At 71.4% G+C, this 55651-nt stretch carries 45 protein-coding genes; 30 read left to right on the top strand and 15 right to left on the bottom strand.

Annotation, left to right across the window (positions count from 1 at the left end; translation table 11 throughout):
• Nucleotides 1–600: 600 nt before the first annotated feature.
• Together ABZT06_RS23370 and ABZT06_RS23365 are read left to right on the top strand one after the other, a co-directional pair.
• Nucleotides 601–2115, top strand: a complete 1515-nt coding sequence (locus ABZT06_RS23370) for a cellulase family glycosylhydrolase (RefSeq protein WP_355744007.1) — start codon at nucleotides 601–603, stop codon at nucleotides 2113–2115.
• Between the two features lie 121 nt (nucleotides 2116–2236).
• Nucleotides 2237–3850, top strand: coding sequence for an alpha/beta hydrolase (locus ABZT06_RS23365; RefSeq protein ID WP_355744004.1), 1614 nt, complete (start codon nucleotides 2237–2239; stop codon nucleotides 3848–3850).
• 75 nt (nucleotides 3851–3925) lie between these two features.
• Here ABZT06_RS23365 and serC read toward each other — a convergent pair whose 3' ends face one another.
• Nucleotides 3926–5044 (bottom strand): phosphoserine transaminase, encoded by a 1119-nt coding sequence (gene serC / locus ABZT06_RS23360; RefSeq protein WP_355744001.1) that lies wholly within the window; start codon nucleotides 5042–5044, stop codon nucleotides 3926–3928.
• A gap of 89 nt (nucleotides 5045–5133) precedes the next feature.
• On the opposite strand from serC, the gene ABZT06_RS23355 reads away from it, so the two are divergent.
• The 3 genes from ABZT06_RS23355 (at nucleotide 5134) to ABZT06_RS23345 (ending at nucleotide 9318) form a co-directional block, all read left to right on the top strand.
• Nucleotides 5134–7998 carry an FAD-binding and (Fe-S)-binding domain-containing protein gene (locus tag ABZT06_RS23355; RefSeq protein ID WP_355743998.1) on the top strand — a complete coding sequence of 955 codons (2865 nt, stop codon included), beginning with the start codon at nucleotides 5134–5136 and terminating at the stop codon, nucleotides 7996–7998.
• An 81-nt stretch (nucleotides 7999–8079) separates the two neighbouring features.
• The gene (locus ABZT06_RS23350; RefSeq protein WP_355743995.1) at nucleotides 8080–8853 is read left to right on the top strand and encodes a metallophosphoesterase family protein; all 774 of its coding nucleotides are present in this window, start codon (nucleotides 8080–8082) and stop codon (nucleotides 8851–8853) included.
• Nucleotides 8854–8865: 12 nt separating this feature from the next.
• Entirely contained in the window at nucleotides 8866–9318 is a 453-nt protein-coding gene (locus ABZT06_RS23345; RefSeq protein WP_355743992.1) for a GNAT family N-acetyltransferase, read from the top strand.
• 22 nt (nucleotides 9319–9340) lie between these two features.
• On the opposite strand, the gene ABZT06_RS23340 is transcribed toward ABZT06_RS23345, so the two are convergent.
• Nucleotides 9341–11095, bottom strand: coding sequence for a protein kinase (locus tag ABZT06_RS23340; protein ID WP_355743989.1), 1755 nt, complete (start codon nucleotides 11093–11095; stop codon nucleotides 9341–9343).
• A gap of 267 nt (nucleotides 11096–11362) precedes the next feature.
• Between ABZT06_RS23340 and ABZT06_RS23335 the strand changes: the two genes are divergently transcribed.
• On the top strand, nucleotides 11363–12298 hold the full coding sequence (locus tag ABZT06_RS23335) for an EamA family transporter (RefSeq protein WP_355743986.1): 936 nt from the start codon (nucleotides 11363–11365) through the stop codon (nucleotides 12296–12298).
• Nucleotides 12299–12456: 158 nt separating this feature from the next.
• Here ABZT06_RS23335 and ABZT06_RS23330 read toward each other — a convergent pair whose 3' ends face one another.
• Complete coding sequence (locus tag ABZT06_RS23330; RefSeq protein ID WP_355743983.1) at nucleotides 12457–12972, bottom strand: hypothetical protein; 516 nt, start codon at nucleotides 12970–12972, stop codon at nucleotides 12457–12459.
• A gap of 705 nt (nucleotides 12973–13677) precedes the next feature.
• Complete coding sequence (locus ABZT06_RS23325) at nucleotides 13678–14421, bottom strand: class I SAM-dependent methyltransferase (RefSeq protein WP_355743980.1); 744 nt, start codon at nucleotides 14419–14421, stop codon at nucleotides 13678–13680.
• 106 nt (nucleotides 14422–14527) lie between these two features.
• On the opposite strand from ABZT06_RS23325, the gene ABZT06_RS23320 reads away from it, so the two are divergent.
• From ABZT06_RS23320 to ABZT06_RS23285, 8 genes are all read left to right on the top strand, one after another.
• A complete protein-coding gene (locus ABZT06_RS23320; RefSeq protein ID WP_355743977.1) occupies nucleotides 14528–15322 on the top strand; it encodes a TIGR03084 family metal-binding protein in 795 nt (264 codons plus the stop codon).
• A 479-nt stretch (nucleotides 15323–15801) separates the two neighbouring features.
• On the top strand, nucleotides 15802–17475 hold the full coding sequence (locus tag ABZT06_RS23315) for an acyclic terpene utilization AtuA family protein (RefSeq protein WP_355743974.1): 1674 nt from the start codon (nucleotides 15802–15804) through the stop codon (nucleotides 17473–17475).
• Complete coding sequence (locus tag ABZT06_RS23310; RefSeq protein ID WP_355743971.1) at nucleotides 17472–19070, top strand: carboxyl transferase domain-containing protein; 1599 nt, start codon at nucleotides 17472–17474, stop codon at nucleotides 19068–19070. Before ABZT06_RS23315 ends, ABZT06_RS23310 begins: the two co-directional genes overlap by 4 nt.
• Before the next feature lie 30 nt (nucleotides 19071–19100).
• Nucleotides 19101–20942: a biotin carboxylase N-terminal domain-containing protein gene (locus ABZT06_RS23305; RefSeq protein WP_355743968.1), complete on the top strand. Its 1842-nt coding sequence runs from the start codon at nucleotides 19101–19103 to the stop codon at nucleotides 20940–20942.
• A 68-nt stretch (nucleotides 20943–21010) separates the two neighbouring features.
• Nucleotides 21011–22141 (top strand): acyl-CoA dehydrogenase, encoded by a 1131-nt coding sequence (locus ABZT06_RS23300; protein WP_355743965.1) that lies wholly within the window; start codon nucleotides 21011–21013, stop codon nucleotides 22139–22141.
• Nucleotides 22142–22174: 33 nt separating this feature from the next.
• Nucleotides 22175–23743, top strand: a complete 1569-nt coding sequence (locus ABZT06_RS23295) for a 4-coumarate--CoA ligase family protein (protein WP_355743962.1) — start codon at nucleotides 22175–22177, stop codon at nucleotides 23741–23743.
• Complete coding sequence (locus tag ABZT06_RS23290) at nucleotides 23740–24474, top strand: enoyl-CoA hydratase family protein (RefSeq protein WP_355743959.1); 735 nt, start codon at nucleotides 23740–23742, stop codon at nucleotides 24472–24474. Before ABZT06_RS23295 ends, ABZT06_RS23290 begins: the two co-directional genes overlap by 4 nt.
• Nucleotides 24462–25076, top strand: coding sequence for a TetR/AcrR family transcriptional regulator (locus tag ABZT06_RS23285; protein WP_355743957.1), 615 nt, complete (start codon nucleotides 24462–24464; stop codon nucleotides 25074–25076). Before ABZT06_RS23290 ends, ABZT06_RS23285 begins: the two co-directional genes overlap by 13 nt.
• A 70-nt stretch (nucleotides 25077–25146) precedes the next feature.
• Here the strand turns inward: ABZT06_RS23285 and ABZT06_RS23280 are convergent, their stop codons facing one another.
• Nucleotides 25147–26259 (bottom strand): citrate synthase 2, encoded by a 1113-nt coding sequence (locus ABZT06_RS23280; RefSeq protein ID WP_355743954.1) that lies wholly within the window; start codon nucleotides 26257–26259, stop codon nucleotides 25147–25149.
• 169 nt (nucleotides 26260–26428) lie between these two features.
• Here ABZT06_RS23280 and pdxH point away from each other — a divergent pair, with 169 nt between their 5' ends.
• From pdxH to ABZT06_RS23260, 4 genes are all read left to right on the top strand, one after another.
• Nucleotides 26429–27058, top strand: coding sequence for a pyridoxamine 5'-phosphate oxidase (pdxH, locus tag ABZT06_RS23275; protein ID WP_355744632.1), 630 nt, complete (start codon nucleotides 26429–26431; stop codon nucleotides 27056–27058).
• Between the two features lie 302 nt (nucleotides 27059–27360).
• Nucleotides 27361–27759 carry a RidA family protein gene (locus tag ABZT06_RS23270; protein ID WP_355743951.1) on the top strand — a complete coding sequence of 133 codons (399 nt, stop codon included), beginning with the start codon at nucleotides 27361–27363 and terminating at the stop codon, nucleotides 27757–27759.
• Nucleotides 27752–28210 carry a GNAT family N-acetyltransferase gene (locus ABZT06_RS23265; RefSeq protein WP_355744629.1) on the top strand — a complete coding sequence of 153 codons (459 nt, stop codon included), beginning with the start codon at nucleotides 27752–27754 and terminating at the stop codon, nucleotides 28208–28210. The genes ABZT06_RS23270 and ABZT06_RS23265 overlap by 8 nt, the downstream gene beginning before the upstream one ends.
• 121 nt (nucleotides 28211–28331) lie before the next feature.
• Entirely contained in the window at nucleotides 28332–29717 is a 1386-nt protein-coding gene (locus ABZT06_RS23260) for a PAS domain-containing protein (RefSeq protein WP_355743949.1), read from the top strand.
• Between the two features lie 2 nt (nucleotides 29718–29719).
• Here the strand turns inward: ABZT06_RS23260 and ABZT06_RS23255 are convergent, their stop codons facing one another.
• Nucleotides 29720–30496: an SIS domain-containing protein gene (locus ABZT06_RS23255; protein ID WP_355743946.1), complete on the bottom strand. Its 777-nt coding sequence runs from the start codon at nucleotides 30494–30496 to the stop codon at nucleotides 29720–29722.
• 206 nt (nucleotides 30497–30702) lie between these two features.
• On the opposite strand from ABZT06_RS23255, the gene ABZT06_RS23250 reads away from it, so the two are divergent.
• A complete protein-coding gene (locus ABZT06_RS23250; protein ID WP_037709529.1) occupies nucleotides 30703–31395 on the top strand; it encodes a metal-dependent transcriptional regulator in 693 nt (230 codons plus the stop codon).
• Nucleotides 31396–31904: 509 nt separating this feature from the next.
• On the top strand, nucleotides 31905–32804 hold the full coding sequence (locus ABZT06_RS23245) for an alpha/beta hydrolase (RefSeq protein WP_355743943.1): 900 nt from the start codon (nucleotides 31905–31907) through the stop codon (nucleotides 32802–32804).
• Nucleotides 32805–32867: 63 nt separating this feature from the next.
• Here the strand turns inward: ABZT06_RS23245 and ABZT06_RS23240 are convergent, their stop codons facing one another.
• The 4 genes from ABZT06_RS23240 to ABZT06_RS23225 form a co-directional block, all read right to left on the bottom strand.
• Nucleotides 32868–35390, bottom strand: a complete 2523-nt coding sequence (locus ABZT06_RS23240; protein WP_355743941.1) for a hypothetical protein — start codon at nucleotides 35388–35390, stop codon at nucleotides 32868–32870.
• Between the two features lie 122 nt (nucleotides 35391–35512).
• Nucleotides 35513–37102 carry a transporter gene (locus ABZT06_RS23235; protein ID WP_355743940.1) on the bottom strand — a complete coding sequence of 530 codons (1590 nt, stop codon included), beginning with the start codon at nucleotides 37100–37102 and terminating at the stop codon, nucleotides 35513–35515.
• Nucleotides 37099–37869, bottom strand: coding sequence for an ABC transporter ATP-binding protein (locus ABZT06_RS23230; protein WP_355743938.1), 771 nt, complete (start codon nucleotides 37867–37869; stop codon nucleotides 37099–37101). The genes ABZT06_RS23235 and ABZT06_RS23230 overlap by 4 nt, the downstream gene beginning before the upstream one ends.
• Nucleotides 37870–37932: 63 nt before the next feature.
• The gene (locus ABZT06_RS23225; RefSeq protein WP_355743935.1) at nucleotides 37933–38595 is read right to left on the bottom strand and encodes a bifunctional DNA primase/polymerase; all 663 of its coding nucleotides are present in this window, start codon (nucleotides 38593–38595) and stop codon (nucleotides 37933–37935) included.
• A gap of 293 nt (nucleotides 38596–38888) precedes the next feature.
• Here ABZT06_RS23225 and ABZT06_RS23220 point away from each other — a divergent pair, with 293 nt between their 5' ends.
• A complete protein-coding gene (locus tag ABZT06_RS23220; RefSeq protein WP_355743932.1) occupies nucleotides 38889–40274 on the top strand; it encodes a transcriptional regulator in 1386 nt (461 codons plus the stop codon).
• Between the two features lie 170 nt (nucleotides 40275–40444).
• Entirely contained in the window at nucleotides 40445–42208 is a 1764-nt protein-coding gene (locus tag ABZT06_RS23215) for a hypothetical protein (protein ID WP_355743929.1), read from the top strand.
• A gap of 36 nt (nucleotides 42209–42244) precedes the next feature.
• Here the strand turns inward: ABZT06_RS23215 and ABZT06_RS23210 are convergent, their stop codons facing one another.
• Complete coding sequence (locus ABZT06_RS23210; RefSeq protein ID WP_355743926.1) at nucleotides 42245–43582, bottom strand: ABC transporter substrate-binding protein; 1338 nt, start codon at nucleotides 43580–43582, stop codon at nucleotides 42245–42247.
• 118 nt (nucleotides 43583–43700) lie between these two features.
• Here ABZT06_RS23210 and ABZT06_RS23205 point away from each other — a divergent pair, with 118 nt between their 5' ends.
• Nucleotides 43701–44201: a hypothetical protein gene (locus tag ABZT06_RS23205; RefSeq protein WP_355743923.1), complete on the top strand. Its 501-nt coding sequence runs from the start codon at nucleotides 43701–43703 to the stop codon at nucleotides 44199–44201.
• 46 nt (nucleotides 44202–44247) lie between these two features.
• Nucleotides 44248–45117 (top strand): formyltetrahydrofolate deformylase, encoded by an 870-nt coding sequence (purU, locus tag ABZT06_RS23200; RefSeq protein ID WP_355743920.1) that lies wholly within the window; start codon nucleotides 44248–44250, stop codon nucleotides 45115–45117.
• Between the two features lie 172 nt (nucleotides 45118–45289).
• Here the strand turns inward: purU and ABZT06_RS23195 are convergent, their stop codons facing one another.
• Together ABZT06_RS23195 and ABZT06_RS23190 are read right to left on the bottom strand one after the other, a co-directional pair.
• The gene (locus ABZT06_RS23195; RefSeq protein WP_355743917.1) at nucleotides 45290–46687 is read right to left on the bottom strand and encodes a maleylpyruvate isomerase N-terminal domain-containing protein; all 1398 of its coding nucleotides are present in this window, start codon (nucleotides 46685–46687) and stop codon (nucleotides 45290–45292) included.
• Nucleotides 46684–47265: a sigma-70 family RNA polymerase sigma factor gene (locus tag ABZT06_RS23190; RefSeq protein WP_355743914.1), complete on the bottom strand. Its 582-nt coding sequence runs from the start codon at nucleotides 47263–47265 to the stop codon at nucleotides 46684–46686. The genes ABZT06_RS23195 and ABZT06_RS23190 overlap by 4 nt, the downstream gene beginning before the upstream one ends.
• A 315-nt stretch (nucleotides 47266–47580) precedes the next feature.
• On the opposite strand from ABZT06_RS23190, the gene ABZT06_RS23185 reads away from it, so the two are divergent.
• Both ABZT06_RS23185 and ABZT06_RS23180 read left to right on the top strand, forming a co-directional pair.
• Nucleotides 47581–47961 carry an STAS domain-containing protein gene (locus ABZT06_RS23185; protein WP_355743911.1) on the top strand — a complete coding sequence of 127 codons (381 nt, stop codon included), beginning with the start codon at nucleotides 47581–47583 and terminating at the stop codon, nucleotides 47959–47961.
• Between the two features lie 198 nt (nucleotides 47962–48159).
• Nucleotides 48160–48672, top strand: coding sequence for an EF-hand domain-containing protein (locus ABZT06_RS23180; RefSeq protein ID WP_355743908.1), 513 nt, complete (start codon nucleotides 48160–48162; stop codon nucleotides 48670–48672).
• On the opposite strand, the gene ABZT06_RS23175 is transcribed toward ABZT06_RS23180, so the two are convergent.
• On the bottom strand, nucleotides 48651–50159 hold the full coding sequence (locus ABZT06_RS23175) for an AMP-binding protein (RefSeq protein WP_355743905.1): 1509 nt from the start codon (nucleotides 50157–50159) through the stop codon (nucleotides 48651–48653). The two genes, ABZT06_RS23180 and ABZT06_RS23175, sit on opposite strands and share 22 nt — an antisense overlap.
• Nucleotides 50160–50289: 130 nt before the next feature.
• Here ABZT06_RS23175 and ABZT06_RS23170 point away from each other — a divergent pair, with 130 nt between their 5' ends.
• The 3 genes from ABZT06_RS23170 (at nucleotide 50290) to ABZT06_RS23160 (ending at nucleotide 53364) form a co-directional block, all read left to right on the top strand.
• Nucleotides 50290–51423 carry an acyl-CoA dehydrogenase family protein gene (locus tag ABZT06_RS23170; RefSeq protein WP_355743902.1) on the top strand — a complete coding sequence of 378 codons (1134 nt, stop codon included), beginning with the start codon at nucleotides 50290–50292 and terminating at the stop codon, nucleotides 51421–51423.
• A gap of 97 nt (nucleotides 51424–51520) precedes the next feature.
• On the top strand, nucleotides 51521–52393 hold the full coding sequence (locus ABZT06_RS23165) for an acyl-CoA dehydrogenase family protein (RefSeq protein WP_355743900.1): 873 nt from the start codon (nucleotides 51521–51523) through the stop codon (nucleotides 52391–52393).
• A gap of 509 nt (nucleotides 52394–52902) precedes the next feature.
• A complete protein-coding gene (locus tag ABZT06_RS23160) occupies nucleotides 52903–53364 on the top strand; it encodes an ATP-binding protein (RefSeq protein WP_355744626.1) in 462 nt (153 codons plus the stop codon).
• A 316-nt stretch (nucleotides 53365–53680) separates the two neighbouring features.
• On the opposite strand, the gene ABZT06_RS23155 is transcribed toward ABZT06_RS23160, so the two are convergent.
• Complete coding sequence (locus ABZT06_RS23155; protein ID WP_355743897.1) at nucleotides 53681–54607, bottom strand: cyclase family protein; 927 nt, start codon at nucleotides 54605–54607, stop codon at nucleotides 53681–53683.
• Between the two features lie 85 nt (nucleotides 54608–54692).
• Here ABZT06_RS23155 and ABZT06_RS23150 point away from each other — a divergent pair, with 85 nt between their 5' ends.
• Nucleotides 54693–55562, top strand: a complete 870-nt coding sequence (locus tag ABZT06_RS23150) for an SDR family oxidoreductase (RefSeq protein ID WP_355743895.1) — start codon at nucleotides 54693–54695, stop codon at nucleotides 55560–55562.
• Nucleotides 55563–55651 lie beyond the last annotated feature (89 nt).

The following is a 55651-nucleotide window of genomic DNA, read 5'->3' as shown; positions in this document are numbered from 1 at the left end:
GGCTGCCGCGGTGGGGGCCACCGGGCCTGCCTTGGGTGCCGTCGTCGTCCGTCCTCTTCAGGTTCCTGTGAGCTGTCCGGGCCTCCCTGCCGGTGTCGGGGATCATGATGCTCCCCGCGGTGGTCATGCGTCGGCGGTCCGACGGCGGGCTCGGGCGCCTCGCCGCCGTAGGGCCGCCGCTGCGGGGACCAGCACGCCCGGCCGCACCCCGACCCGGATCGGCGCGAACCGTAGCCCGACCGGCTGGGCGCGGGGCACGCCCTGGAGCTCGATCTCCTCGACTGCCGGGGCCACCCGCGAGGGGACCGCTGGGTCGAGCAGCAGGCGCTGCTGAGGGCCGGGGCGCGGCCCGTGCGTCCGCGGCGACGTTCCTGCCGTCGGCCGTGCGTCGTTTCGAGAAGCTCAGCCGCTGCCCCAGGAGACCGGGTCTGCCGTCAGCGGTGCGGAGGTTCCGGGAGCTGAGCCCGTGACGTCACGTGCACAAGGCGACGTCCAGTGTCTTGACGTGTTCATGTGAGCTGACTTCCATGGGAGGTGCAGGGTGGTGGGAGCGCTCCCACCGGGTTCCGGGCCCGCGCCTCCTGAGAGGAAGCAGCGAACATGTTCCGCAGCTTGCGAAGAGCGCTGTGTGCGGTGGCGGCGGCTCTCCTGTTGCCGCTGGGGGCCGCTGGTCTTCAGACGGCCGACGCCGCCGAGGCGGCCGGCGCCGGCTACTGGCACACCAGCGGCCGCCAGATCCTGGACGCGTCGGGGCAGCCGGTCCGGATCGCCGGCATCAACTGGTTCGGCTTCGAGACGGACAACCACGTCGTCCACGGCCTCTGGTCCCGCGACTACAAGTCCATGATCGACCAGATGAAGTCGCTGGGCTACAACACGATCCGCATCCCGTACAGCGACGACATCCTCAAGTCGGGCACGGTCCCCAACAGCATCGACTTCTCCAGCGGCAAGAACGCCGACCTTCAGGGGCTCAGCTCCCTGGGCGTCCTGGACAGGATCGTGTCGTACGCCGGTCAGGACGGTCTCAAGGTCATCCTCGACCGGCACCGCCCGGACTCCGGCGGCCAGTCGGCGCTCTGGTACACCGCCGCGGTGCCGGAGTCGACGTGGATCGCCAACCTCAAGGCGCTCGCGACGCGCTACAAGGGCCAGGACACCGTCGTAGGCATCGACCTGCACAACGAGCCGCACGATCCCGCCTGTTGGGGCTGCGGTGACACCGCCACGGACTGGCGGCTGGCCGCCCAGCGGGCCGGGAACGCGGTGCTGTCCGCCAACCCCGAGCTGCTGATCTTCGTCGAGGGCGTGCAGACCTTCAACGGCGTCTCCGGCTGGTGGGGCGGCAACCTGATGGGCGTCGCCCAGTACCCGGTGCAGCTGAACGTCGCGAACCGGGTCGTGTACTCCGCCCACGACTACGCGACCAGCGTGGCCCAGCAGAGCTGGTTCAGCGATCCGTCGTTCCCCGCCAACATGCCGGGGATCTGGGACAAGTACTGGGGCTACATCTTCAAGCAGAACATCGCCCCGGTGTGGGTGGGCGAGTTCGGCACCACCCTCCAGTCCACCGTGGACCAGAAGTGGCTGGCGGCGCTCGTCTCGTATCTGCGCCCGACCTCGACGTACGGGGCCGACTCCTTCCACTGGACCTTCTGGTCCTGGAACCCCAACTCCGGTGACACGGGCGGGATCCTGAAGGACGACTGGCAGACCGTTGACACGGTGAAGGACGGGTACCTCGCGAGCGTCAAGGCGCCGGGATTCCCCGGCTCGGGCGGCGGCCCCGGCCCCGGCGACCCGGGCGGCTCCACGGCGGCCTGCACGGCCACGTACACGGTCAGCAGTGACTGGGGGAGCGGCTTCAACGCCGAGGTGAAGGTGACCAATTCGGGCACCACGGCCCTCAAGTCCTGGACGGTGACCTGGACCTGGCCGGGCTCGCAGAAGGTCACCTCCATGTGGAACGCGTCGTACACGCAGACCGGCTCGACCGTGACCGCGACCAACGCCGCCCACAACGGTGCTCTCGCGGTGGGCAGTTCGGCGAGTCTCGGGTTCGGGGGCGCGCCCGGGGGCGGGGGTGTGCCGAGTGTGAGCTGCACGGCTGCGTGAAACCCGCACGTCGTGCGACGGAGGCACTTGGTGTGGTCCAAGTGCCTCCGGATCAAAGGAGTTTCAAATCTTTCGCTCAGAGGTTTCTCATACGGAGATTTATTCGACAGGATGCGGCCTCATGAGAAGAAGCACAGTCGTGTTGTGCGGTGCGACCGTCGTCCTCGCGGGTACCGTCACGGCCGTTCCTGCCGAGGCCACCCCCTCCCTCACCACGGCCACCACCCAGGCGGTGGCGAAGGTCAGCTGGAAGAAGTGCGGCACGGAGGACTCACCGACCCTCCAGTGCGGGTCGGTGAAGGTGCCGCTCGACTACGCCAAGCCGAAGGGGCGGCAGATAACCCTGGCCCTGTCCCGGGTCCCGCACACCGCGAAGAAGTACCAGGGCCCGCTGCTGGTCAACCCCGGCGGCCCCGGCGGCAGCGGTCTCGGCCTCGCCGAATTCGTCGCGGGCGCGCTGCCCAAGGCGGTCGCGTCCCAGTACGACGTCATCGGCTTCGACCCGCGCGGCGTGGGCGAAAGCAAGCCCGCCCTCGACTGCAAGCCGGGCTACTTCAACCCGGTGCGCCCGGACTCCGTGCCGAGCACGCCCGCCATCGAGAAGGCCAACCTGGAGCGCGCCAAGTCCTTCGCCGCCGCCTGCGGCCGCAAGTACGCGGACGTGCTGCCGTACATCAACACGATCAACGCCGTGAAGGACATGGACTCGATCCGTAAGTCCCTCGGCGCCAAGAAGATCAACTACTTCGGCTACTCGTACGGCACCTACCTCGGCCAGGTCTACGCCAAGCTCTTCCCGACCCACGTGCGCCGCCTGGTGCTGGACTCGATCGTCGACCCCGACGGGGTCTGGTACGACGCCAACATCTCGCAGGACTACGCCTTCGACGCCCGCCAGAAGGCGTTCATGGCGTGGATCGCCAAGTACGACTCCACCTACAAGCTCGGCACCGACCCGGCCAAGGTCGGCGCCAAGTGGTACGCCATGCGGGCGGCCCTCGCCAAGACCCCGGCCGGCGGCAAGGTGGGCGCCTCCGAGCTGGAGGACACCTTCATCCCCGGCGGCTACTACAACGGCTACTGGCCCTCCCTCGCCCAGGCGTTCGCGGCCTACGTCAACGACAAGAACGTCACCCCGCTCGTCAAGGCGTACGAGGGCATGGCGGCCATCGACGCCTCCGGCGACAACGGCTACAGCGTCTACACCGCCGTGCAGTGCCGTGACGCCGCCTGGCCGCGCGACTGGAACCAGTGGCGCAAGGACAACTGGGCCGTGTACGAGAAGGCCCCGTTCATGGCCTGGAACAACGCCTGGTACAACGCGCCGTGCGCGTACTGGCCCACCAAGCAGCTGAAGCCGGTCAGCGTCGCCAACTCCAAGCTCCCGCCCGTGCTGCTGTTCCAGGCGACGAACGACGCGGCCACCCCCTACCAGGGCGGCGTCACCGTCCACCGGCTGCTCAAGCACTCCAGCCTGGTGGTCGAGCAGGGCGGCGGCAACCACGGCATCTCGCTGAGCGGCAACGCCTGCCTGGACAAGTACCTGGTGAAGTACCTGACCGACGGCACGGTGCCGCGCGGCCACGGCACGGCCGACGCGGTTTGCAAGAAGCTGCCCGACCCGACGCCGTCGGCGCCCCAGTCGGCGAAGGCGGCCCTCAGCGGCACCTCCGCCCCGGCCCCCGCCGTCTCCGGCGGCACCACCCTGCACGGGATCCTCGGCTTCCGGGGCTGACACCCACCCGAGCAGACGAACGAGAGGGCGCCCGGCATGTCGCCGGGCGCCCTCCTCGTCGTATGTCCGAGACGACTACAGCTTCTCGATCACGTAGTCGACGCACTTGGTGAGCGCCTCGACGTCCGCCGGGTCGATCGCCGGGAACATCGCCACGCGCAGCTGGTTGCGGCCGAGCTTGCGGTAGGGCTCGGTGTCGACGACGCCGTTGGCGCGCAGGACCTTGGCGATCGCGGCGGCGTCGATCTCGTCGGAGAAGTCGATCGTGCCGATGACCTGGGAGCGCTTGGCCGGGTCGGTGACGAACGGGGTCGCGTGCTTGGACTCCTCCGCCCAGCTGTACAGACGCGTCGAGGAGTCCTTCGTACGAGCCGTGGACCAGGCGAGACCGCCCTGGCCGTTGATCCACTCCAGCTGCTCGTTGAGGAGGAACAGGGTGGCCAGCGCCGGGGTGTTGTACGTCTGGTTCTTGCGGGAGTTGTCGATCGCCGTCGGCAGCGAGAAGAACTCCGGGACGTGGCGGCCGGACGCGTGGATCCGCTCGGCGCGCTCGATCGCGGCCGGGGAGAACACGCCGATCCACAGGCCGCCGTCGGAGGCGAAGGACTTCTGCGGGGCGAAGTAGTAGACGTCCGTCTCGGCGATGTCGACCGGGAGACCGCCGGCGCCGGAGGTGGCGTCGACCAGGACCAGCGCCCCGGAGTCCGCGCCCGCGACCCGCTTGATCGGGGCCGCGACACCCGTCGACGTCTCGTTGTGCGTGAACGCGTACACGTCCACGCCCGCCTCGGCCTGCGGCTCCGGGTGGGTGCCGGGCTCGGAGGAGATCACGGTCGGCTCGCCCAGCCAGGGGGCCAGCTTGGAGGCCTTCGCGAACTTCGACGAGAACTCGCCGAAGGTCAGGTGCTGCGACCTGTTCTCGATCAGGCCGTGCGTCGCCACGTCCCAGAAGGCGGTGGAGCCGCCGTTGCCGAGGACGACCTCGTAGCCCTCGGGGAGCGAGAACAGCTCACTGATGCCCTCGCGCACCCTGCCGACCAGGTTCTTCACCGGGGCCTGGCGGTGGGAGGTGCCGAGGAGGGAGGTACCGGTTGCGGCCAGCGCGTCCAGCGCTTCCGTCCGCACCTTGGAGGGGCCCGCGCCGAAACGTCCGTCGGCGGGCTTGATGTCAGCGGGAATCTGGATCTCAGCCACGAGGGGAGCGTAGCCGTTGGGGGAAACCTGGTCGAAACGTAGTCCGTCGGGTGAGACGGCGGTGTTGACCCGGCTGGTTTGCTGGAGTCATGACGGATCTTGAGGCCGAGCTGCGCAAGGCCGTCCGGGGCGAGGTCGGTTTCGACGTCACCTCCCGGGCCCTGACCACCATGGACGCGTCCAACTACCGGCGCGTCCCCCTCGGGGTCGTCGCCCCGCGGGACGCCGACGACGTCGCCGCCGTACTGGAGGTCTGCCGCACCCACGGCGTCCCCGTCGTCCCCCGCGGCGGCGGTACCTCCATCGCCGGGCAGGCCACCGGTACCGGAGTCGTGCTGGACTTCACCCGGTACATGAACCGGCTTCTGGCGATCGACCCCGGGGCGCGTACCGCCGTGGTCCAGCCCGGGCTCGTGCTCGACCGGCTCCAGGACGCCGCCGCCCCGCACGGACTGCGGTTCGGGCCCGACCCCTCCACCCACAGCCGGTGCACGCTCGGCGGGATGATCGGCAACAACTCCTGCGGCGCGCACTCGGTGGCGTGGGGCACGACCGCGGACAGCGTGGCGGAGCTGGACGTCGTCACCGCGCGCGGGCAGCGGCTGCGGCTCGGACAGGAGTGGGCCGGGGCGCCCGCGGGACTGCGGGACCTGGTCGACGGCGAGCTCGCGCGCCTGCGGACCGGCTTCCCCGAGTTGCCCCGCCGGATCTCCGGCTACGCCCTGGACGCCCTGCTGCCGGAACACCGGGCCGACGTCGCCCGGTCCTTCTGCGGCAGCGAGGGCACCCTCGGCGTGCTCACCGAGGCCGTGGTCCGGCTGGTGGAGGCGCCCCGCGCGCGTGCGCTCGCCGTCCTCGGGTACGCGGACGAAGGCGCGGCCGCCGAGGCCGCCGCCGGACTGCTGGTGCACCGCCCCCTGACGGTGGAGGGCATGGCGGCCGACCTGGTGCCCTCGGCGGCCGCGCTGCCGCGGGGCGGCGCCTGGCTGTTCGTGGAGACCGGCGGCTCCTCCGAGGCCGAGGCACGCGCGCGTGCGGCGGAGATCGTGCGCGCGGCCGACGTCCTCGACGCCCTCGTGGTGACCGACCCGGCCGGGCAGCGGGCCCTGTGGCGCATCCGCGAGGACGCCAGCGGCACGGCGACCCGGATGCCGGACGGTACCGAGGCGTGGCCCGGCTGGGAGGACTGCGCGGTGCCGCCGCAGCGGCTGGGCGCGTACCTGCGGGACTTCAGGGCGCTGATGGTCGCGCACGGGTTCCGGGGGACCCCGTACGGTCACTTCGGCGACGGCTGCATCCATGTCCGCATCGACTTCGACCTGCTGACGGAGGCGGGAGTCGGGAGGTTCCGCCACTTCTCGGAGGAGCTCGCCGACCTGGTCGTGGCGCACGGCGGATCGCTGTCCGGGGAGCACGGGGACGGCCAGGCGCGGGCCGAGCTGCTGCCGAGGATGTACGGCGACGAGATGGTCGGGCTGTTCGAGCGGGCGAAGGCGGTGTGGGACCCGGACGACCTGCTCAACCCGGGGATGCTGGTCCGCCCGGCGCCCTTGGATTCCCACCTCCGCTTCTCCGTCCTGCCCCGCGAACCCGTCGACGTCGCGTTCGGGTACCCGGCCGACGGGGGTGACTTCTCCGCCGCCGTACGACGCTGCGTCGGGGTCGCGAAATGCCGTACGACCTCGGCGTCCGGGCCTGCCGTCATGTGCCCGTCCTTCCGGGCCACCGGCGAGGAGGCGCACTCCACGCGCGGGCGTGCCCGGCTGCTGCACGAGATGCTGGCCGGTGAGCTGGTCACCGACGGCTGGCGCTCTACGGAGGTCCGTGACGCGCTGGACCTGTGCCTGTCCTGCAAGGGCTGCCGGTCCGACTGCCCGGTCGGGGTCGACATGGCCACGTACAAGGCGGAGTTCCTGCACCACCACTACGCGGGCCGGCGGCGCCCGGCGTCCCACCACAGCATGGGCCGGCTGCCGGTGTGGCTGCGAGGCGTGGACCGTATGCGGGCGGCCGCGGTGGTCAACGCCCTTGCCGCCGTACGTCCGTTGGCCGCCGTCGCCAAACGGCTCGGGGGGATCGCGCCCGAGCGGCGGATCCCGAAGGTGGCGACGGAGACGTTCAGCCGGTGGTGGAGCAGGCGGGCGGCCCGTGGCACCGGCGGGAGAACGGTCATCCTGTGGCCGGACACCTTCACCGAGCACCTCTCGCCCTCCGTGGGGCAGGCGGCCGTACGGGTGCTGGAGGCGGCGGGGCTGCGGGTGGCGCTGCCGCCCACCGTGCACCTGGAGAAGCCGCCGGTGGGCGACGGCAGGACGGTCGCCCTCGACCCCGTGTCCCTGCTGCGCGGCCGGGGACGGGTCTGCTGCGGTCTGACGTACGTGTCGACGGGCCAACTCGACCGCGCCCGTACGGTGTTGCGCCGCACCCTCGACCTGATGGCCCCGGTGCTGGAGACCCGGGCCCCGGTCGTCGTCCTGGAACCGAGCTGCGCGGCAGCCCTCCGCGCCGACCTGCCGGAACTGCTGCACGACGATCCGCGGGCCGCCCTTCTCGCCTCCCGGGTCCTGACCTTCGCGGAGGCGCTGGAGCGACTCGCCCCCGACTGGCGGCCACCGGCCCTGAACCGCCCGGTCACCGGCCAGACCCACTGCCACCAGCACGCGGTCCTGGGCGACACGGCCGACCGCCGACTGCGTGAAGCGGCGGGCCTGACCGGCGAGTTGACCGGCGGCTGCTGCGGCCTGGCGGGCAACTTCGGCTTCGAGAAAGGACACTTCGAGGTGTCGCGGGCCTGCGCGGAGGAACAACTGCTCCCGTCGGTACGCCAGGCACCCGAGGACGCGGCGGTACTGGCCGACGGGTTCTCCTGCCGCACGCAACTGGAACAGCTGGCCGGGGTGCGGGGACGGCACCTGGCGGAGGTGCTGGCGGAGGCGCTCGACCGGAGGCCGTGAGTGCGCGCCCCGGCGGGCAGGGGTGGGCGCACCTGGAGGCGGGCAGGGGTGGGCGCGCCTGGAGGCGGGCAGGGTGGGGCCATGACCGACTCCTCCCTGCACCGCGTCGCCGTACTCTCCGACATCCACGGCGTGCTGCCCGCGCTGGAGGCGGTCCTGGCCGAGCCGGAGGTGGCCGCCGCGGACCGTGTCGTACTGACCGGGGACATCACCGCGGGACCCCAACCGACCGAAGTCCTCTCCCTGTTGAGGGCACAGGGCGAGCGCGTGCTGTGGCTCTCGGGCAACGCGGACCGGGAACTCGTCGAGTACCGCAGGGGAGAACGGCCGGAGATCACCGACCCGATCGGCGCCTACGCCGCCACCCAACTCACCGACGAGGACGTGGAGTTCCTTGCCGCGCTCCCCACCACCCGCACCCTCACCGTCCGCGGCCTCGGCCAGGTCCTCTTCTGCCACGCCACCCCCCGTGACGACGAGGAGGTCGTCCTGGTCGACAGCCGTCCCGACCGCTGGGCGGAGGTCTTCGAGGACGTTCCGGAGAGCGTGCGCACGATCGTCTGCGGCCACACCCACATGCCCTATGTCCGGCTCGCCCACGGCCGGCTGGTCGTCAACCCGGGGAGCGTCGGCATGCCGTACGGCCGCCCCGGCGCCCACTGGTGTCTGCTCGGCCCGGGTACCGACCTGCGGGTGACGCCGTACGACATCCCGGCGGCCGTCGGACGGCTCGTCGCCGAGTGCGACTGGCCGGGGATCGCCGAGTGGGCGGACCTCTACCTCAACGCGCGGGTGACGGACCGGGAGGCACTGGAGGTGTTCGGGCCACGTGACGGCAGGGAGCCCATGGCTTGAGAGACTCCGGCCATGGATACCAGCACGTGGACCCTGCGTCTCGCAGAGCCGGACGACGTCGAGCCGATAGCCGAGCTGCGGGCCGTGGTGATGCGTCCGGACCTGGAGCGGCTGGGTCGGTTCGACGAGCACCGGGTGCGGCAGCGGTTCCGGGACGCGTTCGTCGCACGGCACATGTCGGTCATCGTGACGGAGGACCGGTTCGCGGGCTGTGTCGCGCTGCGCCCCGCCGAGGACGCGCACTGGCTGGAGCATTTCTTCCTCGACCCGGAACTCCAGGGCCGCGGACTCGGCTCGGCCGTCCTGCGCACCCTCCTCGCCCGGACCGACGCGGAGGGCGAACCCGTCCGCCTGAACGTCCTCCAGGGCAGCGCGGCCCGACGGCTGTACGAGCGGCACGGGTTCACCGTGGAGAGCGAGGATCCGGTGGACGTCTTCATGGTGCGGAAGCCGCGCACGGTCTGAGCAACCCGGCCCCGAGGAGCAGTCAGCCGAGGGTCCAGGTCTGGTTGTCCCGTCCGTTGCATTCCCAGAGGACCGCCACCGTTCCGGACGCACCACCGAAAATGTCCACGCACTTCTGCGACTGCGCGGCCAGCAACTCCGTGCCGTCGAGGCGGAACCGCTGACTGCCGCTCCCGTCGCATCCGGCCAGCTGGATCGCGGTGCGGTCGTCGGTCGCCCCGCCGGCCACGGTCATGCACTTCCCGGCCGACCGGATGATCCCGGAACCGATCCGCCAGCGCTGCTGGGCCGAGCCGTCGCACGTGGCCTGGAACAACTGTGTCCCCTCGGCCCCGTTGCCGCGGCTCAGGCACTTCCCCGAGGCGGCGACCACCAGGGCATGGCCGGTCGGAGCGGCCGTGGAGCCGGAGCCGCTCTTCGTGGACGTGTCGCCGGTTCCGGGATCCGCCCCGGTGCCGACCCCTGCGGCGTCGGTCGCCGACCGCGACGCCGAGGGGGCCCCGGTCGGCGGCGACGTGGCGCCGGTACTCGGGGAGCCGGACGGGGAGGGCGTCACGGACGCGGGCGAGGACGGGGACGGGGACGTGGCCGGAGTGCGCGGCGCGGTCTGATCGCCCGCCGCGGTCGTTCTGTCCGATGCCGGGGCGCTGGTGCCGCCCTTCTCCACCGTCTGTGTCACCAGCAGCGAGATGGCGATCAGTACCGCCGCGGTGACGGCCGTGCCGAGCACGACCGGTTTCCTCCACCGTCGCGAGCGCGGCGAGCGCGGCGGCGGGCCGTCCGGGGCGGCTCCGGCAGCGAATGCCACGCGCTTGCCGTGATACGGCTTCGTCTCGGGTTCGGGAGTGGGTACGGGTTCGGGAGCGGGCTTTGGCTTCGGCGCCCGCTCCGGGAGATTGCCGGGCCCGGCGCCCGGGGCGCGCCCGGCGGGGGAGGCGTGTCCTTCGGTGGCCCCTGTCGGGGCGGTGGCAACCGTCCGCAGGAGACGCTCGGCCTCCTCGGCGGACAGCCGCGCGCCGGGCTTGGTGGCGATCAGACCGTTGATCAGCGGGGTGAGCGGTCCGGCCTGTCTGACCTCGGGCACCGGGCCCAGGGCGATGGCGTACATGGTCTCCGTCACCGACTCCCGCAGGAACGGTGAGTGGCCGTCGACCGCCTGGAAGAGGGTCGCGCCCAGCGCCCATAAGTCGGCCTCCGGGCCCGGTCTTTCGCCGGCGAGGCGCTCGGGGGCGATGAAGTCGACCGATCCCACGAGCTGGCCGGTCACGGTGAGGGTCGAGGTGTCGGACGCCTGGGCGATACCGAAGTCGGTCAGGACGACCCGGTCGTCCTCGGTGAGCAGCACGTTGGCGGGCTTCACGTCCCGGTGCAGGACTCCGGCCCGGTGGGCGGCCCGCAGTGCGGCGAGCACGCCGAGGCCGATCCTGGCGGCCTCTTCGGGCGGGACCGGGCCGTGCTCTCGGATCACGTCGGCGAGGGTGGTGGAGGGGACGTACTCCATGACGATGGTGGGCAGGCCCTCGTCGTCCACCACGTCGTGGACGACGACGACATTGGGATGGCTGATCCGGGCGGCGCTGCGGGCCTCTCGGCGGGTCCGCTCGAAGAGGGTGGCGAGATCGCCCTCGGAGAGGTGGGGCTGGGGGTGGAGCCTCTTGACGGCGACATGGCGGCCGAGGACGGTGTCGTGGGCGCGCCAGACGGTGCCCATACCGCCTCGGCCGATGCGGTCGAGGATGCGGTACCGGCCGGCGATCAGCCGTTCTTCGTCAGACAAGGTTCTCCCCCAACGGCACCTGATCTCCGGCCCGTTGAAGGGCACGCAGTGTCGAGCGGGTAATCATACTTTCAAGCGAGAGCGTATGTCGGAGCCCGACATGCCGACGCCGGGGCAGACGTTCCCGCCGAACGGTCGATGATCGGCACCCGCCGGCAGCCCCATGGGACAGTCGCATATCGGGTTTACGCACATGACTCAGTCCACTACTGTGAACTGAATAGTGCAGCACGATGGACGAACTCCAAGTCAACCCCTGGAAGCCCCGTGACCACCTCCAGCAGCGCCCCGACGTCGTCGCAGAGCACGGCCCCGGTGGCCGCCACGCCCACCCCCGGGCCCCGCCGCTTCGGCTCCCTCGGCCCTGTCGGTCTGGTGCTTGCCGGAGGAGTCTCCGTGCAGTTCGGCGCGGCGCTCGCCGTGACCCTGATGCCGAGGGCGGGCGCCCTGGGAGTCGTGACCCTGCGACTGCTGGTGGCCGCGCTCGTCCTCCTCGTCGTCTGCCGCCCCCGGCTGCGCGGGCACTCCCGTACCGACTGGGGCACGGTCGTCGCCTTCGGCCTCACCCTCGCCGCGATGAACGGCCTCTTCTACCAGGCCGTCGACCGCATCTCGCTCGGCGCCGCCGTGACCCTCGAGTTCCTCGGCCCTCTCGCCCTCTCGGTGCTCGCCTCCCGCCGCGCGGTCAACACCGTCTGGGCCGCGCTCGCGCTCGCCGGCGTCTTCCTCCTCGGCGGCGGCGACTTCGGCGACCTGGACCCGGTGGGCGTGGCCTTCGCGCTGGGCGCGGGCGCCATGTGGGCGTCGTACATCGTCTTCAGCGCCCGCACCGGCCGCCGCTTCCCGCAGGCCGACGGCCTCGCCCTGGCGATGGCGATCGGCGCGCTGGCGTTCCTGCCGCTCGGCATCGCGGAGTCCGGCACCAAGCTGCTCGACCCGGTGACCGTGGGCCTGGGCGCGGCGGTGGCCGTCATGTCCTCCGTCCTGCCCTACACCCTCGAACTCCTCGCCCTGCGCAACCTCCCCGCCTCCACCTTCGCGATCCTCATGAGCCTGGAGCCGGCCATGGCCGCCCTCGCGGGCTTCCTGATCCTGGACCAGTCACTGTCCCCGCTCCAGGCGCTCGCGGTCGCCTTCGTGATCGCGGCGAGCATGGGGGCGGTACGGACCCAGGTGGGACGGGGCAGGGCCGGCACTCCGTGAGTGAAACCGGTGCGGGGCTCCTGGCCCTCCGCGCCTTGGCTCGGGCGTGGTCCGCCGGACTCTGGCAGCGATCACGGGAGCTGTCACTGTCAGTGAAGCGCCGGGATGCGCCGTGCGATCGTGGCCCATGGATGAGCTTTTCGGCAGTGCCTCGTCCATCAGGTCTCGTCGGGACTGTCCGCGAGAGATCCGCCTATCCAGAAGGACAGTGCCTTTTGATCTTTGCTCAGTGAGCGACGTATGGCGTTGACCAACTGCACCTGCGCTCGAGCGGGCGCCCTGTTGGCCTGCGCGAACTCCTCCTGGCTCAACGGATCGCGTGCCGGGTCGCGTGCCGGGTCACGTGCCACCTGGTTGAGGAACTCGTTGATGGCCTTGCCGAAGTTGTCGATCTCCACCGCGACGGGCGCGGGGGCGACCAGGCTGGCACGGGTCAGGGTCGCGCTCCACTCGCTCCAGTCGTAGTCCCAGCCTTGTCGGCCGGCGTGGGCGCGGCTGATGATCATGGTGAATTTGGCGTAGTGGCTGATCAGTTCCTGGTAGGCGACCAGCTGCTTGTCCCGCAGCCACTGACGGTCCTGGGCCCGGTGCGTGACGATGCCCCCGACCAGGACCCCGATCGTGGCGGACAGCGCCCCGGCGGCCGTTGTCACCAGTGTGTCCAGCAGTGCCACCCCAAGCCCCGTATTCCCCGTCCGCTCGAACATCGGCGGCTCGAACCTACTGGTGACCAACCTCCGGTGACAATGCTCAACCGCCATGGCGCAGGAGCCAGAGCGGCGGGTCACGCGAGCAATGATCTTTTTGCTGCGGTGACGGCTCCCTCGGTGCCGCCCGAGCTCCAGCGGAGCGTGTCCAGCCGGTACCCCGGCTCACGGTCAGGAATCGAACGGTCCCTCCCCGTGATCGCTGACAGAGCCGTCCGCCGGCCCCGGAGGCGTGAGCCCGCCGGCTCCTCCCGCCCGGGGACATGCTGCTGGCTGTCGCCCGCCAGGCCCGCCGTCCGAGTCCGCCCAGGCGGTACGTGCCGTACCGGGGCGCGTGTTCGGGCTCGCGCGAGGGGTGCTGCGGCGGAACCGGTCGAGGCTACTCCCGCCGTCGCCGTCGCCGTCGTTGCCCGGCGGGGCCCCGTGGGACTCGGAGGCGTGAGCCCGGCGCATTTCCCACGAAGACCTGCTGCTCGCTGTCGCCCTAAGGCCTGCCGCTCGAGTCCGCGCACCGGGCCGTACGTGCCGCGCCGGAGCGCGGGTGTCCGGGTTCGAGCCAGGGGTTCTGGTGCGGCGGAACTGGAGTGAGGCTTCCGGCGCCGTCGTGGCCCGGCGGGCCCGTGGGGCTCGGAGGCGTAGTCGCGGGCGCCAGGCAGACGTCGTTCCGGGGCTTCAGGGCATGGGCTTCTCCCACACGGAGACATGCTGCTCGCTGTCGCCGGTGAAGGGCTGCCGTTCCCAGTCCTCCCACCGGTCCCGCAGCCGCATCCCGGCCAGCCGGGCCATCAGGTCGAGTTCGGCGGGCCAGACGTAGCGGAAGGGGATGGACCGGAACGAGCCCTGTCCGTCCTCCGTGACGTTGACGTGGTGGGAGGCCATCGCCTGGGTGGCCACGTCGTACGTGTCGAAGCCCAGGCGCCTCTCGCCGACGTGGAAGGGGACGGCGTTCTGCCCGGGCGGGAGTTTCCGCAGCTGGGGGACCATGACCTCGACGACGAAGGTCCCACCCGGCTCCAGATGGCCGGCGACATTGCGGAAACAGTCCACCTGGGCATCCTGGGTCGTCAGGTTCATGATCGTGTTGAAGAGCAGGTAGCCGACCGAGAACGTGCCGGGCGCGCGGGCCGTCGCGAAGTCCCCGATCGTCACCCCGACCGCCTCACCGCCAGGCTTGGCCCGCAGCCGGTCCGCCATCGCCCGGGACAGCTCGATCCCGTGCACCTCGATGCCCCGCCCGGCCAGCGGCAACGCGATCCGCCCGGTGCCGACGCCCAGCTCCAGGGCCCGTCCCTCTCCGGCCAGCTCTGCCAGCACGTCCACGGCCGGCTCGACCGCCTCGGGTGCGAACATCGCCGCCGACGACTCGTCGTACGTCGCCGCGACGGACTCTCCGAAGTATCCGTCGTCATCGATCACCGGGGGACCGTACTGCGGGGGAGGGGGCGGGCGCCTTCGAATATCGGCGCCCTGAATTAATGCAAGCACGCTTGCTTGTTTTCGGGGTCGCTGACATCCTCGCCCCATGGCAGACCCGACGCCCGTCATCGACGACCTGTGTGCGGAGAGCGAGGAACTCGACCTGCTGGTAGCCGAGTTGAGCCAGGAGCAGTGGTCGTTGCCGACCCCCGCCCCCGGCTGGACCGTCGCCCACCAGATCGCCCACCTCGCCTGGACCGACCACTCCTCCCTGCTCGCCGTCACCGACCAGGAGGCCTTCTCCCGCGAGGTCGAGAAGGCGCTGGCCGCGCCCGGGGACTTCGTGGACGACGGCGCGGAGGAGGGTGCCCGCAAGCCTCCGGCGCGACTGCTCGCCTACTGGCGGGCGGGCCGCGAGGACCTGGCGGAGGCCCTGCGTGCGGCACCCGAGGGGGCCCGCTTCCCCTGGTACGGGCCGCCCATGTCCACCGCCTCCATGGCCACCGCACGTCTCATGGAGACCTGGGCCCACGGCCTGGACGTGGCGGACGCGCTGGGGGTGGCCCGTGCGGCGACCGACCGGATCCAGCACATCGTCCGCCTCGGCATCCGCACCCGCGACTTCGCCTTCGGGGTGCACGGCCTGACCCCGCCTTTCGAGCAGTTCCGCGTCGAACTCACCGCACCCTCCGGCGAGTTGTGGTCCTACGGCCCCGAGGACGCCACCGACCGCGTCACCGGCCGCGCCCTCGACTTCTGCCTCCTGGTCACCCAGCGGGCACACCGCGCCGACCTCGCCCTGACCGCCGCGGGGGAGGACGCCGACCGATGGCTCGACATCGCCCAGGCCTTCGCGGGCCCGCCCGGCACCGGCCGCCCGGCGAAGGGGGCGGGCGGATGACTCTCCGTATAGGGAACGCCTGCGGCTTTGACGGCGACCGTTTCGACGCCCTGTGTGCGGAGGGCATGGGGGCCGGTGGGTGGCTCGGCGTCGCTTCAGCGCCGCGGGTGTTCGCGGGCCTGCCTGGTGTCGGGCGCCCGGCGAAGGGGATGGCCAGATGACTCTCCGTATAGGGAACGCCTGCGGCTTTGACGGCGACCGCTTCGATGCCCTGTGTGCGGAGGGTACGGGGGCCGGTGGGTGGCTCCGCGTCGCTTCAGCGCCGCGGGTGTTCGCGGGCCTGCCTGGTGTCGGCCGCCCGGCGAGAGGGGCGGGCGGATGACTCTCCGTATCGGGAACGCCTGCGGCTTTGACGGCGACCGTTTCGACGCCCTGCGTGCGGAGGGTTCGGGGGCCGGTTGGTGGCTCGGCGTCGCTTCAGCGCCGCGGGTGTTGGCGGGCCCGCCCGGCACCGGCCGCCCGGTGAGGGGGACGGCCGGATGACCCTGCGCATCGGGAACGCCTCCGGCTTCTACGGCGACCGCTTCGACGCCCTGCGCGAGATGCTCACCGGTGGCGAACTCGACGTCCTCACCGGTGACTACCTCGCCGAGCTGACCATGCTCATCCTGGGCCGGGACCGGCTGAAGGACCCCGGGGCCGGATACGCCCGCACCTTCCTGCGCCAACTCGAGGAATCCCTCGCCCTCGCGCACGAGCGGCGCGTCCGGATCGTGGCCAATGCCGGTGGTCTCCATCCCGCCGGACTGGCCTCCCGTATACGGGAGTTGGCGGACCGGCTCGGCCTGCCGGTCCGGGTCGCCCATGTCGAGGGTGACGATCTCACCGCCGAGCACCCCGGTGCCCTGGCCGCCCACGCCTACCTCGGCGGCTTCGGTATCGCCGCCTGTCTCAGGGCGGGCGCGGACGTGGTGGTGACCGGCCGGGTGACGGACGCGGCCCTGGTCACCGGGCCCGCCGCCGCCCACTTCGGCTGGTCGCCGACGGACTACGACCGCCTCGCGGGGGCCGTCGTCGCCGGGCACGTCCTGGAGTGCGGGACACAGGCGACCGGCGGCAACTACGCGTTCTTCGCTGAAGGTGAGCGGGATCTGAGACGGCCCGGCTTCCCCCTCGCCGAACTCCACGAGGACGGCACCGCCGTCATCACCAAGCACCCCGGCACCGGCGGCTTCGTGGACGTCGGCACGGTGACGGCCCAGCTGCTGTACGAGACCCAGGGCGCCCGGTACGCCGGCCCCGACGTCACCGCCCGCCTCGACTCGGTCCGGCTCACCCAGGACGGACCCGACCGCGTCCGGATCTCCGGCGTGCGCGGTGAGGCTCCGCCGCCCACCCTCAAGGTCGGCCTCAACCGCCTCGGCGGCTTCCGCAACGAGGTCACCTTCGTCCTGACCGGCCTGGACATCGAGGCCAAGGCCACGCTCGTGCGGGAGCAGCTGGAGACACACCTGGCCAAGGTCACCGACGTGCGCTGGGACCTGGTCCGCACCGACCGCCCGGACGCCGACACGGAGGAGACCGCCAGCGCCCTGCTGAGACTCGTCGTCCGGGACGCGGACCAGGAGGTCGTCGGACGGGCGCTCAGCGGAGCCGCCGTGGAGCTGGCCCTTGCGAGCTACCCCGGGTTCCATGTGCTGGCGCCACCGGGGAAGGGCTCGCCTTATGGGGTCTTCGAGGATGTGTACGTCCCTCATGGGGCCGTGGACCATATGGCCGTCCTCCACGACGGTCGACGCATCCCCGTGGCACCGGCCCAGGAGACCGCCGTACTCGAGAAGCCACCGGAACCACCCCTGCCCGAGCCGCTGCCGCCCGGTCCGGCCCGGCGGGCCCCCCTCGGGCTCGTCGCCGGGGCCCGCAGCGGGGACAAGGGCGGGAACGCCAACGTGGGGGTGTGGGCACGGACCGACGAGAGCTGGCGGTGGCTCGCGCACACAATGACCGTGGACCGACTGCGCGAACTCCTTCCGGAGACAGCCGACTTGGACGTCACCCGGCACACTCTCCCGCACCTGCGCGCCCTGAACTTCGTCGTGGAGGGAATCCTCGGCGAGGGCGTCGCCGCCCAGCACCGTTTCGACCCGCAGGCGAAGGCCCTCGGCGAATGGCTGCGCTCCCGCCACCTGGAGATCCCGGAGGCCCTGTTGTGACCGTTCTGGCGACCGCCCTGGACTCGAAGAACACCGAGTACCGGGCCAACCGCGAGGCCATGCTCGCGAAACTGGACCAGCTGACCGCCGAACACGCCAAGGCGCTCGCGGGTGGAGGCGAGAAGTACGTCCAACGGCACCGCAAGCGCGGCAAGTTGCTCGCCCGGGAGCGCATCGAGCTGCTCCTCGACCCCGACACGCCCTTCTTGGAACTGTCCCCGCTGGCCGCCTGGGGCAGCGACTACACGGTCGGCGCCTCCCTCGTCACCGGGATCGGGGTGGTGGAAGGCGTGGAGTGCCTGATCACCGCCAACGACCCGACCGTGCGCGGCGGCGCGAGCAACCCGTGGTCGCTGAAGAAGGCCCTGCGGGCCAACGACATCGCCCTCGCCAACCGGCTGCCCTGCATCAGCCTGGTGGAGTCGGGAGGGGCCGACCTGCCGTCCCAGAAGGAGATCTTCATCCCCGGCGGGGCCATCTTCCGCGACCTGACCCGGCTGTCGGCGGCCGGCATCCCGACCGTCGCCGTCGTCTTCGGCAACTCCACCGCGGGCGGCGCCTACGTCCCCGGCATGTCCGACCACGTGATCATGGTCAAGGAGCGCGCCAAGGTGTTTCTCGGCGGGCCGCCCCTCGTCAAGATGGCCACCGGCGAGGAGAGCGACGACGAGTCCCTCGGCGGTGCCGAGATGCACGCGCGCGTGTCGGGCCTCGCGGACTACTTCGCCGTGGACGAGCGGGACGCGCTCCGGCAGGCCCGGCGCGTCGTCGCCCGCCTCAACCACCGTAAGGCGTACGGCGATCCGGGCCCCGCCGAGCCCCCCAAGTACGACCAGGACGAACTCCTCGGTATCGTCCCCGGCGATCTCCGCACACCCTTCGACCCGCGCGAGGTCATCGCCCGGATCGTCGACGCCTCCGACTTCGACGAGTTCAAGCCCCTGTACGGGACCAGCCTGGTCACGGGGTGGGCGGCGCTCCACGGACATCCGGTCGGGGTGCTGGCGAACGCCCAGGGGGTCCTGTTCTCCGAGGAGTCCCAGAAGGCGGCCCAGTTCATCCAGCTGGCCAACCAACGCGACATCCCGCTGCTCTTCCTGCACAACACCACCGGCTACATGGTCGGCAGGGAGTACGAGCAGGGCGGCATCATCAAGCACGGCGCGATGATGATCAACGCGGTCAGCAACTCCAAGGTCCCGCACCTCTCCGTGCTGATGGGCGCCTCGTACGGGGCGGGCCACTACGGCATGTGCGGACGCGCCTACGACCCCCGCTTCCTCTTCGCCTGGCCCAGCGCCAAGTCGGCCGTCATGGGCCCCCAGCAGCTCGCCGGCGTGCTCTCCATCGTCGCCCGCCAGTCGGCCGCCGCGAAGGGGATGCCGTACGACGAGGAGGGCGACGCCGCCCTGCGGGCCATGGTGGAGCAGCAGATCGAGTCCGAGTCGCTGCCCATGTTCCTGTCCGGGCGGCTCTACGACGACGGCGTCATCGACCCCCGCGACACCCGGACGGTACTGGGACTGTGCCTGTCCGCGATCCACACCGCGCCCTACGAGGGCGCACGCGGCGGCTTCGGCGTCTTCCGGATGTGAGGGACACCAGTGATTTCTGAGGGACACCCAGTGATTTCTGCACTCCTTGTGGCCAACCGGGGCGAGATCGCCTGCCGGATCTTCCGCACCTGCCGTGAGCTGGGCATCCGGACGGTCGCCGTGCACTCCGACCCGGACGCGAACGCCCTCCACACGCGCGTGGCGGACGCGGCGGTACGACTGCCGGGCGCGGCCCCCGCCGACACCTACCTGCGCGCCGACCTGATCGTGAAGGCGGCCATCGCCTCCGGCGCCGACGCCGTGCACCCCGGTTACGGCTTCCTCTCCGAGAACGCCGACTTCGCGCGGGCCGTCCTGGGCGCGGGCCTGGTCTGGATCGGGCCGCCCCCGTCCGCGATCGAGGCGATGGCGTCCAAGACCCGCGCCAAGGAACTGATGGGGCTGGCGCCCCTCGCCGACGTGACGCCGGCCGATCTGCCGGTGCTGGTGAAGGCGGCCGCGGGCGGCGGAGGCCGCGGCATGCGCGTCGTCCGCCGCGTCGAAGACCTGCCCGCCGCCCTGGAGAGCGCCCGCGCCGAGGCCACGAGCGCCTTCGGCGACGGCGAGGTCTTCGTCGAGCCGTACGTCGAGGACGGCCGCCACGTGGAGGTCCAGATCCTCGCGGACACCCACGCCACGGTCTGGGCCCTCGGCACCCGCGACTGCTCCCTTCAACGCCGCCACCAGAAGGTGATCGAGGAGGCCCCGGCCCCCGGACTCCCGGAGGACCTCAGGGAGGAACTGCACGAGCTGGCGGTACGAGCGGCGCGCGCGGTGGACTACGTGGGCGCGGGCACGGTCGAGTTCCTGGTCTCCGGCACCAAGGCGCACTTCCTGGAGATGAACACCCGCCTCCAGGTCGAGCACCCGGTCACGGAGGCGGTGTTCGACCTGGACCTGGTCGCGGAACAGATCCGCATCGCCGAAGGCGCCCCGTTGCCCGACGAGCCCCCACGCGCGCGTGGCCACGCCGTCGAAGCGCGCCTCTACACCGAGGACCCCGCGCGGGACTGGACCCCGCAGACCGGCACCCTGCACCGCCTTTCCCTCCCACCCGCGGTCCGCCTGGACACGGGGTACGAGGACGGCGACCCGATCCCCGTCCACTACGACCCGATGCTCGCCAAGGTCGTCGCGTACGCCCCCACGCGCGCGGAGGCGATCCGCAAACTGGCGGGCGCGCTGGAGAGGGCGACGATCCACGGCCCGACCACGAACAGGGACCTGCTGGTGAACTCCCTGCGCCACAAGGAGTTCACGACGGCCCGCATGGACACCGGCTTCTACGACCGTCACCTGCCCGAACTCACCGAACCGGCCCCGGACTTGTTGGCCCCCCTGGCGGCGGCCCTCGCGGACGCCCACGGCCGCTCCCGCTTCGGAGGCTTCCGCAACCTGCACTCGGCCCCGCAGACCAAGCGCTACGAGATGGCGGGCGAGGACCACGAGGTCCGCTACCGCCACACCCGGGAGGGCCTGGAGGCGGAGGGGGTCCGGGTGATCCACGCGGACGCGGGCGGGGTCGTCCTCGAAGTGGAGGGCGTGCGGCGACGGTTCGAGGTGGCCAGGTACGGCGACCAGCTGTACGTGGGCAGAACGGCCCTCAGAGCCCTGCCCCGCTTCCCGGACCCCACGTCCACGCACGCCCCGGGCTCCCTGCTGGCCCCCATGCCGGGAACGGTCGTACGGGTCGCGGACGGCCTGACGGAGGGATCAGCCGTGGAAGCCGGCCAGCCCCTCCTGTGGCTGGAGGCAATGAAGATGGAACACAAGATCACGGCCCCGGTGAAAGGCGCACTAGCTGCGCTGAATGTAGTACCCGGCCAACAAGTAACGGTCGGTTCTCTACTGGCGGTAGTCCAACCCACCTAGGGGCGCGGGGCCGTATCGATTTGCGGCTACCGCCGCGCGGGCGCGACCAGCCCCAACGAAGGAGCCACATGTCCACGATCGAAACCGACGAGCACAAAGCCCTCCGAGAAGCCGTATCCGCCCTGGGTAAACGCCACGGCCGCGACTACGACAGAGAAGCCCTGTGGGCCGAAGCAGCCAAGCTCGGCTACCTCGGCGTCAACCTGCCGGAGGCATACGGCGGTGGAGGCGGCGGAATCGCCGAACTCTCCATCGTCCTGGAGGAGCTCGGTGCGGCCGGCGCCCCCCTCCTGATGATGATCGTGTCCCCGGCGATCTGCGGCACGGTGATCGCCCGCTTCGGCACGGAGTCCCAGAAGCGGGACTGGCTCCCCGCACTCGCCGACGGCACCCGCACGATGGCTTTCGGCATCACGGAACCCGACGCCGGTTCCAACAGCCACCGCATCAGCACCACGGCCCGCCGCGACGGCGCCGACTGGCTGCTGACCGGCCGCAAGGTCTTCGTCTCCGGCGTCGACATAGCCGACGCCACCCTCATAGTCGGCCGCACGGAGGACTCCCGGACCGGCCGTCTCAAGCCCTGCCTCTTCATCGTCCCCCGGGACGCACCGGGCTTCGGCAGGCGCCGTATCGAGATGGAACTGGACGCCCCGGAGAAGCAGTTCGAGCTCACCCTCGACGACGTACGCCTCCCCGCCGAAGCCCTCGTGGGAGACGAGGACGCGGGCCTACTGCAACTCTTCGCCGGCCTCAACCCCGAACGCATCATGACGGCCGCCTTCGCGATCGGCATGGGCCGCTACGCGCTCTCCCGGGCCATCACCTACGCCAAGGACCGCACGGTGTGGAACACCCCCATCGGCGCCCACCAGGCCATCGCCCACCCCCTCGCCCAGGCGCACATCGAGCTCGAACTGGCCCGCCTGATGATGCAGAAGGCCGCCCACCTCTACGACGAGGGGGACGACGTGGCCGCGGGAGAGGCCGCCAACATGGCGAAGTACGCCGCGGGGGAGGCCTGCGTGAAGGCCGTCGACCAGGCGGTCCACACCCTCGGCGGCAACGGCCTCACCCGCGAGTTCGGGATCGCCTCGCTGATAACGGCCGCGCGCGTGGCTCGTATCGCACCGGTCAGCAGGGAGATGATTCTCAACTACGTCTCCCACCAGACCCTGGGCCTGCCCAAGTCGTACTAGGCCGTTCCTGGTAGCGGCCGTCTTGGAGGAACCGTGTTCCGCAGCGAGTACGCAGACGTCCAGCCCATAGAACTGCCCATCCACGAGGCGGTGTTGTCCCGCGCAGCCGAGTTCGGTGACGCGCCCGCCCTCATCGACGGCACCGACGGCACCACCCTCACGTACGGACAGCTCGACCGGTTCCACCGCCGCGTCGCCGCGGGCCTCGCGGAGGCGGGCGTCGCCAAGGGGGACGTACTCGCGCTGCACAGCCCCAACACGATCGCCTTCCCGACCGCGTTCTACGCCGCCACGCGCGCGGGTGCCTCGGTCACGACCGTGCACCCGCTGTCCACGCCGGAGGAGTTCGCCAAGCAGCTCGGCGACTCCGCCGCCCGCTGGATCGTCACCGTCTCGCCGCTCCTGGACACGGCCCGCAGGGCCGCCGAACTCGCGGGCGGGGTACGGGAGATCTTCGTCTGCGACAGCGCCCCCGGTCACCGCTCCCTGATCGACATGCTGGCCTCGACGGCCCCCGAGCCCGACGTCGCCATCGACCCGGTGACGGACGTGGCGGTCCTGCCGTACTCCTCGGGCACCACCGGCACCCCCAAGGGCGTGATGCTCACGCACCGGCAGATCGCCACCAACCTCGCCCAGCTGGAACAGCTGATGTCGGCGGGCCCCGAGGACCGCGTCCTCGCGGTGCTGCCGTTCTTCCACATCTACGGCCTCACGGCCCTCATGAACGCGCCCCTGCGCCTCGGCGCCTCCGTCGTCGTCCTGCCCCGCTTCGACCTGGAGACCTTCCTCGCGGCGATCCAGAACCACCGCATTACCGGCCTGTACGTGGCCCCGCCGATCGTCCTCGCCCTCGCCAAGCACCCGCTGGTCGAGCACTACGACCTGTCGTCCCTGCGCTACATCGTCAGCGCCGCCGCCCCACTGGACGCCCGCCTCGCCGCCGCCTGCTCGGCCCGGCTCGGCCTCCCGCCCGTCGGCCAGGCGTACGGCATGACGGAGCTCTCGCCCGGCACCCACGTCGTCCCGCTGTCCGCCATGCGCGAGGCACCGGCCGGGACCGTCGGCAAGCTCGTCGCCGGAACCGAGATGCGGATCGTCTCCCTGGACGACCCCGACAAGGACCTCGACATCGGCGAGCCCGGCGAGATCCTCATCCGCGGCCCGCAGATCATGAAGGGCTACCTCGGCCGCCCCGACGACACCGCTGCCATGATCGACCCCGACGGCTGGCTGCACACCGGGGACGTAGGCCATGTCGACGCCGCCGGCTGGCTGTTCGTCGTCGACCGGGTCAAGGAGCTCATCAAGTACAAGGGCTTCCAGGTGGCCCCCGCCGAACTGGAGGCCCTCCTGCTCACCCACCCCGGCATCGCCGACGCGGCCGTCATCGGCGCCTACAACGACGAGGGCAACGAGGTTCCGCACGCCTTCGTCGTCCGCCAGCCCACCGCGAGCGGCCTGTCCGAGGGCGAGGTCATGATGTACGTCGCCGAGCGCGTCGCCCCCTACAAACGCGTCCGGCAGGTCACCTTCGTCGACGCGGTGCCCCGGGCCGCCTCCGGCAAGATCCTCCGACGGCAGCTCAGGGAGCGCACATGACACTGATCGCCCGCACGCGCGCGCGGGGCGTCGAGACCCTCACCCTCGACTCCCCGCACAACCGCAACGCTCTGTCGGCGGCGCTGGTGGGGGAGCTGGCCGCCGCGCTGACGGACTGCGCCAAGGAACCGGACGTCCGCGCGATCGTCCTCACCCACACCGGCAACACCTTCTCCGCGGGCGCCGACCTGAAGGACCCGCCGGACCCGGCCGCCCTGGTCCGGCTCCTGCGGCAGCTGGTGGAGCTCGGCAAGCCGGTCGTCGCACGCGTCACCGGCCACGTCCGCGCGGGCGGCCTCGGCCTCCTCGCCGCCTGCGACATCTCGGCGGCCGCCACGGAGTCCACCTTCGCCTTCACCGAGGTGCGGATCGGGCTCGCCCCCGCGGTCATCTCACTGACCCTGCTGCCCCGCACCGACCCCCGCGCCCTCGCCCGCCACTACCTCACCGGCGAGCGCTTCGACGCGGCCGAGGCCGCCCGTATCGGCCTGGTGACGGCGGCGGGCGACGACGTGGACGCCGTACTCGAACCGATCCTGGACGGTCTGCGCCGGGCCGCCCCCGAGGCCCTGGCCGAGACGAAACGGCTGCTCACGGCTAAGGTGCTGGAGACCTTCGACCGGGACGCTGCCGATCTGACCGCGCTCTCGGCCCGGCTGTTCGCCTCTCCGCACGCGCGCGAGGGCATGACGGCCTTCCTGGAACGACGGGATCCCTCATGGGTGGTGTGACCACGATCGGCGACCGGGCCGACCGCGTGCCGAAGCAGGACCGCAGCCGGGCCACCCGGCAGCGCCTCCTCGAAGCGGCCGTCGCCTGCCTCGCCGAACACGGTTGGTCCGGCTCCACGGTCACCGTCGTCGCCGAACGCGCCGGCGTCTCCCGAGGCGCCGCCCAGCACCACTTCCCGACGAGGGAGGACCTGTTCACGGCGGCCGTCGAGTACGTGGCGGAGGAACGCTCCACGGCCCTGCGCGCCCTGTTCCCGCAGGGCGCGGCGGACGACCGGCGCGCGGTGATCTCCGCCCTCGTCGACCTCTACACCGGCCCCCTCTTCCGCGCCGCCCTCCACCTCTGGGTCGCCGCCTCCAACGAGGAGCAACTGCGCCCCCAGGTGACGGAGTTGGAGGCACGCGTGGGCCGCGAGACACACAGGATCGCGGTGGACCTGCTGGGCGCGGACGAGTCGAAACCGGGCGTCCGAGAAACGGTCCAGGGCCTCCTGGACATGGCGAGGGGCTTGGGCCTCGCCAACCTGCTCACGGACGACGAGGCCAGGCGGGACAGGGTGGTGACCCAGTGGGCAGCACTACTGAACGAGGCGCTGAGCTAGTCAGGGGCGCGGGGAACTGCGCGACCAGCCACAACCGACCCGCAGTCGCCCACACTCCTCAGGCACCCCTTCAGTGGGCGATACTTCCGTACCCCTCAATGTCCTGAGGATCGCGAGACCCGGGCCCCACATACCGCGCAGAAGGCCGCACCAACCGCCCCGTCCGCTTCTGCTCAAGAATGTGCGCCGACCACCCCGCCGTACGCGCACACGTGAACATCGACGTGAACATGTGCGCCGGCACCTCCGCGAAGTCGAGCATGATCGCCGCCCAGAACTCCACGTTGGTGGCGAGCACCCGGTCCGGCCGCCGCGCGTGCAACTCCTCCAGCGCCGCCTTCTCCAGCGCCTCCGCGATCTCGAACCGCGGCGCCCCCAGCTCACGCGCCGTACGACGCAACACGCGCGCGCGTGGATCCTCGGCCCGGTACACCCGGTGCCCGAACCCCATCAGCCGCTCACCGCGGTCCAGCGCCTGCTTGACGTAGGCCTCCGCGTCGCCCGTCCGCTCGATCTCCTCGATCATCCCGAGCACCCGGGAGGGCGCACCGCCGTGCAGCGGCCCGGACATCGCACCCACCGCCCCGGAAAGCGCGGCGGCGACATCCGCACCGGTGGAGGCGATCACGCGCGCGGTGAACGTCGACGCGTTCATCCCGTGCTCCGCGGCCGACGTCCAGTACGCGTCCACGGCCGCGACATGCTTCGGGTCCGGCTCCCCGCGCCAGCGGATCATGAACCGCTCGACGACGGACTGCGCCTTGTCGATCTCCCGCTGCGGCACCATCGGCAGCCCCTGCCCGCGCGCGGACTGGGCGACGTACGAAAGAGCCATCACGGCCGCCCGGGCGAGGTCGGCACGCGCCTGCTCGGCATCGATGTCCAGCAGCGGTTTCAGCCCCCACACCGGGGCGAGCATGGCGAGCGCCGACTGGACGTCCACGCGGATGTCCCCGGAGTGCACCGGGATCGGGAACGGCTCGGCGGCCGGGAGGCCGGGATTGAAGGCGCCGTCGACCAGCAGCCCCCACACGTTGCCGAACGAGACATGGCCGACCAGATCCTCGATGTCGACGCCCCGGTACCGCAGCGCGCCGCCCTCCTTGTCGGGTTCGGCGATCTCCGTCTCGAACGCGACGACTCCTTCGAGGCCGGGTACGAAGCCGGGGTCAAAGTCGGACATCAGGCGGCTCCTCGTGATGTGAACGACGGATGACGCCACGATATCCCCGAGTGCCACCTTTGGGGAGGGCAAGCGGCACTCAGTGCCACCACCAGTGAGGAGACGATCCGTACGGCAAGATGACGACGTGACCGACGCCGCACACGCCGTCTTCCCGGACCCCGCCTCGATGCGCGAGCAGTACCGCGCGGAGGGTCTCGCCGAGACCGACCTGGCCGCCACGCCCGTCCGACAGTTCGCGCGCTGGTTCAAGCAGGCGGCCACCGAGGCGCACCTCTTCGAGCCGAACGCCATGGTGGTCTCCACCGCGGACGCCGAGGGCCGCCCCAGCTCCCGCACGGTCCTGCTCAAGCAGTTCGACGAACAGGGCTTCGTCTTCTACACGAACTACGACTCCCGCAAGGCGAGAGACCTCGCGCAGAACCCGTACGTCTCCCTGCTCTTCCCCTGGCACCCCATGGCCCGCCAGGTCATCGTCACCGGCCTCGCCCGCCGCACCGGCCGCGACGAGACCGCCGCCTACTTCCGCACCCGCCCGCACGGCTCCCAGCTCGGCGCCTGGGCCAGCGCGCAGTCCTCGGTGATCGAGGCACGCGAGCAGGTCGACACCGTCTACGCGGAACTGGCCGCCCGCTACCCCGAGGGCGAACAGGTCCCGGTCCCGCCGCACTGGGGCGGCTTTCGGGTGGCGCCGGAGACGGTCGAGTTCTGGCAGGGCCGCGAGAACCGCCTGCACGACCGGCTGCGGTACGTGGCGGAGCCGGACGGGAGCTGGCGGGTGGAGCGGCTGAGTCCCTGAAACGCAGGCGACCCGCGAGCTCTGGGTCCCTCCGCCTTGCGGCGGGGGAGCCGGCCGGACGTTACCGGCGAGCTCGCGGGTCGGGTGACTGCGTTGGATTGGCCGGCTGCGTGCATCTCGTACACGCTGGTCCGGCACCGCACTCGGTGGGTGACGGGCCGCTAGCCCGCAGCCACCTCTTCCGTCCGGTATGAATACATCTGCCGAACCACCTCCTCTCCGAAGTACCTGCAGCCTAAGAAGACCGTCCCGCGGGTTCAACCCCTTTTTTTCCGGGGCCGTGATCACCTAGCGTGCGGCCCATGACGCAGCGACGAGCGGTCCTCAGCGGTTCCCCCTTCGAGGAACAGATCGGGTACGCGCGCGCCGTGGTCGACGGGGACCGCGTGCACGTGTCCGGGACGACCGGGTTCGACTACGCCACCATGACGATCTCGGACGACGTGGTGGAGCAGGCCGAGCAGTGCCTTCGGAACATCGGGGCCGCGCTGACCGAGGCCGGGTGCACCTTCGCGGACGTGGTGCGGGTGCGCTACCTGCTGCCCGACCGGGAGGACTTCGAGCCCTGCTGGCCGGTCCTGCGCCGCCACTTCGGCGAGGTCCGCCCGGCGGCCACGATGCTGGTGTGCGGCCTCGCCGACCCCAGGATGAAGATCGAGATGGAGGCGTACGCGCGCAGGGGGAGCGGTGACATTGACTGACCTGCGGATCGAACCCGTCGTAGGGGACGAGATGGCCGAACAGTGGCGGCACGTGCACAACGTGATCGTTCCGCCCGCCGCCATGGGAGCCGAAGACGTACGGGAGCGCGTTCGGCGGTACCGGCTGGAGAACGCGTATCTCGGCGACACGCTCGTGGGGTGCTCGACCGTCCGGCCGCCGGAAGGGGAGGACTCCGTGGCGACCGTCATCGCGCGCGTGCTGCCCGATTACCGGGGACGGGGTTTCGGGAGGGCTCTCTACGAGAAGGGTCTTGATCATGCGCGTGTGCTCGGCGCCCGGGTGATCGAGACCTGCGTGCTGGCCGTCAATGGGGACGGGGTGCGGTTCGCGCTGGCGCGCGGGTTCGTCGAGGTCGACCGGTATGTGCTGGACGGCGAGAGCGACGAGTGGATCGACCTGCGGCTGGAGCCGGACCGGGGAGCCGTATGAGGGGTTCCGTGGCGTTTTTGCCGTACAACGATTCTCTCAATCTTGCGGGAACCCGGTGTGTGCTGCGTCACGTTCGAGTTCAATGATTGTTAGTGAGCGAAGCAGCCGGTAGGGGGTCCAGGTGAGTGCTTCCCGGCGTAGTGGGACCACCGACGAGCTGGGGCCGGACGGCCCCGGCGGTTCGGATCTGCTCGCCGCGTTGCTGGACGGCATGGACGCGGCACTCTGTGCCTTCGACGCGGACGGTGTGGTCACCCACTGGAATCGTGAGGCCGAGCGGATCCTCGGCTGGACCGCGGCCGAGGCCGTGGGACGGCACGGGTTCGCCGGGTGGGCCGTTCGGCAGGCGGACGCCGAGGAGGTCGAGGCGCGGCTGATGTCCGCCATGCAGGCGCCCGGGCGGCAGGTGCACGAGTTCGCGCTGCTGACCAAGGACGGCGGCCGGGTGCTCGTACGCACCCAGTCCGCGGCCGTGCGCGGGCCCGACGGGCAGCCGGCCGGGGTGTACTGCGCCTTCAGCGAGGTGCACACGCAGATCGATCTGGAGCGGTCGATCGCGCTCAGCGAGGCGCTGTTCGAGGACGCTTCGTGGGGTGTCGTGCTGGTCGACGCCGACCTGCGGCCCGCCGTGGTCAACGCGCACGCGGCCCGGTCCCTGGGCATCGGGCGTACGTCCGTGCTGGGGCGGCCCCTCGGGGAGCTGCTCGCGCAGGGCGTGGAGGAGCTGGAGAGCGCGCTGACCCATGTGCTGGCCGAAGGCGCGCCGCCGGCACCGGCCGAGATCTGGGTGGCGGTGCGGACCCCGGACGGCGAGAAGCGGCGCTGCTGGCGCTGCGGGTTCGTGCGGTTGTCCTCGCCGCTCGCGGAGGAACCGGTGCCATTGGGCGTCGCCTGGCTGTTCCAGGACGTCACCGAGGCCAAGCAGAGCGAGCAGGAGGCCTCGCTGCTGCGGTTCCGGACGAACCAGCTGCACCGGGCGGCCCGGGCGGCCGCGGAGTGCGAGGACCCGGCCGAAGCCGCCGTCGTCCATCTGGACTTCGCCCTCGCCGGGTTCGCCGACCACGCGCTGATCGACCGGGTGGCCGGGGGCGCGGTGGCCGACGGGGAGGAGACGGGTCCGGTCCGTCTCGTACGGGTCGCCGCGACGCCCTCCGGGGCACCCGGGCCGAGTCTGCAGGCGTCGGGCGCCGCCGGGCTGCCCGTGCGGTACGGGGAAGGGCATCCGGCGCTGCAGTGCGTGGACCGGGTGGGGTCGGTACGGGCGAGTGTGGGGTCGGCGTCGGGGGGCCCGGCCCGCGAGTGGGCCGAGGCCCGCCAGTGGCCCCCGGACGTGGTGCACGCGTTGTGCGCGGTGCTGCGGAGCCGGGGACGGACGCTCGGGGTCGTGACGTTTCTGCGCGGCTCCGGGAGGGGCCAGTTCGAGCGGGGCGACGCGGTGTACGCGGAGGACGTGGCGGTGCGGATCGCGGCGGCGCTGGATCTGGGTGGTGTCGTGAAGCGCGCGTAGAGCTAATGCCGGTAGAAGATCCGGTCCCCGTACTCCTCGAACACCCGCTCGTTCCACTCCAGGCCGCCGTCCACGTTCCCCGACCGCAGCAGCGGTGGCTCGATGCCCCGCTCCGCCAGCGCGCCCGCCGCCGTCGCCATCACGGCCTGGAGCAGCGCCGAGGTCACGACCGTGGAGGCCGGGGCGAAGGGGGCCGGGACGGTGTCCAGGGAGAGCTCCGCGTCGCCCGGGGCGATCTTGGAGTCGAGGACGACGTCGCAGTGGTCCTTGAGGAAGGTGCCGGAGCTGTGGCGGGGCTTCGTCGCCGTGGTGTACGCGACCGACGTGACACCGATGACCTTCACGCCGAGGGACCGGGCGGTCAGGGCCATCTCCACGGGCAGCGCGTTGCGGCCGGACAGGGAGATGATCACGAGGGCGTCCCCCGCGCGCAGGGGCGAGCAGTTCAGGACGGCGCTCGCGAGGCCGTCGACCCGTTCCAGGGCGGAGCCCAGGGTGGCCGGCCTGACGTCGACGCCCACGACGCCCGGCACCGCCAGCAGGTTCATGAGGGCGAGTCCGCCGGCCCGGTAGACGAGGTCCTGCGCGGCGAGCGAGGAGTGTCCGGCGCCGAACGCGAAGAGGCGGCCGCCGGCGGCGACGGTGTCGGCGAGGAGTTCACCGGCCGCGGTGACGGACTCGGTCTCCTCGTCGCGGAGCCGGCGCAGCAGCCCGATCGCGGCGTCGAGGAACTGTGCGGACAGCTTGCCGTCGGCGGTCGTGGAGCCCGTTTCGCCCATGCGTCGTCCAACCCTTCGTCGCTGTGTCGCGGATCACCGTGCGGTCTGGACCAGTGGGATGTCAATACGGCCGCGTGCCTGCTCGTAACCGCCTGGTTTCAACGGCGCGGCACGCTTGTCAGTGGCATCCGGCAGAATTGATGTCAGGGCCAGCGCACGCGCCGGGAAGCTGTCGAGCTTCCGGCAGATCTCATCAAGGGGCACGTATGTCCGGACTGATCGACACCACGGAGATGTATCTCCGCACCATCCTCGAGCTGGAGGAGGAAGGTGTGGTCCCCATGCGTGCCCGGATCGCCGAGCGTCTCGACCAGAGCGGGCCGACCGTCAGCCAGACGGTGGCGCGGATGGAGCGCGACGGGCTGGTGTCCGTCGCCAGTGACCGGCACCTGGAGCTGACGGACGAGGGCCGGCGGCTGGCCACCCGTGTGATGCGCAAGCACCGGCTCGCGGAGTGCCTGCTCGTGGACGTGATCGGCCTGGAGTGGGAGCAGGTCCACGCGGAGGCGTGCCGCTGGGAGCACGTGATGAGCGAGGCGGTGGAGCGCCGGGTGCTGGAGCTGCTGCGCCACCCCACCGAGTCGCCGTACGGCAACCCGATCCCGGGTCTGGAGGAGCTGGGCGAGAAGGACGGCCCGCATCCGTTCCTGGACGAGGGCATGGTGTCGCTGGCCGAGCTGGACCCGGGTCTCGACGGCAAGACGGTCGTCGTACGCCGTATCGGTGAGCCGATCCAGACGGACGCGCAGCTGATGTACACGCTGCGCCGGGCGGGTGTGCAGCCCGGTTCGGTGGTGAGCGTGACCGAGTCGGCCGGCGGGGTGCTGGTGGGCAGCGGCGGCGAGGCCGCGGAGCTGGAGTCGGACGTCGCCTCGCACGTGTTCGTCGCCAAGCGCTGACCGGCCGCGCGGGGCGGCACCGGGTCTCCACGGCCGGAACCGGTGGGGCGGTTGTGGTCGTTCCGGGTCTGGCCGGATCCGAGATTCACCGTGCGGAATCGCAGCGCTTCGACGCTTCCCGTGCGAGGCTGTCGCGTGGGGCATATGACCTGAGGGGGCGGGCGGATGTGCCGTGGACGTGGGGATGGCCCCGGCGCCTTTCGGTGCCGGGGCCGGTCCTCCCCTGTGCTGACCCGGAGCCCCGAGCTCTCAGGGTCATTCCCCTCGGACCGATGTCCCCGAGCGGTCCGCCTCCCGCTGAAGATCTCCCCTCGGTCGCGGCGATCATTCCTTGAGGGGGGTCACTCGAATGAGGGGTGTTACCGCGTGAGACCCGATTTTCGAATGCATATTCGATAGATTGACGGTCTGAGGGTGACGGGGCGCGGGGGATGTGCGCTACAGAGATGTACGACCAGGAAGCGGCAGACGGGGCAGGCACAGCGGCCAGGGGAGCTAGGGGGGTGCCAATGGCGCGGCGCATCGACGTGACCGGGGCGGGTGGCGTACGTCTTGCCGCCTGGGAGTTCGGTGACCCTCCCAAGACCGACCCGACGGACCCCGCGGAGAAACGATCACCCGGGGTGCTGTTACTCCACGGCCTGATGGGCCGTGCCTCGCACTGGGCGTCCACCGCCCGCTGGCTCTCCGAGCGCTACCGGGCGGTCGCGCTGGACCAGCGCGGTCACGGCCAGAGCGACAAGCCCCCTCGGGCCGCCTTCACCCGTGACGCGTACGTCGAGGACGCCGAGGCAGCCCTTGAACAGCTCGGCCTCGCGCCGACTGTCCTCATCGGCCATGCCATGGGCGCCCTGACCGCCTGGCAGCTCGCCGCCCGCCGGCCCGACCTGGTCCGCGGGGTGATCATCTGCGACATGCGGGCCTCCGCCCTCGGCGCCGCCTCGCAGCGGGAGTGGGGCGAGTGGTTCAAGGCCTGGCCCGTCCCCTTCGCCACACTGGCCGACGTACGCAAGTGGTTCGGTGAGGACGACCCGTGGGTGGAGCGGCCCAACCCGGCCCGCGGCGAGTTCTACGCCGAGGTGATGGCCGAGTCCCCCGACGGCTGGCGCCCCGTCTTCGAGCCCGAGCAGATGCTGTCGTCCCGCGAGACGTGGGTCTACGACGCCCACTGGGAGGAACTGACCCAGGTCAGGTGCCCCGCCCTGGTCGTCCGGGGCCTCGACGGTGAACTGGGCCGGGCCGAGGCTCAGGAGATGGTCCGCGTCCTGCCCCGCGGCGAGTACGCCGAGGTCGCCGACGCCGGCCACCTCGTCCACTACGACCAGCCGGACGCCTGGCGGGCCGCCATAGAGCCCTTCCTGGACGGCTTGGACGCCCTGGCCGATCCGGGCCCCGAGGAAACCGGCTGACGCTGTCCGGGGTGGAAACCGGCCGGCCCCCGGCGGACCAGGTCCACCGGAGGCCGGGTGAGGTCAGCGCACGTCGACGTAGTCGCCGCCGGCCGTGGCGCTCGCGGTCGTGACACTGCCCGTGAAGGAGTAGCGCCAGTAGCCGTCCGCGGTCGCCTTGACCGTGGTCTTCAGGTTCCCCGTGCTGTTCGTCGTGACCGTCTTCACGGTCGTGTACGTGGACGCGCCCTTCTTGCGGAACTGGAGCGCGACCTTCTGGCCCACGTACCCGTGGTAGCCGCCCAGGGTCTCCCAGTCGGCCCGGGAGAGCTTCCCGGTCACGGTGAGGGTCTTGTTCTTGGCGACGGGCTCGGGCGAGGCGTTGACCGTGAGGGCGGCGTCCCGCACCAGCGGCACCGACTTCACCGCGTGCCGGTCGGTGTGTCCGCTGCCGTCGGCGGACTCGGCCCAGGCGGCCGCCTGCCAGGTGCCGGCCAGGGCGTTGCGCCCGAAGTTCGAGCGCGGCTGGATGTAGGCGAACTGGACCGAGCAGGTCGCCGTCGTCGTGTTCACCTTGGTGCAGGACCCGGGCCAGGTGCCGTAGAGGATCGCGCTCGGGGCGTCGTAGGACCCCTTGTAGAGGTACATGTCGCCGCTCGCGATGCCGGACGGGTCGGTGGCGGTGAACGTCGCCGTGAACTCCTGGAGCGGCTGGTCGTCGAGCCGGACCGGCTTGCCGCCGTTGACGACGACGTTGGAGACACGGGTCGAGCCGACCGTCTCGTCGCCCTGCGTGGCCGGGCCCGCGAAGGCCCGCACGAGGGTACGGGTGAGGCTGCCGCCCCGGTCGTCGACGGCGGTGACGCGCAGGGTGACGTAGGCGGCCGAGGCCGGGACGGCGTACTGCGCCGAAGCGTCGGCCGCGAGGGCCAGGTCGGTCCAGGTGGTGCCGCCGTCGGTCGACGCGGCGAGGCCCGTGACGCGGGTGTTCGCGGTGCCCGCGTCGACGCCGCGGGTGGTCGCGGTCGCCGAGACCCGTACGGTCCCGGCGGCGGTCCGGCCGAAGGCGTCGAGACCCGAGACCTTCACCTGGGCGTCGATCAGCGGGAGGAAACGGTCCGAGGTGCCCGTGGAGGTGCTGCTGGAGCGGAACGTCCACTCGTCGCTCAGGTCCGTCGCCAGCCGCGCGTACGGCACCCGGCGGTGCAGGGTCTGCCGGAGCGTGTACGACTGCTCCTTCGCCGGCAGCGGCGAGGAACTCAGCGAGTGGGACGCGTCGATGCCGGAACCGTCGGCATAGACGACGCCGTCCTCGCCCGTCACCTTGTACGCGGACAGGGCGCGGTTGTCGGAACCCTGGTGGCCGTCGGCGTCCCCGAACGCGCTCGCCTCGTCCAGGAAGAACCTGCCGTTGTAGAGCTGTGAGGCCGTGCCCACCGGGTGCACCGGCTGGAGCGGGGCCGCACCGAGTGTCTCGCCCGCGCTGCTGCCCGCGGACAGCGTCCGGTCGGCCAGGCTCAGGTACTGGTCGTAGGTGCCGTAGTCCAGGAGCCGGCCGTACTCGACGCCCGGGGTGACGTACTCGGTGACCGGACCGCCCACCGGCACCGGGGTGCCGATGTAGACGCCGGTCCACTCGCCGAAGTCCGGGACGGTCTGCAGGGCGGCGGTGGTCCGGGTGCCCGGTGCGTGGACCTGGGTGACGGTCCTGGCCAGGGAGGCCCTGGTGACGTTCTTGACCGGCGAGGCGGGCACGGTGTTCTTGAAGCTGTGGGTGAGGTCGTAGCGGTAGGTGCTCGGTACGTTCGCCGAGGAGCCCTTCTTCGCCAGGACGTCGTGGATGCGCAGCGAGACGCCCGGCATCGTGAACGGCGTGACGTACACCTTGGCGTCGTCGGCGCCCGCGAAGCCCGCCAGGTCACCGCCCGGCACGGTCAGCCAGACGGCGGCGGACTGCCGGGTGGCGGTGGTGTCGTCGGTGCGGATGCCGGTCTCCTTGGCGGCCCGCTGGTCGAAGTTCACCGTCTTCGCGGCCGAACCGACCGTGAAGGACTGCGCGAGCAGATAGCTCGGCTGCTGCCAGTCGGAGTGCAGCGCCACCGAGAAGTAGTCACCGGGCGGCAGCTTCACGGTCGACGTCGGCCCGTACGCGTCGCTGTTCACCGCGTACGACGTCCAGGTCCTGCGGTCCCAGACGTAGAACAGCTTGGTCGCGACGTCCGCGTGAGTGATCGTCAGCTTGACGGAGTACGTCGAGGCGGCGGCCGTCGTCGCGACCGCGGGGGCCGGCTTCAGCGCGAGGCTCGCGGGCTCCCGGTCCGCCGCGCGCGCGGCGCTCGGCCGCACCGACACCGTGCCGTCGAGGGACGCGATCGCGTAGCGGGTCCGTTCCGCGCTGTCCGCCGCGGTGACACGGAGGTTCCGGCCGCCGACGAGGTCCACGCGGTCGCCGTTGCCCAACTCGACGCCGTGCGCGCCCGGCCGCGTGGTGATCTTCCCTGTGCCGCCCGCTGCCGGAGCCGCCGTGGCCGGGGGCGCGAGCAGCACGGACGCGGCGAGAACCGCCCCGCACAGCCCCGCCCCGGCGGATCTTCGAACACCGATCATGAAAAAAGCCCCCTCGCCCCTGATCCCCTTCGCGACCTTCCCGGTTCACACCTCACAGGAGTCGCTCGGTTCACTCTAAGCGGCGGCTCTGACACTCGAACACCGGCACCAGCAGGTCCGTGTCAGCCCTTGCTGACCGCCGTCAGGATCTCCGGCAGTCGACGGGCCGTGCGGGGGGCCGCCAGTCGTAGTCCCGCCAGCGTGATCGCGGTTCCGTACACCGCGCCGACCGGCAGCAGCACCCAGCTCCACTCGTCGCCGCCCGCAGTGAGGTTGGCCCAGACCGTCAGGGCGATCACGGGGGCGCACAGCAGGGCGGCCGAGACCATGCCGCCGACGACGGCGGCCGCGGCGAGGCCGGACTGCCCCGGGGCCACGTTCTTGTAGCCCTCCTGCGGAATCGAGTACGGGAAGCGCGCCGACGTCCACGCCCCGGTCGCCAGCATCGCCCCGAGCAGCGCGAAGGACACGCCGAGCACCTCGGGCAGCTTCGGCCAGTCACCGATCAGCGCGGTCGTGACGACGGTGACGAGCGTGGCGTACGGCAAGGTGATCACCAGCAACGCCAGTGCACGCGCGCGGAGTTCGACGTAGGCGTCCCGCGTCGAGGAGATCGTCATGGCGACCATCCAGAACGCGGAGGTGTCCTGCCCGAACTGGTTGTACATCTGCACGCCGAGCATGCCCGCGGCGAAGCACGCGAAATAGATGGACCCCGTGCCCTGCACCGCGTTGAACACCGGCACGATCAGCCCGATGGCCAGCGACGTCACCCACGCGGCCTTGGTCTTGGGGTCGCGCCACACATAACGCAGGCTGCGTTCCATGACGGTGCCGGTGCGCCCGGCGGGCAGCAGCCGGGCGAGCCCCGTCGAGTTCCGCTCACGCGCGGCCCCCTCGGCGGAGGGGAGCGTGGAGCCGTCGGGGGAGGTCATCAGCCGGGTCAGATGACGGGACCAGAGGGCGAGCAGGCCCGCCAACGCGGCTGCGGAGAGCGCGAGTTGCAGGACGGCGACCCCGTACGACCCCGCACTCGCCGAGTCGACCGCCCCGATCGCCGACGCGGGCGGCACCCACTTCAACACCTCCGCCGGACCGTCCAGTTGGCCAAGGCCACCCGAACCGAGCCGCTGCGCCCCGAAGTTCACGACCTGCGCGCCGACGGCGACGACCAGTCCGCTCAGCACCGCCAGATCGCGGCCCTTGCGGCTGGTCAGCAGCCGGATGTTGGCGACGGCGACGGCCCGCGCGAGCGCCACGCAGACCAGCAGCGCGAGCACGACCCCGAGTACGGCGAAGACGTACGCCGTGGCGCCGTGCGCGACCGAGACGACGGACCCGGCGAGCACGCAGAGCGTGAACACCGGCCCGATGCCGACCAGCGAGGCCGCCAGGAGCGCCCGCACCAGGGGCCGGGGCCGCAGCGGCAGCATCACCAGGCGGGTGGGGTCGAGGGTCTCGTCGCCGCCGGGGAAGAACAGCGGCATCACGGCCCAGCCGACCGCCAGCACGGCGACCAGCGGGACGACGACGGAGGCGGCGTGCTCGTCGCCGCGCAGGGCGATGAGACCGAGCAGCTGAAGGACCGAGAAGAGCAGTACGGCCACGGCCGAGGCGATGTAGGCGGCGCGCCGCCCACCGGACTGCCGCAGCCCGTTCCTGAGCAGCGACAGCTTCAGCCGTACGACGATCGGGGTGATGTCCTGCGTCATCGGGCCCCGCCGCCCAGCCAGTCGAGGTGCGTGCCGGTGTCCTGCCCCTGTGCGCCGACGAGTTCGAGGAACGCGCGCTGCAGTGAGGGCGCGGCGCCGCGCACCTCGTCGAGCGGCCCGTGGGCGCGGATGTGGCCGGCGGCCATGACGGCCACCCAGTCGCACAGGGACTCCACGAGCTCCATCACGTGCGAGGAGAAGACGACGGTGGCGCCGGAGGCCGTGTACCGCTCCAGCACGCCCCGGATGGTCTGCGCGGAGACGGGGTCGACGCCCTCGAAGGGCTCGTCGAGGAACAGCACTTCGGGGTTGTGGAGCAGGGCGGCCGCCAGCCCGATCTTCTTCCGCATCCCGGTCGAGTAGTCGACGACCAGCTTGTGCTGGGCCCCCGCCAGATCGAGCACGTCGAGCAGCTGGGCGGCTCGCCGGTCGACCTCGTTCCCGGGCAGCCCCCGCAACCGCCCGGAGTACGCGAGCAGTTCGCGCCCCGAGAGTCGTTCGAACAGCCGCAGTCCCTCGGGAAGAACGCCGATCCGGGCCTTGACGGCCACCGGGTCCTGCCACACGTCATGCCCGACGACCGCAACGGTTCCCTGATCGGGCCGCAGCAGCCCGGTCACCATGGAGAGAGTGGTGGTCTTTCCGGCCCCGTTGGGCCCGACGAGCCCGATGAACTTTCCGGCGGGCAACTCCAGATCGATCCCGGCGACAGCGACCTGCTGCCCGAACCGCTTCCAGAGCCCACGCACACTCACAGCCGACGTCATGAACGCCAACCTTAGGGGCGCGGGGCTGTGCTTGATTATGCGGCTCCGCCGCTCGGGCGCACGCTAGCGATCCCTACCGCACGCATAAGCAAGCGGCGAGATCAACTCCTCCGCATCCGGCAGCCACCGATTCGCGGGCGTAGGACGACAAGCCCACTGCACAGCCCCGGACGACCCGAACCGAGTAGGAGGCGCGGCGACATACGCCCCCTCCCCAAGCGCGACCAGATCAAGAGACGAGGGAGTCCACCCGAGCTTTCGTACCAACTCCGGCAGCTTCACCGACGCCCCCGGCAGAACGAAGAAGTGCATCCGGCGATCCGGCGTCAGCGTCACGGGCCCCAGCGTCAACTCCATCCGCTCCATACGGGCCAGCGCCAGGAACCCCGCGGTCTCCGGGACGGAGATCGCGTCGAAGGTCCGCCCCGTCGGCAACAGGATGGACGCCGTCGGCTGCTTCTGCCACATCCGGCGCACGACCGTCGCACTGCCGGTGGCCTGCGTCGCCCAGTCCTCCCGAGAGGGATGCGCCCCCGGCGCGGCGCACGCGGTGTCACCGCAGGAGCACCGCTGCACCCCGTCGACGGCTTCCAGCCAGGCGCCGGGGAAGACGTCCCAGTGGCGCTCCTCGGCGTAGCGTACGGCGGTCTCCAGCAGCGATTCGCCGCGCTGCTTCGGAATCTGGGCGGCTTCGGTACCCGCGATCGTCTCTTCCACGCTGAGCACAACTCCCGCACCCACCTCGGGTTACGGCCAGGCCAGGACCTGCGCGCGCGGGGGAAGCGCACCGATTCCGTATCCGGGGCGCATGGATGCATGTGTGGGGGCGCAGAGGAGGAACCTCGGCGTGAGCTGGGTAACCAGGTGGGGGGTCGGTACGAGTCTTTACCCCGGCAATCCTCGCATGCCTCGCATTTTCGACACGTTGGCGGGGCATTGATCTTCACGGCCGGAACTTTTCGGTGGAAGACACGTCAACTCGGTGCGTGGGCAGGCACCGCAGCCACAGGGGGTACGCCATGGCCGCAAGGCCTCTCGTCGCGCGGCAGCCGAACGAACGGCTGCAGGCGCTCATCCAGGAGGCGGGGTGCTCGAACGCCGGGCTCGCCCGCCGGGTCAACATGTGCGGTGCCGAGCACGGCCTCGACCTGCGCTACGACAAGACGTCCGTGGCCCGTTGGCTGCGCGGACAGCAGCCGCGGGGCCGCGCACCCGCGATCATCGCGGAGGCTCTCGGGCGCAAACTCGGCCGCACGGTCACGATCGACGAGATCGGCATGGCCAACGGCAAGAACCTCGCCTCCGGCGTCGGGCTCCAGTTCTCGCCGACGGTACTGGGCGCCATCGAGCAGGTGTGTGAGCTGTGGCGCAGTGACGTGGGCCGCCGGGACTTCCTGTCCGGCTCCTCGGTCGCCGCGTCCGCGCTGGTCGAGCCGAGCCGCGACTGGCTGATCTCCTCGCCCGACTCGCAGGTGGCGCGCCAGGCGGGCCCGCGCGTGGGCCAGTCCGACGTGGCGGCCGTGCGGGCGATGACCCAGGCGCTCGTCGACCTCGACCACCAGTACGGCAGCGGGCATGTGCGCCCGGTCGTCGTGCACTACCTCAACAGCGTGGTCTCCGGGCTGCTCGCGGGGTCGTACCGGGAGGCGACCGGGCGGGAACTGTTCGCGGCCGTCGCGCGGTTGACGGAACTCGCCGGGTACATGGCGATCGACACCGGTCAACCGGGCCTGGCCCAGCGGTACTACATCCAGGCGCTGCGGCTCGCGCAGGCGGCCGGCGACCGCGGATACGGCGGCTATGTGCTCGCCGCGTCCATGAGCCACCTCGCCGCGCAGCTCGGGAACCCCCGGGAGATCGCCCAGTTGGCGCGGGCGGCGCAGGAAGGGGCGCGGGGGCGCGTCACACCGCGCGCCGAGGCGATGTTCTACGCGGCGGAGGCGCGCGGGCACGCGCTGCTGGGCGACGCGCGGGCCACCCAGGCGGCGTCCGGGCGGGCCGTGCACGCGCTGGAGGCGGCGGATGCCTCCTCCGGTGACGACCCGGCATGGATCGCGCACTTCGACGAGGCCTATCTGGCCGACGAGTTGGCCCACTGCCACCGTGACCTCGGCCAGGCCGACGCGGCGGCGCGGTGCGCGCAGGAGTCCCTGGACGGGCTCCCCGAGAACAAGGCGCGCCGCCGGGCCATCGGCCTGGTCCTGCTCGCCTCCGCGCAGGTGCAGCAGCGCGAGATCGAGCAGGCCTGCAACACCGGCCTGAAGGCGGTGGAGTTGCTGGAGACCGTCCGCTCCAACCGGGGCGCGGAGTACCTCGACGACTTCCAGCAGCGCCTGGAACCGTTCCGGGACGAGGCGGTCGTGAGGGAGTTCGGGGCCCGGCTGGACCTCCAGGCGGCCGCGTGAAGGAGGACATATACAGCGGATGCGGGCCCGTAACCGTCACATGATCTCCCGGGATCTGTTACTGCGGTCACAGGGGCGCAGGTCACGTCCTGTGCTACGTGGCACCGGGCTCGGAGGACCCGGTAGCGTGAGCCGACGATTCCGAAGTTCCCCCATAAGTAGGAGTCCCGGTGACGCAGAGTGGACAGGGCGAGCAGCCCTCGGCGCGCGAAGCGCGCGAAGGCATCGTGCTGCCCTCCGACGGCGGGGAACCCCTGCTGCCGGGACAGACGGGCGGACACGGCGGTCCGCAGCCCGGATACGGGCCCCCCGAGCAGGGCGGTTACGGCGGCCCCCCGCAGCAGGGCGGCCGGCCCGGTCCGGCCGCCGACGGGGCCTACGGCCAGCCTCCCGGCGCCCAGGCGTGGGGCACCCCGTGGGGCCCCGGCCAGGAGCAGGGCCAGCCGCCGCAGCAGGACCCGGCCCAGCCGCAGACCCAGCACTGGCCGCAGCCGCCCACCCAGACCTGGGGCACACCCCCGCAGCCCGATGGGATACCGCCCCAGTCGCAGGCCCAGCCCCCGTCGCAGCCCCTGCCCGGGCAGGGGTACGACACCAACGAGCCGACCTCCTACTACCTGCCGCCCGTCGGTCAACCCGCCCCCCAGCCCCAGTCCCAGCCGCTGCCCCCGCAGCAGGGCCAGGTCGCGCCCTACGAGGCGCCCGGGACCGGCGCACCGCAGCAGCAGGCCACGCCGGGTTACCACACCGACGAGCCGACCTCCTACTACCTGCCGCCCGTGGGCCAGCCCCTCCCGTCCGCCCCCGGCACACCCGCCTCCGCGCCCCTGCCGCCCGCCGACGAGGGCGCCACCCAGTTCATCCCGCCGGTCGCGGCCGCCCCCCACGAGGGAGCCACCCAGTACCTCCCGCCCGTCCGCCCCGGCGCGCTGCCGCCCGAGGTGTCCGCCGAGGCGGCGCGGTTCCCGGGGCAGCACCCGCAGGCCCCCTACGGCGCGCCCACCGGTCCCGACGCCGAGGCCACGCAGTTCATCGCGCCCGTGCCCGGACAGGCCCCCGGCGCGCCCTACGGCGGGGAACGGCAGCCGCCCTCCGAGTTCGACAACCTCTTCCGCGGCGGACCGGGCGGTGACGGCGGGGCCGCGTCCACGCAGCAGATGCCGAGGTTCGCCCAGCCCGAGGCCGTACCGCCCCCGTACGGGGCCCAGCAGCCCGCGTACGGGGCTCAGCAGCCGTCGTACGGCGCCCAGCCTCCGTACGGCCCGACGGGCGGTGCCTCCTACGACGACGGCGACCGAGGCGGCGGCAAGCGGTCGCGGGTGCCGGTCATCGCCGCCGTGGGCATCGGCATCGTCGTGCTCGGCATCGGTGCGGGCGCGCTGCTCGCCGGGGGCGGAGGCGGCGACGGCGGCGACAAGAACCAGACCGTGTCGGCGACGGCCCCCGCGAGCGGCGGCTCCTCTTCACCGGCCGCAGATCCGGCGAAGGCGCAGGCCGTCGAGCTGGACAAGCTGCTCGCCGACAGCGGCAACAGCCGTTCCTCGGTGATCAGCGCGGTGGCGAACGTGAAGTCCTGCAAGAACCTCGGCCAGGCGGCCAAGGACCTGCGGGACGCGGCGGCCCAGCGCACCGGACTGGTGACCCGGCTCAAGGCGCTCCCCGTCGACCAGCTGACGGCCCACGCCGAGCTGACCGACGCCCTCACCAAGGCCTGGCAGGCGTCCGCGTCCGCCGACAACCACTACGCGGCCTGGGCCGACCAGGCGGCCGGCAAGAAGGGCTGCAAGAAGGGCCAGGCCCGCGCCACGGGCCAGACCGCGGCCGGCAACCGGGACAGCGGCACCGCCAGCACAGAGAAGGCCAGGGCGGCCCGGCTGTGGAACGCGATCGCCGAGAAGTACAGCCTGACCGAGCGCACGGCCACCCAGCTGTGAGCGGTCCGCGGGGGGCGTCCAGGCGCCCCCCGCGGGTCAGTTGACGTCCGCGTTCTGGAGTGTCCTCGTCACGTCGGTGAAGCCCTTGCGCGCCGCCACGAGCTGGCCCTGGCGCACCACCTGGAACGTCACATGGGCGTTCACCATACGCGGGAAGCCGACCGAGGCGAGGTCGTCGGCGGAGCTCCAGGTGTCCCGGGTGGTCCACCGCAGGGCCGGTGTCAGACCACCGGTCGGGATCTTGAGGCCGTCGTTGAGGGCGCCGCGCACGCTGTCGGCGGACACCTCGCCGCTCCCCAGCGACTCGACGACCTTCTTGAACACCGTGTAGGCGATCCAGGTGGTCTGCACCCCCGCGTCCGCCGAGTCGATGCGGTTGTCGCCGAACGCCTCCGCGTTGATGACCTTCTTCATCGAGGCCCAGCGGGCGTCGCTCTCCACCGGGTACCAGCCGGTGATGTACGACCCCTCGTAGGGCCCCGACGCCCCGCCGGACGCGTCGATCACCGTCTGGTCGACGCTGCCCATCGCCATGGCGGTGCGCACGGCCGGGTAGTCCTCGCGGTCACGCCGGAAGGAGTCCATGAAGGTGCTGGTGCGGTCGCCGAGCGCGGGCACCACACACCCCTTCTTCGCGCCGGCGGCCGGGGCGCCGGACGTCGAGCCGGCGAGCGCCTTCGTCGACTGCGCCGAGTACTCGCTGGCGTCGTCCGCCGCCCGCACGTCGTTCGCGGCCCGGTGCCCGCCGGTGGTCAGCCCGGAGTCGAGCAGTACGGGCAGTTCGTCGCCCGCGATGGTGTCGGGCCGTACGAGGCTGACGTTGCCGCAGTCCCCGGCGAGCTCCTTGCCGAGGCCGGCCAGCAGGGTGGGCTGGCCGCCGTTGACGGGGTAGGACAGCGGGCTGGTGAACTCGTCGTTGGTGACGCCGTAGCCGCCGATGTAGGGGATGCCCGCGCCTTCCAGCGGCGGGAAGAAGGAGTCGCCGTACTGGCTGTAGGAGCCGACGACCGCGACGACGTTCTCCTTGACCGCGCGCCGGGCGCACTGGGCCGCGGACACGGCGTCGTTGTGTTCGTTGCAGGTCAGGACGGTGAGCTTACGGCCGTTGATGCCGCCCTTGGAGTTGATCCAGCGGGCGTAGGCCTGGGCGAAGGCGGGCATGCCGGGCTTGTTGGTCGCCTCGGTGTCCGAGGGGGCCCAGGTCATGACCTTGATCGGGTCGTCCCCGGAACCCCCCGTGGTACCGGGGACGACCCCGCAACCGGTGACGAGGGAAGCACACGCCACCAGTGCCCCCGCCGCGAGGACGGGGGCTCTGACGGGCCGGTGGTGCTGGGGGAGGAAGGTGCTGCGGATGCGTCGCCTGCCGGTCATGGGCCTACACGCTTCCGTCACATCGCCAACTCGGGTGTGACCCTCGGTCAATGAAGGGTGACGTAAAGGTGAACAGCGAGGGCCTGTGCGGGACGTATGGGGGAAGAACGTACGATCGATGACCGTGCAAGGTTCGGAGAACTCTTCCCGTCGCGGCCGTCGCTCCTCCACCATGGGCGGCATGCCACAGAACGACATGCCGTGGTGGCGCTGGCGCAGCAATGTGCGCTCCGCGCTGCACATGCTCTCCGACCCCGCCTTCCAGCAGAACGTCTGGCTGGCCGGCGTCGAGGGGTACGGGGACGTCACCGACGCCGTGTACCGCCTCGTCGAGGACACCTGGCTCGACAACTGGTCCGCCGAGAAATACGTCGGCACGATCTTCCGGGACTCCCAGGAGGCGGCCCTCGTCGACACCGCCGTGCTGCGGGTGCTGCGGATCATGCACCAGGTCGGCCCGGACGCCCCCGTCTCCGTGTACATGGAGAACCCCGGGTGGCCGGACGCGGTGCGGGCGGCGCGGGACGCGCACGTGCGGATGGCGACGGCCGACGGGGAGGACCCCGAGGCTCCGCCGCGCACGCTCCAGGTGCTGCAGATCATGACCCGGTCCGCGTGACGGACGCGGTGTCTGCCGTGCCGGTCGATATGCGACCCTGTCCTGCATGAACGAGCAGTCCGCCCCCGCCGACCAGTACGTCCTGACCCTGTTCTGCCCTGACAAGAAGGGCATCGTGCACGCCGTGTCGAGCTACCTCTTCATGACCGGCTGCAACATCGAGGACAGCCAGCAGTTCGGCGACCACGACACGGGTCTGTTCTTCATGCGCGTCCACTTCTCGGCCGATGCTCCGGTGACGGTGGACAAGCTGCGGGCCTCGTTCGCGGCGATCGGTGACTCCTTCCACATGGACTGGCAGATCCACCGGGCCGAGGACCGGATGCGGGTCGTGCTGATGGTCAGCAAGTTCGGGCACTGCCTGAACGACCTGCTCTTCCGCGCGAGCATCGGTGCGCTGCCGGTCGAGATCGCCGCCGTGGTGTCCAACCACACCGACTTCGCGGAACTCGTGGGGTCGTACGACGTTCCCTTCCACCACATTCCGGTGACGCGGGAGAACAAGGCCGAGGCGGAGGCGCGACTCCTCGAGCTGGTGCGGGAGCAGGACGTCGAGCTCGTCGTGCTCGCCCGGTACATGCAGGTGCTCTCCGACGATCTGTGCAAGCAGCTCAGCGGCAAGATCATCAACATCCATCACTCGTTCCTGCCGAGCTTCAAGGGTGCGAAGCCGTATCACCAGGCTCATGCGCGGGGGGTCAAGCTGATCGGGGCGACGGCGCACTACGTGACCGCGGATCTCGACGAGGGGCCGATCATCGAGCAGGAGGTCGAGCGGGTGGGGCACGACGTCACTCCGGACCAGCTTGTCGCGATCGGGCGGGACGTGGAGTGCCAGGCGCTGGCGCGGGCCGTGAAGTGGCATGCGGAGCGGCGGATTCTGCTGAACGGGCGGCGGACGGTCGTGTTCGCCTAGGAGCTCGGTCGCGGGCTGTCGTAGGGCGGGTGCGGGTGAGTGGGTGGTTGCTCGCGCAGTTCCCCGCGCCCCTAAAAGCACCTTCCGCTGAGCTTTTTTCAGGGGCGCGGGGAACTGCGCGACCAGCCCCCACTCACCCGCACCCGCCCATGAACCCCCGACCAGCCCCCACCTACATGCGGCTCATGCTCGCCGCGGCGAACAGCACATCCCTGATCGCCTCACGATCACCCACCTGCCCCGCCGCAGCCTCCGCAGGAGACACGTGGCCGGCCGCCAGCTGGCAGAACTCCACGCCGTCCAGCGCCACATGGGCCACCTCGTGCTCCGCCGACCCCACCGCCGCCGGGGAGTCGAGCGGGATCAGCCATTCGCCGCCCCCCAGCCCCTCGATCTCCAGACGCAGGGTGCGGCCGGGGCCTCCGGCGCTCACGAGATGCCGGCCCTGGGTCGGTGACGTCAACCCCTTCTGCCGCCGTTCCGCCAGCACCGCGGGCAGCATCCGCGCCGCCAGGTCGATCATGCGGTTGAGGTGGCGGGGGGACGGGGGGTTGTAGGGGTAGTCGACCGCCTCCGCGATGTCCTCGGCGTGCACCCAGCACTCGAAGGCGCGGTCCAGCATCGCGTCGTGGAGAGGGAGCCTGAAGTCGCCGTAGGTCACCTCGAGTCTGCCCGCGGTGCCGCCGGTGAAGGACACCGTGCGGACGAGGTCGTGACTCTGCTCGCGCCAGGGGGTCCGCACCGAGCGGGTCGGCGGGAAGTGCGAGGCGCGCCAGTACGCCTCGGTGCGGCCCGACGGCGTGGGCGCGTCCGCCAGGGTCTCGCCCAGCGGGTCGTCCAGGCCCAGGGCGACCGCGACGAGGCCGTCGACCGACAGCAGGTGGGCCATGACCCCGGCGACCGTCGTACGGCGGCTCGTGGCCTCGTCGGCGTCGAACCAGCGCAGCCTGACCGGGGCGTGCCACTCGGCGTCGCCGAAGTCCTGCAGCAGGGCGTCGAGACGGGCGGTCTCGGCGTCGTACGGCGTGGCCCACTCGGGAATCGGGATGCGGGGCGGACGCCGGTCGAGGCAGCCGTCGAGGACGCGGGTGCGCAGGCCGGGGTCCAGGTCGAGGCTCTCCGGCCGCTGCAGCAGGCCCACCGCGCCGCGCAGCCGCAGCGCCTCCTCGGCGCAGGAGCCGCAGACGCCGAGGTGGTCCTCCACGGCGGCCGTCTCCGCCGCGGAACACGCGGCCAGCGCCCACGCCCCGAGCAGCGACTTCAGCACAGGGTGCTCCAGGGCCAGGGGAGCGGGCGGCGCGGGCTCGTCCAGCGCGGGCAACGGCAGGCCGGTGTCCTCGACGGAGGCGCGGGGGAGGGGTATGCGGGGCGGGTGGTCGGGATCGGGGCCGTCGCGATGGCCGTCACCGGGGTCGGACGGGCCGCCCGAGCCGGAACCGGGGCCCGTGCTCGCGTCGCCCGTATCGCCGTGGTCGCCGTCGTTCCTGGGGCCACCTGGGGTCTCGTGACCCCCGGATCCCCCGTCCCCGTCCTGGTCGTCGTACGCCTCGAAGCCGCCTGTTCCGTTCATGCCGCGCCCCCGTATCCAGGCGGAGCCCCGGGCGCTCCGGTGTCGTGGGCCGTGGACAGGAGCTGGAGGCCCAGGCGGAGGCGGCGGCGGGCCTCGTCCTCGGTGATGCTGAGGTCGGCGGCAGCCTGGCGGTAGTCGCGGCGCTGGAAGTAGGCCAGCTCGAGGGCGGCCCGCAGCGGGGTGGGCATGGACTGGACGATGTAGTCGGCGCGGGCGGCGACCGAGGCGTGGCGCACCTTGCGCTCCAGCTCCTCGGCGGAGCCCTCGCCGGCCCGGGTGAGCGCGGCGGTCTCGGTGGCGCGCAGCCGCTGCACCGCCAGACGGTGGGTCAGGCCGGCGACCCAGGAGCGCAGCGGGCCCTGTTTGGGGTCGTAGGACTCGGGGTGCTGCCAGACGTGGGCGAAGACGTCCCGGGTGATGCCGTCGGCGGCGCGCTCGTCTCCGAGCACGCGGTGGGCGAGGCCGTGCACGAGTGAAGCGAAACGGTCGTAGAGCTCGCCGAGGGCGGCCGCCTCACCGCGTGCGAGCCGCTGCTGCATCTTGCGGTCCCAGCGGGGCGGTGCGTCCTTCTTCGCCATGCGGCCCCCTCACGCCTGGAAGTGTCCGGGTCAAGCCTGCGCCGACCGTCTCCTCGAATGTAGTCGGCACCTCCGGCAGCGCACGCCCCTTTGTTCCAATGCGCGCCCCCCGAGGGGCCTCAGGTGGTAGTGGACCTTCCCCTACCCGTTCACTCGTTGATCAGACTCGATCGAACAGGATCGAAGCCGACTAAAACAAGCCTCTTCCGAACGATTTCCGTTTCTCGCTCTGTGTTTCAGGGAACGGCCGCTGGGCAGCCACGCTGCAAGGAAGCGTAGGAAAGGCTTCCGTTTGCTTTCCGGCGAATGAAGGGCATGGTGGTGGCGTTCAATGTGACCGGCGACGAGCAGGGCGAGTGGGCTGTGCTCAGTGTGTCTGGCGAGCTGGACCTGGTGACCTCGCCGGTGCTCCGTCAGCGAGTGCACGACGCGGTGGCCGAGGGCCGCCACAGTCTCGTCCTCGACCTCTCCGAGGTGTACTTCTGCGATTCCAGCGGTGTCGGCGTCCTCATCGCCTCCCGCCGCCTGATCCGCTCCTGCCGGGGCGAGCTGCGGCTGATCCTCCCGGCACAGGGCGCAGCCGACGGCTCCCACGTCAACCGCGTCCTCGGCGCGCTCGGCGTCCGCCGCCTGTTCGAGGTCCACCCGGACCTGGACTCGGCGACCGACGAGGAGGCGGGACCACTGTCCGCCTGAGCCCGTACAGCGAGCCCGTACACCCGTAAGCAGTTCTCTCCGCACGGCTGTGACCTGGGGCACCCCGACTGCCACGCCGTTGTCCCAAAATTCCCCCGGTCTTGGCACAAGCGCCGCCTTCCGGCCCCCGGGGCGCCGCTCGCGTCGTACGCTCCGTGCGAGATGCACCCGATGTGATGTGAGGCGGCCCGAAAAGACATGGTCAGCAGCGAGTACGAGCGCAGGATCGCCGACCGGTTCGCCACCTTCGACCAGGACGGCAACGGCTACATCGACCGCGAGGACTTCAACGTGGCGGCCAAGGCGCTGCTCGCGGAGTTCGGCACGGCGGCACGCTCCGACAAGGGACAGGCGCTGTACGTCGGCGCGGAGGCGTTCTGGCAGGGCATGGCCGGGATCGCCGACCGGGACGGCGACCAGCGGATCACCCGCGACGAGTTCGTGAACGGCGCGCTCAAGCGGCTGCGCGACAACCCGGACCGGTTCGCCGAGATCGCCCGTCCCTTCCTGCACGCGGCGATCGCCGTCGCCGACCAGGACGGCGACGGCCGTGCCACCGTCGAGGACACCGCGCGCGTGCTGCGCATCCTGGGCGTCGCCGAGGACATCGCGCAGGCCGCCGCGGCCGGCCTGGACACCGACGGAGACGGCAAGGTCGGCGAGGCCGAGATCGTGCCCGCCTTCGCGCGTTACTTCACCGTCCCCGAGTAGCGCTCCCTGAGCCGGTACTTCAGGACCTTGCGCAGGGTCTCGTTGCGCGGAAGGGCGTCCACGACCTCCAGCCGCTCCGGCAGCTTGTGCGTCGACAGCCCTGCCGCGCGCAGATAACCGGTCACGGCGTCCAGGGTCAGCTTCTCTGCCCCCTCGGGCTGTTCCACCACGGCACACACGCGTTCCCCGCGCTCGGCGTCCGGCAGCCCTATCACCGCCACGTCACCCACGGCCGGATGCGCGGCCAGCAGGTCCTCGATCTCCTTCGCCGAGATGTTCTCCCCCTTGCGGATGATCACGTCCTTGAGGCGTCCGGTGAGCACCAGGTGGCCGGTGTCCGTCACGAATCCCAGGTCACCGGTGCGCAGGAACCCCTCCTCGTCGAAGGCCTCCGCCGTCTGCGCCGGATCCAGATACCCCTGGCACACCGCCTCCCCCTTCAGCCGCACCTCCCCGTCCACGATCCGCACGGACATCCCCTCCGGCGGGCGCCCCTCGGTCGTCGCCAGGTTCTCCACCGTGTCGTCCGGCGCCCCCATGGTGATCATCGGGACCTCGGTCATGCCGTACCCGTGCGTGAGCTGCACCCCCAGCTCCCGTACGACGGCGTGGTAGACCTCCGGCGGCTTGGGTGCCCCGCCGCCGGCGAGCAGCCGCAGCGTCGGGATGATCTTCTGCCCCGGTCGCTTGCGCTGCTCGGTGAGGAACATCGAGTAGAACGCCGTCGAACCGCCCGCCACCGTCACCCCGTGCCGGCGATAGCCCTCCAGCGCGTCCGGCAGCGCGAACTGCTCGAACATCACCGCCGGGAAGCCGTACAGCAGCAGCATCACGGTGTAGTCCGGGCCCGCGATGTGCGCGTACGGGAAGGCCATCGACCCGACGTCGTCGGCCGTGAGGCGCAGCGCGTGCGCGAGGCAGGAGCCGCCCGCGATCAGTGAACGGTCCGTGTGCAGAACGCCCTTGGGGTCGGAGGTGGTCCCCGAGGTCCAGTAGATCCACCGGACGGAGGTGCCGTCGGATGGCGGGGCGGGCAGGACGGCCGGGTCGCCGTCCGGGAGGTCGTCGTACGCCTCGAAGATCCCCTTCGCGCCGAGCCGCCGGGCCATCTCGGTGTGGTCGAAGCCGCGCCAGAGCCCGGGTACGGCGAAGAACTCCGCCTTCGACTCCCGGAGGGCGAAGCCGACCTCGCGATCGCGGTAGAAGGGGATCACGGGCGACTGCACGGCGCCCAGGCGGGCCAGGGCGAAGGAGAGCAGGGCCGTCTCGATCCGGGTGGGCAGCTGCCAGGCGACGACCGTGCCGGGGCGTACGCCCATGTCGTACAGGCCGGCCGCGATCCGCTCGGCACGCGCGCGTAGCTCGCCGAAGGTGAGGGCGCGCTCGTCCTGGAGGAGGACCGGGCGGTCGGGGGTCAGGTCGGCGCGGCGGGCGACCAGCTCCCAGAGGGTGCGGGACGCGCTGAGCGCGTGGGCGGTGTCGGTCACGGCGGCCCCCTCGGTAGAACTGACGGACAGTCAGATCGTGCGCAGAGCGTAGGGCGGGACGCCTTGTCGGTCCAGGGGTACGGGACTTAGCCTTCCAGGAACTGACGGTTCATCAGATAGGGCGGCTGTCATGGACCTCGCGTACACGCCGGAAGAGGAGGAGTTCCGGGCGCGGCTGCGCGAGTGGCTGGCCAAGGTGCTCCCCACGCTGCCGCCGAAGCCGTCCGCTCAGGACTGGCCCGGGCGCCGGGCGTACGACCTCGGCTGGCAGCGGATGCTGTACGACGCGGGGTACGCGCATGTGCACTGGGACGCCTCGCCGACGACCCGGCTCATCTTCCTGGAGGAGACGGAGCTCGCGGGTGCGCCCTACGTGGGTGCCGGTTTCGTCGGACTGCTGCACGCGGGACCCACGATCGCCGCCGAGGGGACACCGGCGCAGCGGGAACGCTGGCTGCCGCCGATCCTGCGGGGCGAGGAGGTGTGGTGCCAGGGGTTCAGCGAACCGGACGCCGGGAGCGACCTCGCCTCGCTCCGCACGCGCGCGCGCAGGGACGGCGACGACTATGTGGTGACCGGATCCAAGATCTGGACCTCCCACGCCGAAGTGGCCGACTGGTGCGAGCTGCTGGTGCGGACCGATCCGGCGGCGCCCAAGCATCGCGGGATCAGCTGGCTGGCGATGCCGATGTCCGCCGCTGGTGTCGAGGTGCGGCCTCTGCGCACGCTGGCCGGGTCCGCAGAGTTCGCCGAGGTGTTCCTCGACGAGGTGCGGGTGCCGGTGGCGAACCGGGTGGGGGAGGAGAACGACGGCTGGCGCGTGACCATGGTGACGCTGTCCTTCGAGCGGGGGACGGCCTTTGTGGGTGAGGTGGTCGCCTGCCGGCGGGTGTTGGGTGAACTCGCCCGTGCAGCACGGGAGAACGGGCGCTGGGGCGATCCCGTGCTGCGGCGACGGCTGGGGCGGCTCAATGCCGAGTTCCGGGCGTTGTGGCGGCTTACGCAGTGGAACGTGAGTGAGGCGGAGGCGAGTGGTGGGGTGCCGGGGGTGGGAGGGTCTGTCTTCAAACTCCGGTACTCGCATGCGCGGCAGGAGTTGTACGAGGCTGCGGGCGATGTGCTGGGGGTCGAGTCGCTGGATCTTGAACGCCCCTGGGTGATCGACCGGTTGTCCTCGTTGTCGTACACCATCGCGGCCGGGACCTCGCAGATTCAGCGGAACATCGTGGCCGAGCGGATTCTTGGGTTGCCGAAGGGGCGGTAGCGGCTGAGTGCCGGGTGCGGGTTCGTGGTGGCTGGTCGCGCAGTTCCCCGCGCCCCTAGGCCGGCCACCGCAGCCTGCGTTGAGAAGGGGCTGTGACATGCGGTTTCAACTGTCTGTTGAGCAGCGGGCCTTGCAGGTTGCCGTGCGGGAGTTGTTTGCTCGGCGGTTCGATGGCGAGGCACTGCGCGCTGCCGTGGACGCGCCCGGGCTGGACCGTGCCCTGTGGCGGGAGCTGGGAGCCGCCGGGTTCTTCGCGCTGCGGTTGCCCGAGGCGGACGGGGGAGTCGGACTCGGGTTGCCGGAAGCCGTGTTGGTCTTCGAGGAGGCCGGGCGGGTCCTGTTGCCGGGGCCCCTGGTGGCCACCCATCTCGCCGCGGGTGTGGTGGAGGGGGCCGCCGAGGGCGAGGTCGTCGTGGCGGACGTCGACCGGGACGGGCTCGTGGAGTGGCTGGACGCGGCTGACGTCGTGCGCGGGGAGGCCGCCGGGGCCGTACCCCTGACGTCGGTGGATCCGCTGACGCCGTTGCATCGGGTGCCCGGGGTGTCAGGGGCCACCGTCGATCCCGTCGCCGTGCTCCTCACCGCCGCCGAGCAGCTGGGCACGGCCACGCGCGCGGGTGAGCTGGCCGTGCAACACGCGCGGACGCGGGAGCAGTTCGGGCAGCCGATCGGGGCCTTCCAGGCGGTCAAGCATCTGTGCGCGCGGATGCTGGTGCGGGCGGAGACGGCCCGGGCCGCGGTGTACGCGGCCGCCGTGACCGCGGACCCGGTGGACATCGCCGCGGCCCGGCTGCTGGCGGACGAGGCGGCCGAGCGGGGCGCCCGGGACTGTCTCCAGGTGCACGGCGGGATGGGCTTCACCTGGGAGTGCGAGGTGCAGCTGCTTCTGAAGCGGGCCTGGGTGCGGGCCCGGCGGGGCGGCGGGGGTGCGGAGAGTGAGGAGTCGCTCGCCGTCGATCTGTTGGCCTGAGGTGCCCACGGCCGGCCCGGTCTCCGGTGCGTCCCGAGCGGATGTCGCGGATTGTGGCATACCGGAATCACGGAGCGTTGATATCGGGTTGTGTCCTATGTGTGACTCGTCACGTCCTGGAGTCGGCGCCCCGCTCCGGTACCTTGTGTGAGATGCGAGTGGTTCCGAGCATGAGCCATGCCGGTGTTGCCGATGGGGCGGCCCCGGACCCGGCGATGCGCGCCGCTGCTCGCAGGGCGGACAGGGCTGTGACCACCGCCTGTTCGACTCCTCGTGGCGAGCGTCGCACAGTATCTCGCAGGGGTACTCCTTCGCGCTGGAATATGCCCGAAGCGCTTGTTGGCGTGACTGTAGGTCAACCATGCTGTCCCGTAAGGGATTCACGTTCCGTGATCCCGGCTTTGGTCATTGTTCTGGTCATGCAAAAAATGGCTACGATCGTGGCCCTCGTGAGGCGCGAGGCCATGTGCCCGCCGGTTCGGATGGTGTGAGCGGTGCAGGTGCTTCAAGTGCAGCTGGAGATCCGGCCCGACCCCGCGGAAGTGGGGCGAGCCCGGCGGTGGGCCCGTTCGCGGCTCGCTGTTTCTGGGATGGGGGTCGACGAACCACTCGTCGAGACCCTGATCCTGCTCGTGTCCGAACTGGTCACCAATGCCGTGGTGCACACCGGCCGCCCGGCCGTCCTGCGGCTGTCCCTGCCGGGTGCCGAGGCGGAGTCGGCCACCGTCCGCCTGGAGGTCGCCGACCGCAGCGGCCGGGCCCCGGTGCCGCGGTGCGTGGACGGTGACGCGACCGGCGGTCGCGGCCTGGCCCTCGTCGACGGCCTCGCGGACCGCTGGGGCTGGAGCCCCGAAGGTGCGGGCAAGAGCATCTGGTGCGAACTCGACCGCTGCGAGCGGCCGCGGAGCAGCACGGAGACCTACGGCATCGATGCCTCGGCCTACGAGGGGCTGGCGTTCGAGGCGGTGTGACCGGCGCACGGTCGCAAAGGCCCCCGTCCCCCTTGCTCGGTGCGGAGGCGGTGCGCCGGGACGTGCGCCCGTGCGCGGTCGTGACAAATGGGTCGTAAGCAATAAATCCCCGAACGGGTGTTGACGCACTGTGTTCGATTGATGACGCTGGTGGTCAGCGATTCGCCGCGAGGGGACGCCGAGGGTTTCGGTGACGGAAGCCCTCGACGAGTGCGGGTCGTGACGCGGTGTCGATTTCCCCAGGGCGGAAGGAAGTCGATGACGGCGGCGCGCGATGCCGTGCTCGGGGCGGACCTGCGCGCCGCCGACCGACCTCTCACAGAACGGCCACCGGGGCCACGGGTGTTCCGGTGCCGCCGACGAACGGTTCGGGCATCGCCGACAGCAGGAACGCGTACCGGCCGACTTCTCCACAGGCTGTGGACAACTTTTCGAGATTCCAGTTCTGGCCCTGCAGCATCCCCATCTCCACCAGGTCCAGGGCATGCACCGGCAGCCACAGGTCCTCGATCTCCGGCGGGAAGATCTCGAACGTGAGCGTGTCGTTGGCGACCGCCGCGACATCGCGCGCGTGGAACCACTCCGGGGTGCGCACCGACAGGCCCGGCGACGGATAGGCGTACGCCTCCCTGTCCCCGGCGAGGTACACCTGGATCTGCCCGGTCCGTACGAGCACGACGTCCCCGGCGCGCACCCGTGTGCCCGCCAGTTCCTCGGCGGCCTCCAGGTCCTCGGGGGTCACGGCATGAGCCCCGTCGAGCCGGTCCACGCCCCGCGCGCGGGCCACGTCCAGCAGCACCCCGCGCGAGACGACGTACCGCGCCTTGTCGATACCGCTGAACTCGGCGCCGCCGTGCGGGGTGATGGTGCCGGCCGGGCGGCCGTTGTAGAGCATGCCGGAGTGCGAGACATGGGTGAGCGCGTCCCAGTGGGTCGCTGCCTGCAGGCCCATGGTCACCGCGTCGTCGCTGCACGCGACCGTCCCCGGGCCGAAGATCTCCTGGTTGATCTGCACCATCGCGTGCAGCGGGTTGACCCGGCCCGGCATCATCCCGGTCTGTACGCCGTCCTGCCGTAGCGGGAGGGCGAGGGGGATGCGGCGGCCCGTACGGACGGTCGCGGCGGCCTCGCGGACCACCTCGTCGGTGATCAGGTTGAGGGTGCCGATCTCGTCGTCGGCGCCCCAACGCCCCCAGTTGTTCACGCGCTTGGCGATGTCGTGGAACGCGGCCGGAAGTGACATCGGGCCCTCCCCGGGGCTTGTGTCCGCACATCTGACGGGTCATAAAATCTAACGGTCCGTCAGAAACCGCGGGAAGGGGCCGGGCGTGGGGAACTTCTTGGCAGGCAGGGTCGTCGCCGTGACCGGCGCGGGACGGGGGATCGGGCGGGCGGTCGCACTTTCGGCTGCCGCCGAAGGGGCGCGGGTCGTCGTCAACGACTACGGCGTCTCGGTGGACGGGGCGTCTCCCACGAGTGACGTCGCCTCCGGTGTGGTGAAGGAGATCGAGGCGGCCGGGGGTGAGGCCGTCGCCGTGGCCGACGACATCTCGACGATGGCGGGCGGCCAGCGGGTCGTCGATGTCGCGCTGTCTTCGTACGGGCGGCTCGACGGAGTGGTCTGTGTCGCAGGGATCCTCCGTGAGCGGATGTTGTTCAACATGTCCGAGGAGGAGTGGGATCCGGTTCTCGCGACCCATTTGAAGGGGACGTTCACCGTCTTCCGGGCGGCTTCCGCGGTGATGCGGCAGCAGCGGGCGGGGACGCTGATCGGGTTCACCAGCGGGAATCATCAGGGCTCGGTCTCGCAGGCGAACTACAGCGCGGCGAAAGGCGGGATCATCTCGCTGGTGCGGAGTGCGGCGCTCGGGATGCACAAGTACGGGGTGACCGCGAACGCGGTGGCGCCGGTCGCTCGTACGCGGATGTCGGCGAACGTGCCCTTCGAGCTGACGGAGATCGGGGAGCCGGAGGATGTGGCCGCCATGGTGGTCTATCTGCTGTCCGAGCGGGCCCGGGAGGTCACCGGGCAGGTGTACACGGTGGCAGGGTCGAAGATCGCGGTGTGGGCGCAGCCTCGGGAGTTGCGCGCCGCGTATGCCTCCGGCGGGTGGACGCCGGAATCGATCGCGGAGTTCTTGCCGGGGAGCGTGGGGGTGGATCCGATGCCGTTGCTCTCTGGGCCGGGCGCCTACTGACCTTTTCGGGTTGCGTTCGGGGGGTGACGTTGGGTGATTCCTGCGGTATGCCGGTGTTATGCGGTACGCGGATGGTGGGGGCCTGACTG

Origin of the sequence: Streptomyces sp. NPDC005483 (assembly GCF_040606035.1) — a bacterium.
Taxonomy (GTDB): Bacteria; Actinomycetota; Actinomycetes; order Streptomycetales; family Streptomycetaceae; genus Streptomyces.
The sequence above is the reverse complement of the archived record's forward strand: the minus strand, read 5'-3'. Positions and strand labels throughout refer to the sequence as shown.

Coding starts and splice junctions, on each gene's coding strand:
- ABZT06_RS23370 (WP_355744007.1), top strand. CDS start 601: ATGTTCCGCAGCTTGCGAAGAGCGCTGTGTGCGGTGGCGGCGGCTCTC.
- ABZT06_RS23365 (WP_355744004.1), top strand. CDS start 2,237: ATGAGAAGAAGCACAGTCGTGTTGTGCGGTGCGACCGTCGTCCTCGCG.
- ABZT06_RS23355 (WP_355743998.1), top strand. CDS start 5,134: ATGACGGATCTTGAGGCCGAGCTGCGCAAGGCCGTCCGGGGCGAGGTC.
- ABZT06_RS23350 (WP_355743995.1), top strand. CDS start 8,080: ATGACCGACTCCTCCCTGCACCGCGTCGCCGTACTCTCCGACATCCAC.
- ABZT06_RS23345 (WP_355743992.1), top strand. CDS start 8,866: ATGGATACCAGCACGTGGACCCTGCGTCTCGCAGAGCCGGACGACGTC.
- ABZT06_RS23320 (WP_355743977.1), top strand. CDS start 14,528: ATGGCAGACCCGACGCCCGTCATCGACGACCTGTGTGCGGAGAGCGAG.
- ABZT06_RS23315 (WP_355743974.1), top strand. CDS start 15,802: ATGACCCTGCGCATCGGGAACGCCTCCGGCTTCTACGGCGACCGCTTC.
- ABZT06_RS23300 (WP_355743965.1), top strand. CDS start 21,011: ATGTCCACGATCGAAACCGACGAGCACAAAGCCCTCCGAGAAGCCGTA.
- ABZT06_RS23290 (WP_355743959.1), top strand. CDS start 23,740: ATGACACTGATCGCCCGCACGCGCGCGCGGGGCGTCGAGACCCTCACC.
- ABZT06_RS23285 (WP_355743957.1), top strand. CDS start 24,462: ATGGGTGGTGTGACCACGATCGGCGACCGGGCCGACCGCGTGCCGAAG.
- ABZT06_RS23280 (WP_355743954.1), bottom strand. CDS start 26,259: ATGTCCGACTTTGACCCCGGCTTCGTACCCGGCCTCGAAGGAGTCGTC.
- pdxH (WP_355744632.1), top strand. CDS start 26,429: ATGCGCGAGCAGTACCGCGCGGAGGGTCTCGCCGAGACCGACCTGGCC.
- ABZT06_RS23270 (WP_355743951.1), top strand. CDS start 27,361: ATGACGCAGCGACGAGCGGTCCTCAGCGGTTCCCCCTTCGAGGAACAG.
- ABZT06_RS23255 (WP_355743946.1), bottom strand. CDS start 30,496: ATGGGCGAAACGGGCTCCACGACCGCCGACGGCAAGCTGTCCGCACAG.
- ABZT06_RS23250 (WP_037709529.1), top strand. CDS start 30,703: ATGTCCGGACTGATCGACACCACGGAGATGTATCTCCGCACCATCCTC.
- ABZT06_RS23245 (WP_355743943.1), top strand. CDS start 31,905: ATGGCGCGGCGCATCGACGTGACCGGGGCGGGTGGCGTACGTCTTGCC.
- ABZT06_RS23240 (WP_355743941.1), bottom strand. CDS start 35,390: ATGATCGGTGTTCGAAGATCCGCCGGGGCGGGGCTGTGCGGGGCGGTT.
- ABZT06_RS23235 (WP_355743940.1), bottom strand. CDS start 37,102: ATGACGCAGGACATCACCCCGATCGTCGTACGGCTGAAGCTGTCGCTG.
- ABZT06_RS23230 (WP_355743938.1), bottom strand. CDS start 37,869: ATGACGTCGGCTGTGAGTGTGCGTGGGCTCTGGAAGCGGTTCGGGCAG.
- ABZT06_RS23220 (WP_355743932.1), top strand. CDS start 38,889: ATGGCCGCAAGGCCTCTCGTCGCGCGGCAGCCGAACGAACGGCTGCAG.
- ABZT06_RS23210 (WP_355743926.1), bottom strand. CDS start 43,582: ATGACCGGCAGGCGACGCATCCGCAGCACCTTCCTCCCCCAGCACCAC.
- ABZT06_RS23205 (WP_355743923.1), top strand. CDS start 43,701: ATGACCGTGCAAGGTTCGGAGAACTCTTCCCGTCGCGGCCGTCGCTCC.
- purU (WP_355743920.1), top strand. CDS start 44,248: ATGAACGAGCAGTCCGCCCCCGCCGACCAGTACGTCCTGACCCTGTTC.
- ABZT06_RS23195 (WP_355743917.1), bottom strand. CDS start 46,687: ATGAACGGAACAGGCGGCTTCGAGGCGTACGACGACCAGGACGGGGAC.
- ABZT06_RS23190 (WP_355743914.1), bottom strand. CDS start 47,265: ATGGCGAAGAAGGACGCACCGCCCCGCTGGGACCGCAAGATGCAGCAG.
- ABZT06_RS23185 (WP_355743911.1), top strand. CDS start 47,581: ATGGTGGTGGCGTTCAATGTGACCGGCGACGAGCAGGGCGAGTGGGCT.
- ABZT06_RS23180 (WP_355743908.1), top strand. CDS start 48,160: ATGGTCAGCAGCGAGTACGAGCGCAGGATCGCCGACCGGTTCGCCACC.
- ABZT06_RS23170 (WP_355743902.1), top strand. CDS start 50,290: ATGGACCTCGCGTACACGCCGGAAGAGGAGGAGTTCCGGGCGCGGCTG.
- ABZT06_RS23165 (WP_355743900.1), top strand. CDS start 51,521: ATGCGGTTTCAACTGTCTGTTGAGCAGCGGGCCTTGCAGGTTGCCGTG.
- ABZT06_RS23155 (WP_355743897.1), bottom strand. CDS start 54,607: ATGTCACTTCCGGCCGCGTTCCACGACATCGCCAAGCGCGTGAACAAC.